The organism is Candidatus Desulfosporosinus nitrosoreducens (assembly GCF_030954495.1).
GTDB lineage: Bacteria > Bacillota > Desulfitobacteriia > Desulfitobacteriales > Desulfitobacteriaceae > Desulfosporosinus > Desulfosporosinus nitrosoreducens.
In genome coordinates, this window is record NZ_JAVHUW010000030.1 from 1 (window position 1) to 55,824 (window position 55,824).

Annotated in this window: 59 protein-coding genes, 1 pseudogene and 1 other annotated feature; of the genes and pseudogenes, 20 read left to right on the plus strand and 40 right to left on the minus strand. The window is 45.2% G+C overall.

Going from position 1 to position 55,824, the window contains the following annotated elements; genetic code table 11:
- Positions 1–121: 121 nt before the first annotated feature.
- On the plus strand, positions 122–271 hold the full coding sequence (locus REC12_RS26420; RefSeq protein WP_374214174.1) for a hypothetical protein: 150 nt from the start codon (positions 122–124) through the stop codon (positions 269–271).
- Between the two features lie 256 nt (positions 272–527).
- On the opposite strand, the gene REC12_RS04350 is transcribed toward REC12_RS26420, so the two are convergent.
- The 19 genes from REC12_RS04350 to REC12_RS04440 all read right to left on the minus strand — a co-directional run bounded on the left by REC12_RS04350 (position 528) and on the right by REC12_RS04440 (position 20,380).
- On the minus strand, positions 528–1,094 hold the full coding sequence (locus REC12_RS04350) for a DoxX family membrane protein (protein WP_308892591.1): 567 nt from the start codon (positions 1,092–1,094) through the stop codon (positions 528–530).
- Positions 1,095–1,439: 345 nt separating this feature from the next.
- Positions 1,440–2,399 (minus strand): aldo/keto reductase, encoded by a 960-nt coding sequence (locus tag REC12_RS04355; protein WP_308892592.1) that lies wholly within the window; start codon positions 2,397–2,399, stop codon positions 1,440–1,442.
- Positions 2,400–2,544: 145 nt separating this feature from the next.
- Entirely contained in the window at positions 2,545–3,639 is a 1,095-nt protein-coding gene (locus REC12_RS04360; protein ID WP_308892593.1) for a type I phosphomannose isomerase catalytic subunit, read from the minus strand.
- Positions 3,640–3,682: 43 nt separating this feature from the next.
- Positions 3,683–4,942, minus strand: a complete 1,260-nt coding sequence (locus REC12_RS04365; RefSeq protein WP_308892594.1) for a phosphoglucose isomerase-related protein — start codon at positions 4,940–4,942, stop codon at positions 3,683–3,685.
- Positions 4,943–5,006: 64 nt separating this feature from the next.
- A complete protein-coding gene (locus REC12_RS04370) occupies positions 5,007–5,735 on the minus strand; it encodes a sulfite exporter TauE/SafE family protein (RefSeq protein ID WP_308892595.1) in 729 nt (242 codons plus the stop codon).
- Positions 5,736–5,846: 111 nt separating this feature from the next.
- Positions 5,847–7,322, minus strand: a complete 1,476-nt coding sequence (locus REC12_RS04375; RefSeq protein WP_308892596.1) for a lactate racemase domain-containing protein — start codon at positions 7,320–7,322, stop codon at positions 5,847–5,849.
- A gap of 56 nt (positions 7,323–7,378) precedes the next feature.
- Positions 7,379–8,329: a triose-phosphate isomerase family protein gene (locus REC12_RS04380; RefSeq protein WP_308892597.1), complete on the minus strand. Its 951-nt coding sequence runs from the start codon at positions 8,327–8,329 to the stop codon at positions 7,379–7,381.
- 52 nt (positions 8,330–8,381) lie between these two features.
- Complete coding sequence (locus REC12_RS04385; protein WP_308892598.1) at positions 8,382–9,554, minus strand: diphosphate--fructose-6-phosphate 1-phosphotransferase; 1,173 nt, start codon at positions 9,552–9,554, stop codon at positions 8,382–8,384.
- A gap of 215 nt (positions 9,555–9,769) precedes the next feature.
- On the minus strand, positions 9,770–10,924 hold the full coding sequence (locus tag REC12_RS04390; RefSeq protein WP_308892599.1) for a class II fructose-bisphosphate aldolase: 1,155 nt from the start codon (positions 10,922–10,924) through the stop codon (positions 9,770–9,772).
- Positions 10,925–10,947: 23 nt separating this feature from the next.
- Positions 10,948–12,132, minus strand: coding sequence for an N-acetylglucosamine-6-phosphate deacetylase (gene nagA / locus REC12_RS04395; protein ID WP_308892600.1), 1,185 nt, complete (start codon positions 12,130–12,132; stop codon positions 10,948–10,950).
- A gap of 61 nt (positions 12,133–12,193) precedes the next feature.
- A complete protein-coding gene (locus tag REC12_RS04400) occupies positions 12,194–13,015 on the minus strand; it encodes a sugar phosphate isomerase family (RefSeq protein ID WP_308892601.1) in 822 nt (273 codons plus the stop codon).
- A 28-nt stretch (positions 13,016–13,043) separates the two neighbouring features.
- On the minus strand, positions 13,044–13,724 hold the full coding sequence (locus REC12_RS04405) for a response regulator (RefSeq protein WP_308892602.1): 681 nt from the start codon (positions 13,722–13,724) through the stop codon (positions 13,044–13,046).
- Positions 13,725–13,772: 48 nt separating this feature from the next.
- Positions 13,773–15,284 carry an ATP-binding protein gene (locus REC12_RS04410; protein WP_308892603.1) on the minus strand — a complete coding sequence of 504 codons (1,512 nt, stop codon included), beginning with the start codon at positions 15,282–15,284 and terminating at the stop codon, positions 13,773–13,775.
- Between the two features lie 161 nt (positions 15,285–15,445).
- Positions 15,446–16,486 (minus strand): ABC transporter substrate-binding protein, encoded by a 1,041-nt coding sequence (locus REC12_RS04415; protein WP_308892604.1) that lies wholly within the window; start codon positions 16,484–16,486, stop codon positions 15,446–15,448.
- 74 nt (positions 16,487–16,560) lie between these two features.
- Positions 16,561–17,352, minus strand: coding sequence for an ABC transporter ATP-binding protein (locus tag REC12_RS04420; protein ID WP_308892605.1), 792 nt, complete (start codon positions 17,350–17,352; stop codon positions 16,561–16,563).
- Complete coding sequence (locus REC12_RS04425) at positions 17,328–18,122, minus strand: ABC transporter permease (protein ID WP_308892606.1); 795 nt, start codon at positions 18,120–18,122, stop codon at positions 17,328–17,330. The genes REC12_RS04420 and REC12_RS04425 overlap by 25 nt, the downstream gene beginning before the upstream one ends.
- 334 nt (positions 18,123–18,456) lie before the next feature.
- A complete protein-coding gene (locus tag REC12_RS04430) occupies positions 18,457–18,951 on the minus strand; it encodes a rubrerythrin family protein (protein ID WP_308892607.1) in 495 nt (164 codons plus the stop codon).
- Positions 18,952–19,096: 145 nt separating this feature from the next.
- Positions 19,097–19,645 carry a hydrolase gene (locus REC12_RS04435; protein ID WP_308892608.1) on the minus strand — a complete coding sequence of 183 codons (549 nt, stop codon included), beginning with the start codon at positions 19,643–19,645 and terminating at the stop codon, positions 19,097–19,099.
- Between the two features lie 15 nt (positions 19,646–19,660).
- The gene (locus REC12_RS04440) at positions 19,661–20,380 is read right to left on the minus strand and encodes an EcsC family protein (protein ID WP_308892609.1); all 720 of its coding nucleotides are present in this window, start codon (positions 20,378–20,380) and stop codon (positions 19,661–19,663) included.
- A gap of 219 nt (positions 20,381–20,599) precedes the next feature.
- Between REC12_RS04440 and REC12_RS04445 the strand changes: the two genes are divergently transcribed.
- On the plus strand, positions 20,600–20,821 hold the full coding sequence (locus REC12_RS04445; protein ID WP_308892610.1) for a hypothetical protein: 222 nt from the start codon (positions 20,600–20,602) through the stop codon (positions 20,819–20,821).
- 295 nt (positions 20,822–21,116) lie between these two features.
- Complete coding sequence (locus REC12_RS04450) at positions 21,117–21,875, plus strand: methyltransferase domain-containing protein (protein ID WP_308892611.1); 759 nt, start codon at positions 21,117–21,119, stop codon at positions 21,873–21,875.
- Here REC12_RS04450 and REC12_RS04455 read toward each other — a convergent pair.
- Complete coding sequence (locus REC12_RS04455; protein WP_308892612.1) at positions 21,870–22,784, minus strand: LysR family transcriptional regulator; 915 nt, start codon at positions 22,782–22,784, stop codon at positions 21,870–21,872. The genes REC12_RS04450 and REC12_RS04455 overlap by 6 nt on opposite strands.
- Before the next feature lie 143 nt (positions 22,785–22,927).
- Here REC12_RS04455 and REC12_RS04460 point away from each other — a divergent pair, with 143 nt between their 5' ends.
- Positions 22,928–24,172 (plus strand): MFS transporter, encoded by a 1,245-nt coding sequence (locus tag REC12_RS04460; protein ID WP_374214171.1) that lies wholly within the window; start codon positions 22,928–22,930, stop codon positions 24,170–24,172.
- Positions 24,173–24,399: 227 nt separating this feature from the next.
- Here the strand turns inward: REC12_RS04460 and REC12_RS04465 are convergent, their stop codons facing one another.
- The 6 genes from REC12_RS04465 to REC12_RS04490 all read right to left on the minus strand — a co-directional run bounded on the left by REC12_RS04465 (position 24,400) and on the right by REC12_RS04490 (position 28,719).
- The gene (locus tag REC12_RS04465; RefSeq protein ID WP_308892614.1) at positions 24,400–24,681 is read right to left on the minus strand and encodes a putative quinol monooxygenase; all 282 of its coding nucleotides are present in this window, start codon (positions 24,679–24,681) and stop codon (positions 24,400–24,402) included.
- Between the two features lie 26 nt (positions 24,682–24,707).
- Positions 24,708–25,220 (minus strand): isopentenyl-diphosphate Delta-isomerase, encoded by a 513-nt coding sequence (gene idi / locus REC12_RS04470; protein ID WP_308892615.1) that lies wholly within the window; start codon positions 25,218–25,220, stop codon positions 24,708–24,710.
- 17 nt (positions 25,221–25,237) lie between these two features.
- Positions 25,238–25,618 (minus strand): prenylated flavin chaperone LpdD, encoded by a 381-nt coding sequence (gene lpdD / locus REC12_RS04475; RefSeq protein ID WP_308892616.1) that lies wholly within the window; start codon positions 25,616–25,618, stop codon positions 25,238–25,240.
- Positions 25,619–25,645: 27 nt separating this feature from the next.
- A complete protein-coding gene (locus REC12_RS04480; protein WP_308892617.1) occupies positions 25,646–26,242 on the minus strand; it encodes a UbiX family flavin prenyltransferase in 597 nt (198 codons plus the stop codon).
- A 115-nt stretch (positions 26,243–26,357) separates the two neighbouring features.
- Positions 26,358–27,083 carry a DUF554 domain-containing protein gene (locus REC12_RS04485; RefSeq protein ID WP_374214172.1) on the minus strand — a complete coding sequence of 242 codons (726 nt, stop codon included), beginning with the start codon at positions 27,081–27,083 and terminating at the stop codon, positions 26,358–26,360.
- Between the two features lie 151 nt (positions 27,084–27,234).
- Entirely contained in the window at positions 27,235–28,719 is a 1,485-nt protein-coding gene (locus REC12_RS04490) for a UbiD family decarboxylase (RefSeq protein ID WP_308892618.1), read from the minus strand.
- Positions 28,720–29,111: 392 nt separating this feature from the next.
- On the opposite strand from REC12_RS04490, the gene REC12_RS04495 reads away from it, so the two are divergent.
- From REC12_RS04495 to REC12_RS04515, 5 genes are all read left to right on the plus strand, one after another.
- Complete coding sequence (locus REC12_RS04495; RefSeq protein WP_308892619.1) at positions 29,112–29,474, plus strand: hypothetical protein; 363 nt, start codon at positions 29,112–29,114, stop codon at positions 29,472–29,474.
- Positions 29,468–29,764, plus strand: coding sequence for a response regulator transcription factor (locus tag REC12_RS04500; protein WP_308892620.1), 297 nt, complete (start codon positions 29,468–29,470; stop codon positions 29,762–29,764). Before REC12_RS04495 ends, REC12_RS04500 begins: the two co-directional genes overlap by 7 nt.
- 409 nt (positions 29,765–30,173) lie before the next feature.
- Positions 30,174–31,766: an ATP-binding protein gene (locus tag REC12_RS04505; protein ID WP_308892621.1), complete on the plus strand. Its 1,593-nt coding sequence runs from the start codon at positions 30,174–30,176 to the stop codon at positions 31,764–31,766.
- A 22-nt stretch (positions 31,767–31,788) separates the two neighbouring features.
- Entirely contained in the window at positions 31,789–32,172 is a 384-nt protein-coding gene (locus REC12_RS04510) for a response regulator (RefSeq protein ID WP_308892622.1), read from the plus strand.
- A 15-nt stretch (positions 32,173–32,187) separates the two neighbouring features.
- Positions 32,188–32,577: a response regulator gene (locus REC12_RS04515; RefSeq protein WP_308892623.1), complete on the plus strand. Its 390-nt coding sequence runs from the start codon at positions 32,188–32,190 to the stop codon at positions 32,575–32,577.
- A 39-nt stretch (positions 32,578–32,616) separates the two neighbouring features.
- Here the strand turns inward: REC12_RS04515 and REC12_RS04520 are convergent, their stop codons facing one another.
- A complete protein-coding gene (locus tag REC12_RS04520) occupies positions 32,617–32,769 on the minus strand; it encodes a hypothetical protein (protein ID WP_308892624.1) in 153 nt (50 codons plus the stop codon).
- A 164-nt stretch (positions 32,770–32,933) separates the two neighbouring features.
- Between REC12_RS04520 and REC12_RS04525 the strand changes: the two genes are divergently transcribed.
- From REC12_RS04525 to REC12_RS04550, 6 genes are all read left to right on the plus strand, one after another.
- Positions 32,934–33,512 (plus strand): Uma2 family endonuclease, encoded by a 579-nt coding sequence (locus tag REC12_RS04525; protein ID WP_308892625.1) that lies wholly within the window; start codon positions 32,934–32,936, stop codon positions 33,510–33,512.
- Positions 33,513–33,690: 178 nt separating this feature from the next.
- Positions 33,691–34,347, plus strand: coding sequence for a response regulator transcription factor (locus REC12_RS04530; RefSeq protein ID WP_308892626.1), 657 nt, complete (start codon positions 33,691–33,693; stop codon positions 34,345–34,347).
- A complete protein-coding gene (locus tag REC12_RS04535) occupies positions 34,344–35,789 on the plus strand; it encodes a HAMP domain-containing sensor histidine kinase (RefSeq protein ID WP_308892627.1) in 1,446 nt (481 codons plus the stop codon). Before REC12_RS04530 ends, REC12_RS04535 begins: the two co-directional genes overlap by 4 nt.
- 44 nt (positions 35,790–35,833) lie before the next feature.
- Positions 35,834–36,706: a hypothetical protein gene (locus REC12_RS04540; RefSeq protein ID WP_308892628.1), complete on the plus strand. Its 873-nt coding sequence runs from the start codon at positions 35,834–35,836 to the stop codon at positions 36,704–36,706.
- 323 nt (positions 36,707–37,029) lie between these two features.
- Positions 37,030–37,668 (plus strand): TetR/AcrR family transcriptional regulator, encoded by a 639-nt coding sequence (locus REC12_RS04545; protein ID WP_308892629.1) that lies wholly within the window; start codon positions 37,030–37,032, stop codon positions 37,666–37,668.
- A 165-nt stretch (positions 37,669–37,833) separates the two neighbouring features.
- Positions 37,834–38,595 (plus strand): SDR family oxidoreductase, encoded by a 762-nt coding sequence (locus tag REC12_RS04550; RefSeq protein ID WP_308892630.1) that lies wholly within the window; start codon positions 37,834–37,836, stop codon positions 38,593–38,595.
- Between the two features lie 158 nt (positions 38,596–38,753).
- On the opposite strand, the gene REC12_RS04555 is transcribed toward REC12_RS04550, so the two are convergent.
- From REC12_RS04555 to REC12_RS04580, 6 genes are all read right to left on the minus strand, one after another.
- Positions 38,754–41,423 carry a PEP/pyruvate-binding domain-containing protein gene (locus REC12_RS04555; protein ID WP_308892631.1) on the minus strand — a complete coding sequence of 890 codons (2,670 nt, stop codon included), beginning with the start codon at positions 41,421–41,423 and terminating at the stop codon, positions 38,754–38,756.
- Positions 41,424–41,461: 38 nt separating this feature from the next.
- Positions 41,462–42,088 (minus strand): TetR/AcrR family transcriptional regulator, encoded by a 627-nt coding sequence (locus REC12_RS04560; RefSeq protein WP_308892632.1) that lies wholly within the window; start codon positions 42,086–42,088, stop codon positions 41,462–41,464.
- A 437-nt stretch (positions 42,089–42,525) separates the two neighbouring features.
- A complete protein-coding gene (locus tag REC12_RS04565) occupies positions 42,526–43,149 on the minus strand; it encodes an RraA family protein (RefSeq protein WP_308892633.1) in 624 nt (207 codons plus the stop codon).
- Between the two features lie 83 nt (positions 43,150–43,232).
- Positions 43,233–43,991, minus strand: coding sequence for a prolyl oligopeptidase family serine peptidase (locus REC12_RS04570; RefSeq protein WP_308892634.1), 759 nt, complete (start codon positions 43,989–43,991; stop codon positions 43,233–43,235).
- Between the two features lie 164 nt (positions 43,992–44,155).
- Positions 44,156–44,740 carry a nitroreductase family protein gene (locus REC12_RS04575; protein WP_308892635.1) on the minus strand — a complete coding sequence of 195 codons (585 nt, stop codon included), beginning with the start codon at positions 44,738–44,740 and terminating at the stop codon, positions 44,156–44,158.
- 224 nt (positions 44,741–44,964) lie between these two features.
- Positions 44,965–45,492, minus strand: a complete 528-nt coding sequence (locus REC12_RS04580) for a YehS family protein (protein ID WP_308892636.1) — start codon at positions 45,490–45,492, stop codon at positions 44,965–44,967.
- A gap of 213 nt (positions 45,493–45,705) precedes the next feature.
- On the opposite strand from REC12_RS04580, the gene REC12_RS04585 reads away from it, so the two are divergent.
- The gene (locus tag REC12_RS04585) at positions 45,706–46,047 is read left to right on the plus strand and encodes an MGMT family protein (protein WP_308892637.1); all 342 of its coding nucleotides are present in this window, start codon (positions 45,706–45,708) and stop codon (positions 46,045–46,047) included.
- A gap of 129 nt (positions 46,048–46,176) precedes the next feature.
- On the opposite strand, the gene REC12_RS04590 is transcribed toward REC12_RS04585, so the two are convergent.
- The 5 genes from REC12_RS04590 to REC12_RS04610 form a co-directional block, all read right to left on the minus strand.
- Positions 46,177–46,815 carry an HAD family hydrolase gene (locus REC12_RS04590; protein ID WP_308892638.1) on the minus strand — a complete coding sequence of 213 codons (639 nt, stop codon included), beginning with the start codon at positions 46,813–46,815 and terminating at the stop codon, positions 46,177–46,179.
- Positions 46,816–47,001: 186 nt separating this feature from the next.
- Positions 47,002–47,328 carry a YjcN family protein gene (locus REC12_RS04595; protein ID WP_308892639.1) on the minus strand — a complete coding sequence of 109 codons (327 nt, stop codon included), beginning with the start codon at positions 47,326–47,328 and terminating at the stop codon, positions 47,002–47,004.
- 80 nt (positions 47,329–47,408) lie between these two features.
- A complete protein-coding gene (locus REC12_RS04600; RefSeq protein ID WP_308892640.1) occupies positions 47,409–48,272 on the minus strand; it encodes an RCC1 domain-containing protein in 864 nt (287 codons plus the stop codon).
- Positions 48,273–48,322: 50 nt separating this feature from the next.
- Positions 48,323–49,318: a tryptophan--tRNA ligase gene (gene trpS / locus REC12_RS04605; protein ID WP_308892641.1), complete on the minus strand. Its 996-nt coding sequence runs from the start codon at positions 49,316–49,318 to the stop codon at positions 48,323–48,325.
- A 43-nt stretch (positions 49,319–49,361) separates the two neighbouring features.
- Positions 49,362–49,604, minus strand: a binding site (T-box leader).
- A 162-nt stretch (positions 49,605–49,766) separates the two neighbouring features.
- Entirely contained in the window at positions 49,767–50,597 is an 831-nt protein-coding gene (locus REC12_RS04610; protein ID WP_308892642.1) for an SDR family oxidoreductase, read from the minus strand.
- A gap of 109 nt (positions 50,598–50,706) precedes the next feature.
- Here REC12_RS04610 and REC12_RS04615 point away from each other — a divergent pair, with 109 nt between their 5' ends.
- From REC12_RS04615 to REC12_RS04625, 3 genes are all read left to right on the plus strand, one after another.
- Entirely contained in the window at positions 50,707–51,111 is a 405-nt protein-coding gene (locus tag REC12_RS04615; protein ID WP_308892643.1) for a MerR family transcriptional regulator, read from the plus strand.
- A gap of 371 nt (positions 51,112–51,482) precedes the next feature.
- Positions 51,483–52,031 (plus strand): MarR family winged helix-turn-helix transcriptional regulator, encoded by a 549-nt coding sequence (locus tag REC12_RS04620; protein WP_308892644.1) that lies wholly within the window; start codon positions 51,483–51,485, stop codon positions 52,029–52,031.
- Positions 52,032–52,035: 4 nt separating this feature from the next.
- Positions 52,036–53,271 (plus strand): MFS transporter, encoded by a 1,236-nt coding sequence (locus REC12_RS04625; protein ID WP_308892645.1) that lies wholly within the window; start codon positions 52,036–52,038, stop codon positions 53,269–53,271.
- Between the two features lie 100 nt (positions 53,272–53,371).
- On the opposite strand, the gene REC12_RS04630 is transcribed toward REC12_RS04625, so the two are convergent.
- Positions 53,372–53,875: an RrF2 family transcriptional regulator gene (locus REC12_RS04630; protein ID WP_308892646.1), complete on the minus strand. Its 504-nt coding sequence runs from the start codon at positions 53,873–53,875 to the stop codon at positions 53,372–53,374.
- Positions 53,876–54,057: 182 nt separating this feature from the next.
- On the opposite strand from REC12_RS04630, the gene REC12_RS04635 reads away from it, so the two are divergent.
- Positions 54,058–54,435 carry a pyridoxamine 5'-phosphate oxidase family protein gene (locus REC12_RS04635; RefSeq protein WP_308892647.1) on the plus strand — a complete coding sequence of 126 codons (378 nt, stop codon included), beginning with the start codon at positions 54,058–54,060 and terminating at the stop codon, positions 54,433–54,435.
- Positions 54,436–54,991: 556 nt separating this feature from the next.
- Here REC12_RS04635 and REC12_RS04640 read toward each other — a convergent pair.
- Positions 54,992–55,824: pseudogene (locus REC12_RS04640) on the minus strand (hypothetical protein); the annotation flags it as partial.

The window sequence follows — 55,824 nt, forward strand, 5'->3', positions numbered from 1 at the left end:
AAGTGATACAGGCCCGGGATCTTCCCCCTGAATTTTTTTATACTCAAGCCAGCGATGAAATGGAGACGGAGTACCAAAGGATTAACGCTTGTTAAGCGAATTTGACGGAAATAAGACGGCCTTGGCCCAGTATTCAGGGATTACCCGCACGGGTCTTTGGAAAAAACGAAAGCGGCGTGGCCTGCAAACATTAAGCAGCCTACGATTTAGGTGGAGTTGTAACTCCATCGGAATCTTAGTCGCACTTATCCAGGGACTTCGCCGCTCTTAACTCACCGCTTGCCGAAGCGGGAGTCTTAGAGCGGATTAGTCAGCAGATAAAAACATAAGACTTATACTATACGTTCAAAGCCTTAGAAATCACTCTCTAAGGCTTTGAACGTATAGTATAAATTATAGTTAGCGGATAAAGGGAACCTGGCCGGCACTAAGTTTGCGCAGGCGGCTTGGCCCGGCTGTACTTATGCCGGAGGAAAATACGCCACGAAGTGCAGTTTTTTATAGTATGAATAAGGCAGTTGATCTTCTTATTTTCCGGCAGCAGATGCGAAATTGCGTTGACCTTTTTCCAACAGATCTCTGTTTTTCCGATATTTTAAATAGCCGCTGACGCCAAGAAGCTCAGCATATTGGGCAAATTTCAGCATAGCCAGGTCGGTCCAGACATAACCGAAGTTGTTGAAAGAACCGCCGCCGAAGAACTGTAAATTCATGAATATGGCGACAAGAGCAGTCCAAAATATTCTAAAGCCAAGAATCATGCATACGCCAACGGAAATCTCGAAAATCACGACCAGGGTATCCGTTACCTGCGGCATACCGAGAAAAACATTTTGGGCAAGCCAGGCAAAGGCTTTGTTAATATAAAGTGGGTCAAAGCTCGTCACTTTGGGACCGGCGATGTTGGTAATGAGAGTTCCGATTTTTCCCGCCGAGTTAAGTTTACCGTCGGTGAACCAGGTTGTAAGCTTTTCAAATCCGGATGTGACCCAAGCCCACCCATAAATCAGCCGTGCCACCGTGAAAATAATAACCAGAAAAGCCACTTTGCCATCCTTAAATTTGGCTTTTACCGCATCAGAATATGCAGTCATAAAAAACCCTCCTTCTTTTTCAATGCTTAACTCATTCGTCAGACATTGTCTTGACTCTATATTTAGCAAGAACCATGCCAAGAAAAAACCTAAGGAAAATAGCCCCTTCCGGTATGGGGGGGCGTTAACTAGTTAACCGTTTTGGAAACTTTGTTTTAACTCTGTTAACAGAGAGCCCCTAATTAGTTAACGGTTTAGTTATCCGAGTTACAATTTCTGGATGGAACTTGGAAAATTGTGCCGCCTGTTATTTTTTCAGACATACATGACGTGAAGTGGCACCACTGCTCAATAAAGAAGACTTGATTCAGGTAGAGTTAAAACTCCACCTGAATCAAGTCTTCTTTATTGAGCAATAACGTAAAGTTTATCCGCTTCTTCAGGAGTAATCAGGATATCCGCGGCTTCGAGGCTTTCCTGCAGCTGCCGGGGGGTTCGCGAGCCGATGATCGGCACCGCCGGGAGCCGGTTGCAGGTAATATAGACCAAAGATGCCGCCGCTAAGGAAATCCCGTGTTTGGCGGCAAAGTCCTGCAACGTTTCCAGCCTCTTGAGATTATCTTCACTGGCAAACCGCTTCCGGGTCTTTTCACTCAGCACCTCAAGACCATCCTTGGCAACTTTGGAGAAAAAGCCTTGCGCTTGCGAAGCATAGGCCAGGACCGGCAGGTTTTTCCGGCAATAGTAGTCATATTCTTTCTCATCCATGATCACAATGCCATAATCCTGATAAATATCTTCGCTGGTATGGGCCAGGCTCCACTGAATCTGGCTTGAGGAAAAACCGCTCAGCCCTTTTTGCGCCGCGTATTGATTAGCCTCTTCAATCCTGTCGGAGCGCCAGTTGGAGCAGCCGGCCATTCTGATTTTTCCCTCTTGGATAAAGGAATTGATATGCTCGACAATTTCACCCGCCGGAATTGCGGGATCATCTCTGTGCAGCCAGTAAATATCAAGACAGTCCGTTTCCAGGGCTTTAAGACTAAGCTCAAGATCATAGGCCATGTCTTCCCTGGCTAATCTGCTTTGGGCCATGTTTTCCCGGGGAGGATGGCAGCCCTTGGAGGAAAGGACAATATTGCCGCGTTTTCCCGTTTTCTTCAGCCATCTGCCGATGGCCTCTTCACTTTTGCCGCCGCTGTAAACTCTCGCCGTGTCGATGAAATTGCCGCCGGCATCTGTGTAAGTATCCAAGAGATAAAAAAATTCCTCATCAGTCAGACTTAACATAAGTTTGTCGGTTCCCATGGCCAATTTAGAAACTTTTAAATCAAGACCATGGCCCTTTAGCGTCAAATACCTCATTAATGAACCCCCTCCTCTTCGACTTGCACTCCCACAACTGTTGCCTCAAAAATCCGGACTCGCCGGCAAGGCGCTGTGCGAAGAGCGCGGAATTTTTCCTTGCTTTTATTAAAGCTCAGAAAGTTAAGCGGAAATTTTTCCCGTATCACTTGGGAGGAAAGCATAAAATTGCTTCCAGCGGTCCGACCAAGGCCTCAAAGCGTACCTCCTGCAAACACGCCGGGACAAAGAGCAAGTCGCCTTTGCCGACGTTCTGCTGGACTCCGGAACTTCCGATGGTTCCAACCCCTGCCGTGATGATAATAATGCAATATCTTTCGTCCGTCCTGTGGCTGAATTCCTCTCTGACAGACACCCTGTGCATTTCGAAAAGATCCGTGGCTTCATCATCAATCAAGGCCCAATGTTCCGCCTTCCGGTCTGAACTGAGCAGCTTGGGACTCAAGCGCCAGCGTTTCTTAACTTCGTCTTCCGTATAACAGTCGTAATGGAAACAGTCGAACATTTTGTCAAACCCGCTGCCCTGATGACAATGCTCGTCCGGAAATACGATGCCTTGCTGAGTTTTTCTCTCAACCCTCAGGGTGTAATCCGTAGGCTCCTGGATCTCAATCAGAAAACAACCGGCGCCGATAGCATGAGGAACACCGCCTTCGATCAGATAAACCTCCCCCGGGCTAACGGTTAACTTATTCAGGGCGTTCAGCATGCCCTCTATGTCCTGCTTTTCAAAAAGCCTTCGCCATCTTTCCTTGTTCATCCCCGGTTTAAAGCCCATGAGGACATAGGGGTCCTGCCCGTCTATTTGCCTCCCGCCGATAATGTACCAGGCTTCGGTTTTCCCATAGTCAGAAGAGAGCACCTTTTTGGCGAACTCTTTGTCCGGATGAACTTGAATAATCAGACGGTCGAGAGAATCGATCAGCTTGACCAGAACCGCCATACTGCGGCCGTATTTTTCCCAATGCTTTCTGCCCAGAAAGGATACCGGGTCACTCTCGATCAGTTCTCTCAGAAAAGGGCCGCCGCCCGGCATACTGACCCTGCTCAGCCCCTCCTCCGCAATAGCCTCTCTGCCGGGATTCCTGGCCGTAATGGCCGAGGCAACCCATTCTTCGGGAAAATTGCCGTCCTGAGGATTCCCGGCCCTGTGCCACTCCTCCAGCAATTTTCCTCCCTTGTAAGCCCGCCACACTCTTGTCGGCTCAAGCTTGAGAATTCCTGGACTATCTGACTCCATTGTAAGACATCTCCGTTCTGCTCATCCTCTGCTTTTAGCCGGATCATTTGCCAAGGGACTTAAACATATTTTCCTTATACCTCTCTACCCCGCCCTGGTCAAAAGGATTGACTTCCAGCATTTTGCCGGACAAATAACAGGCAACCATAAACAGATAAAACAACTGCCCGAAATAGTATTCGTCAAGCTCCGGCAGCGTTAATTTTAGACAGGGAATGCCCCCTTTGCGGTGAGCGTCAAAGGTCGCCTGAAAGGCAAGTTTATTAATCTCCCAAAGGTCTTTTCCATCTAGGTAGTCAAAGTAATCGTGCTTATCATCCCCGGCTATGATCAGGCTGCTGTCTTGCCCGGAAAGATCGAGAAAGGTTTCAAAGATCATTTTTCTGCCCTCTTGCACAAACTGCCCGATGGAATGCAGGTCTTCGGAAAAATTTCCGGCTACGGGATAGACTCCTTTGCCGTCCTTGCCTTCGCTCTCGGCAAACAGTTGTATCCACCATTTGCTGAAATAGTAAAACCGCGGCTCAAAAAAGGACAGCATCTCCAAACGGTAATCTTTAAGCTGCAGCAAATTGCGGTAGGCCGCATAGCGAAAGGCGATATTTTCTTCCGCCGGCTCTTTGAGGAGGCGTGCTCGCATTTCCTGGGCTCCCCGCACCAGTTTGCCGATGTCAATACCGGCGACAGCCATAGGGAAAAGGCCTACATCACAGAGAGCGGAATACCTGCCCCCTATATTCTCCGGGAAGGTAAAAAAGGTATACCCGTGATCCAGGGCCAATTGCTGCAGCGAGCTGCCTTTTGTCCCCGTCACGGCGATTCTGGCCGCGGCCCCGCCGCCGTAACGCTGCTCAAGATATTGGCGGAGTACGCGAAAGCTTAGGCCTGGCTCTAAAGTTTCAAAATTTTTGGCTATGGCATTGATATAAACGGATTTTCCCGCCAAGGCCTGCAGTAATTTGTTCAGATAATCCGCGGAAAGGTTGTTGCCCGCATAGAGTATTTCCGGGGCATTCTCCCGGGGCAGGGCTGAGATCACCGCTCTGGCCGCCTGATTTGAGCCTCCGACGCCAATCAGCACAAAGACATCCGCGTCCTGCCGGACTTCCCTGGCCCTATCCTCAATTTTTTTGAGGGCATCGTCACTTGCCCATTCAGCAACATCCAGCCAGCCAAGACTGTCTTGATAGATTTTTTCCCGGCTGAGAACTCCTTCCAAATAAGATTTATGTTTCCGGACAAAGCCCGCTATCTCTTCCGAGTCAAACAACCCGTCGGCAAAAGAAATTTCCACCTTTTTCATGACATTTGGCCTCCACATTTTTCCGAATTCTTTCCGACTCAACTTTCGTCAGGCATTATACAGCTTATTTTCCGCCGCCAAATACCAGCAGAAACAGGCCAAACACGGCCATAGCCTGATAGACTACCTTCTTGATCGTGGCAATCGAAAACTTCTTGAATAAATACATGCCCAGAAAGATCCCCAACACCAAGCCGCCTACGGCAGCAAGGCTGAATTTGGCAATATCCCAGCTGACGTTGCCCATTGCCAAGTGCATGCCCAGGACGCTTAGGGCGCTCAACATAAAGAAGCATTGAATCGTGGCGCTATACTCAAGCTTGTCATCCGTTGACGACAGAAAGTAAACCACCATGGGCGGGCCGCCAATATTAAACAAACCGTTAAGTATGCCGCTGATTGCTCCCACCAGCAAGCCTTTCCGCGGAGTGGGTTTAATTCGGAACTTTTCGCTGAAAAAGAATAAGTAAAGCGACAGCAGGAATAAAACCGCCCCCAGCATTCTGTGTAAAATCGCGTCTCCGCTGGACACCAGGGCCAAAACGCCTAAAACCCCCATGATTAAGGAGGAAATCGTGGGATAGAGCAGCAGCTTAAAGTTAATATGTTTGCGAAATTTGAAGGAAATATAAATGACCATCACAAAGGCGGAAAAAACTTCAGTCGCCGCCGCTGCCTTAAAAGGGATAATAAAGGGCCACAATGCCATAGTGACAACAGCAAAACCGAAACCCGTAGCTGTTTGCAGCATACTGCCCAGTAAAGCAATCAGGGCAACCCATAAATAACTCATTGACACTCCTCGATTTCTGCCCTGCATCTCCATGACAAAGCAACTCTTATTTTTATTTTAGCGGCACTTTACAGGCACCGGCTCAATCCGCCGGCACTTGCCGCTAATTCCTCAGCCGCAGCCGTGGCTATGGCCTTCATTGACACGGTTGTAGGTTTCCTCTTTCATCATAAGATGAACAGCCCCCAGTGTAAAGGCCTTGGGCAGAGCCAGGATATTGGGATGCGCTCCGACATATTTCCTTTTGGCATCCTCCAAGGCTTCCTCAAAGGTGGCTCTCGTTTTCATACCCATGCCCCGGGCATAACCCGGTTCCTGCGCGCCGACGATATAAATGGCCGCGGTATTCATCTCGGCGATATGCCCGCAGCTGATCATGGAAAAGGCGTGAAAGGGGTGAAATCCGTAAGAATAGCGGTATTTTCTGATATACTCCTCGTTGGTCGCGAAGTATTCGCCATACTGGGCCAGGTCGGGCAAGAGATTGTTGTAGTTATGCTGGAACAGATCGTACACTTCGCGATAACCCGGAAATTCTTCGTCGTGAAAATAACCGTTGCAGACCGAAGAACAGATGATCACACAGTTATCGCTTAAAATCCGTTTGTGCCTGATAATCTGAGCCGAAACCGCCTGCATCATAAAGATCGGATTCGTACCCATCCCGTTTCCGTAGTGAAAGGACTGGGGCATGCCAAAAACCACAACATCGTACTTTTTCTCAGCCCAGGGAACATAAGTGCGCCGGTCGGCAATTTCCCAGGAGAGGGGCTCCAGTTCCTGAGCATAGCCGCTGAAAACCGCAATCTGGCGGGAATAAGTATCCAGGACCGCGTCACAGCAGAAAAACTTTTTCCCCATGCATTTTTCCATATGCATCCCTATCTCATCAAATTTGGAACGCATCAAAGAATGCGTGCTGACCGGGGTGAAATCCTTTCTGTGCATAACTTCCGGCACGTGGTGCGAAGCGATGGAACGCCAGTGAGTAATCCCCGTAGCGCAGTGTTTATAACCGCCTGAGTAACCGCCGTAAGGGTTCCCCTGGACGTGCCCGATTAAAATCGGCAAATCCGCTTCGAAAACTTTTTTGTTCATCAGAACCGGATCGCCGCGCCCCGTTGTTCCAAGATTAACCATAGCTGCGGGATCTTCACTGTCATGATTGGTAATCTGATGCGTATACCAAAAACTATTAAAAATCTCTTCACCCAGGAGCAGCTTAATTTCGCTTTCCGTATTTTTGCGGTGCAGCCCGTTGGAACATAGCAGATGAATGTCTTCCTTGGCAACACCGGCCGCATAGAGCTGCTCCAAAATTAACTTGATAGAGACCTTGCGGTGGGATGTCGCTTGCGTTCCTCCCTTTACCCTGTCGGGGAAAACGATGACAACCTTCGAACCCTGATGGGCGAGCTGAGAAATCGGCTCCATGCCGATCGGCTTAAGCAGAGATTCTTTCGTTGCGGCGTAAACATCTTCCAGACAGGGCGGGTCCTTGACCGTTTCACCGGGGATAAAAATATCCGTAGTATCGGGCAGATTTGCGGCCATCAGGCCTTGTCCATATTCAAATTCCAGTTTCATAATTCACTGATCCTTTCCGCCGACACCGGCCTTGATGCAAAGAGAAACCAATCCTCTCAAGGATTCTGACTGTTCTCCAGATATTTGTCAATAATCTTTTTAAAGTCTGCAGCATAAAAACCAATCTGACCTGTAAACCGGGTAAGGGCTACCAAACCACCGTCTATGGTGGGGACACCGGCTATGGCCGCCGCGTTATTTTCGTTCAGACCGCCGCCATAAACAACAGGAATCTCCGTACCCAGGAGCTTTTTCACTTCATCTTTAATAAAGCTGGAAACGAAGGAAATATAGTCGGGGCCGGGCGGTGTTTTCCCCGGGCCGATAGCCCAGATCGGTTCATAGCCTATAACGATCTGCCGCTTCGGGAGGTAACCCTGTACTTGATTCAGGCCCCTCTTTAATTGAGCGGCAAGAGTTTCCGCTGTGCGCCGTTGCTGTTCCTCAGGGCTGCCGCTGCCCCGTTCTTCGGCCGTTTCCCCCACACAAAGCAGGATATTCAAGCCTTGTTCCAGAGCTGCCAGGACTTCCTTGTTAATTAGCTTATCAACGGCTGAAGCCCCGCGTTCTTTTAGAGCCGTATTGTTCGCCAGGTCTGGCTCAAAAGCGGCCATAATCTCCAGTTTATCCCGTCTTTCCTCGGAATGGGCGATCATTGACCATCTGCACCCCAACTGATAGGCGCCGGCCGCCGGGAAGTTCGCTGTAAAGGCTCCGAAATTCCCGCCCGGCGTTATATTCTGCCGAAATACGCTTTGACAGCCTATGTGAAGGCCTTTTTTATCGCCTGCACCGTACTGGGCCAGCTTTTCCTGCGCCGGGATGATCAATGCTTCCGGTACCAGATAAACAACCTGAAGTTCAGCGAGGGAGCCGATTCCTAAGGCTACACTCTCCCCGATAACTTCTTCAATCCAAAGCCTGGGGTTTTCATAGGGGCAAAGACCACCCCGGGAACGGGACACCTCAAAGCGTTTAAGGTTGACAAACAATCGTTTCATAGCCATCTCCACTTCTCTCATCCGTATTACTCAGCACGCATACCCTTGGGATATTAGATTAGATTAGATTGGATTCTTTATTCAGTCTGGCAAATTGCAGCAGAGGCCCCCCAAGCAGAGGACGGCACCAGTCTAAAAACTCCGGCGTAACGCCGTAAGCGCCGGCAATGAATTCTTCAGGCATTTTTCTCTCCTGAAGCATGACGTCCTCTATGGGGATCTCAAAGAGATTTATCCGGTAAGGCTCACTGCTCAAACGCTCAAACCCGATCATAATACCCGTCTTGCCCTCAACCGCGGCTTTACAGGCCGCAGCTCCGGCCAAGCTGGCCTCATGGCTGTCCGTAGGCGATTGATAGAGAATCGACGACCGGCCGGCTAAGCCCGGCTTCTCGCTGCGCGCCTTGATGCCAAGCTTTTTGATGACAAGCCCGGCTAAATGTTCCCCGACATTGCCGAAATAAACGGAGCGTCCAACCTGAAAAACCGGCTTGACAACGGGAGAACCATCCTCATTCTTCAGACCCTCACTGGCAACGACTACGGCGCAGCCCTGGCGTTGGTATAAGGATTCGACTTCCGCCAGGAACCTGTCCTCATGGAAAGCTACTTCCGGCAGACATATCAGGTCGGGCCCGCAGGATGATTGAGATGTTGCCAGAGCCGAGGCCGCAGTGATCCAGCCGGCGTTTCTCCCCATAGACTCAATAATACAGACATGAATCGGCAAAGAGTGCACATCTTCGGAAATCTCGGCAACGGTCTGAGCGATATACCGCGCGGCACTGCCAAAACCGGGACAATGATCGGTTACGGACAAATCGTTGTCGACGGTTTTAGGGATGCCGACGACCGCAATACCTTCCTGCCAGGCGGCCCGGTACAGTTTGCCGCAGGCATCCATGGAACCGTTTCCGCCGTTCAGCAAAACGTATTTTATTTTGTGCTGCTTGAAGACCTTGATCATTTGCTCGTAATCACTGGACTCCAAGGGCTTGCGGGAAGTTCCGATAATAGTGGCCGGAGTTTGTTTCAACAATTCCAACATCTCAGGCCGCATCTGGGAAAAATCATAGAAATTTCCCGCCAGCACCCCGCCCGTGCCGCCCAAGGCTCCGTAGACCGTGCCTATTTCAGAGTGCTTCTGCGCTTCTTTTAAGACTCCATAGAGAGAGGAATTAAGGACAGCGGTCGGTCCGCCTCCATGGACAATTAATAAATTACCGTTCAAGTCTGTTCTCTCCTAATCACGTGTTAAATTATCGCTCTGCATAAAGAAGACTTGATTCAGGTGGAGTTTTAACTCCATCTGAATCTTAGTCGCACTTAGCCAGGGACTTAGCCGCTCTCAACTCACCCCTTGCCGAAGCGGGAGTCTTAGAGCGAATTAGCCAGCGGATAAAGACCAGGCCGGGCAATGACCTGAAGCAAGGCTGCAGCGCTTGTTTACAGACCTTTCTTGTATCTCCCGGCCATTTCCTCCAACGTCGGACATTCTATCAGATCCGCCTTGCCCACGGAGCCAAATTCAACGATCAATGTCCCCACCACTTCCTTAACGCCGCGCTCAATGCATTTCACAACCTCGGCTACATCGTCATCCGGTATAAGGCCCGTCATCAAGGTATCCATAATCGGGACAAGGAAAATACGCGGGTCAAATTTTGCTTTGTTAGCCTCAAGAAGCTGATAAATCTCCCTTACAGAGGAAGCGGTGCGCAGCTGTGACTTAGCATGAAAAAGCTCCTTCAAATTGCGGGTAACGGCAAGACGGATATCCGTGTCCACATTAATCTTGCCGATGCCGCAGGGTATGGCGGCTTTCAGTTCCTCAATCGGTATGCCGTGCGCATCGCTTAACTCCCCTCCCAGCCGGTTTATCCCGTCAACGATATATTTAGGCACCGTTGAGGAACCGTGGGATACTAACACGCCAAAAACATGCTCATGCAGCAGGCATTCTCTGGCCGCTATCGCAATCTCTTGGCGCAGTTTGACATTTTTGCCTTTGGAGGCGCCATGCATTGTGCCATAAGAAATCGCCAGACAATCCGCGCCCGTCTTTTTCAAAAACTCGACAACCTTGGTAGGATTGGTATAGGTCGATTCATCGGCAAAGACATGGTCCTCGACTCCGGCCAGCACCCCGAGCTCTCCTTCGACGGTCACGCCTAAATTGTGAGCGTATTTGACCACTTCGCGGGTCAGCTCCACATTTTGTGCAAAGGGCAACGCCGAGCCGTCAATCATGACCGAGGTATAGCCATTGTCTATGGCAGCTTTACAGGACTCGAAGTCTCTGCCGTGGTCGAGATGAAGAACAATAGGAATTGGGGAAGCGGCGCCATATTTTTTAACGGCAGCCGCAATATTTTTGGCGCCAATTTTTTTATCATCCAGGGTGGCATTAACAAAATCTTTCCGCCCGCCCATGAAGCCATTGGCCAGGTCCGCTCCCTGCAAAATGGCGGCCGAGCGGAACATTTCATGGACTTCGATCACCGCTTTAGCCTGAGCAACGGCATTGACATTAAAAGCGCCCTGGGCAAAGGAGTATTTTTGGGTAGCCTCTAACAGAGGTCTTAAAGGTACAATCGGCATATCTAACTTCCTCTCGAAAAATATTAGAAACTCTCCAACGTCCCGCGCCGGAATACCACCTTGCCGCCGGCGATTGTCGTATCGACCTCCAAGCATTGGTCCAGCAGCACAAGGTCGGCATCGCCGCCTTCCCTGATGGAACCCTTGGAACTGTCCAGCTTCAGCAGGGCAGCAGGATTAGCTGTCAGAAGCGGGATAACCTCTTCCAGTTTCCGGCCGCTGTAAGCCACCAGGTTCCTCAAGGCTTTGGCGGTTGTAAGAGTGCTTCCCGCCCTCGTGCCGTCTTCGACAAGTCTGGCATCCCCAGCGCTGACCTTCACACTGCTCCCTCCAAGCTTGTAAAATCCGTCCGGCAGCCCGGTTGCCATAATGCTGTCGGTGACCGCAATGACTTTAGCGCTGCCCTTTGTTTTGAGCAGCAGCCGGATTATGCCCGGATGAAGATGCCTGCCGTCACAAATGGCTTCACAAAAAATATCCGTCTCCAATACGGCGCCGCAGATTCCCGGGGCGTGCTGATGCAACAGTTTCATGGCGTTGAAGGTATGGGTTGCGCTCGCCGCACCGTTCTCAATACAGCTCAGGGTTGTAGCGTAATCTGCCCCGGAATGCCCGAGAGCAACAATGACCCCCCTTGCCGCCAGTTCTTTGACCAGCTCAGGCACACCTGCCACCTCGGGAGAGACCGTAATATATTTAATCAGCCCCGCCGCCGCCTTTTGATAGTCCGCGAATAAAGAGAGATCGGCTTCTCTAAGTAGAGTTTCCTGCATCGAACCTTTATACTCCCGGCTGAGAAAGGGACCTTCGAGATGAATGCCTAAAATCTGCGCTCCGCTCTTGAGTTCCGCCCTGGCTTGGCGAATCTGTCCGATAGCCCGGAGTGTTTTTTCATAGCTGTCGGTCACAATCGAGGCCAGCCATCCTGTTGTACCTTGGGCGGCGAAATAGCGGCTGAGCTGAAGAAGGTCTGCTGCTGAAGCGCTGTTAACGTCTACCCCGTTTCCGCCATGCGTATGAATGTCAATAAACCCGGGGACGACCTTTTTCCCCGCAGCATCCAACCGCAGACCATTGGGAGAACTGGAACCGGAATTGGAACCGATCCGGCCCAGACTGGAAATCCTGCCGTTTCTGACTGTAATATCAACCGTTGTAAAGCGGCCGTTAAGCAAAACTTCCCCGTTAGCAATAAAAAGCTCCTCCAAGTCTATTGCCACCCCCTCAAATACGCTTCAAGCATGGAGATTCCTTTCCGAGTGCCGACACTCAAAAACCATTGGCGGCCACACTCTCAGGGATCGTCAGGGAAATGTCCGGATGCCCCTGCAGCAGCGTCACCGGAAAAGCGGCTGTCGGCTCTCCATGACAGGCTCTGCGCACGACGGCGCGGTGCCAATTGCGAAAACAGTAAAGGCGAATCTTCCTGGCGCAGGATATCTCGTGCATCCCAACCGTTATGCAGTAACGCGGCATTTGATCAACCGCCCCATTCAGCCCGTCCAGAGAATTAACCGCCCTGGTTTCCGGAGCTATTGCCAAAATTCGCGTTTTTAAAGACAGGTAGTCTGCACAGGACATAGTTTCCTCCGGCTCGTTAAAGGCTACATGGCCTGTAATCCCTATTCCGCCGAAAACCGCGTCGGCTCCTCCCAGCTCTGTAAGCAGCCGGGTCAGAGCCTCAGGATGTTTAGGGTCCGGAAAAACCCTCTGCTCTTCCGGCATGATCAGCTCCTCATTAATTTGGGCATAGACGTGTTTGTTCATAAAGCCCCGAAAACTTAAGGGATCATCCTCATCAATCCATTCCAGCGTTTCATTCAGGTACTCATCCATATTGATAAACCAGGTCGTTTTAAGGCTGATCCGCCGGCTGTTGATCATCCCGACCAGATAGGGGTAATGCCCTACGGGGCCGACGGGGCAGATCAAAACGGTTTTCCTGCCCTGCGAATTCCGCTCCTCAATCAGAGCGAGGATTTCCCCGGCCATGGCCTGGAAAACCGCCCCCTGATCCGGCATAATCCGCAGCGGTATCTTGGAGTCTTTTAACAATTCCTCCCGGGTAAGTTCGTAATACTTGGGGGTCAAAGCTAACACCTCACTTATTTGCTGTCTCTCAGTGACTGGAAAACAGGTGCTCTATATTTAAATCCCGGATGATTTTGACAATCTCTTTCGTCCTGCTGCAGCCAAATTTGCGCAGCATGCTTTTGACCTGAGTCTTAATCGTGACAGGTTCAACGCAGCGTATGGAGGCAATTTCTTTGATCGTTTTGTCCTGGAGCAATAACTTGACCAGCTCCCGCTCCGTTGAGGTGAGCTGGGAAACATTATTTATAAAAAAAAGCAAACTGCGCTCCGAACGCCGCAGCCTTGAGTATTCTTTGAGAAATGTGGCGTGAATTTTGCCCTCCATGATAGGAGTTCCTCTATAGGCACGACGGATGTGTTCCAGGATGTCCGCCTCATTGCGGCCTTTGACCACATAATCCACAGCGCCCGTACCCATGGCGGTGAAAATCATGGTTTCTGTTTCATGAGCCGTTAAAAAGATTATTTTTTGTTCCGCCTTTTCCTGCCGGATTTTTTCCGCCGCAATAATCCCGGCGTTCAGGGTCTCCATCTCAATATCCATCAAAATAATATCGCAGTCCGTTTTCAGGGCAAGTTCATAGATTTCCGCCCCGCTGCCGGCCATACCCACAACGGTCATATCCGGCTGAGCATTTAAAAATTCGCTTAAATCTTCACGCAGGAGCTGGAAATCTTCCGCAATCATAAGTTTAATAGTCTCCATGCTATCCGCCAGCCTTCCGCTTGCAATCTCAGTGCCAGTAACCTTCCATCACATCGCTTCAGGCTTGTTGTATTTAGGCAACATGATGAAAAAGCTGGTTCCTTCATTTTCGACGCTTTCCAGGCGCAAGAGGCCCAAATGGCTCTTGACGATCTGCTTGACATAATATAGACCCATGCCCCAATTATAGTTTGTGTTTTTACTTGTATAGAAAGGTTCAAAAATTTTCCTGCGCAAATTGTCGGGTAGGCCGGTGCCGTTGTCTTTAATTTCCAGCACAGTATAGAGCCGCTCATTGTGAACGATCAGCTCGACCTTGCCGCAGCTTTCCCGCCCCGCTGCTATAATGGCATCCTGAGCGTTTAACAATAAATTGCAGACCGCCTCACTCAATTGCTCCGCATCCGCCAGCACGGTCAGATTGGCGTCCATACGGACGGAAACCGGGGTATCCGGATATTTTTGGTTAAAGCGTTTCCGCGCCATCTCGATAATCGTCGTCACGGGGATTGCCGTCAGACGAATATAGTTTGCTTTGATACTGCGGTACAACTCTTCCATCCGGCTCAGCATGCCCTCATTCATTTGGCCCATAAGGTCTATATAATTCTTGAGGGATTGGAAATCCGGCAACTCCTCCTCGAGCAGCTGATTGATTTTCTTCTGGACGACTCGCGCGGAAAGAAGCTGGTTTTTCACGCTGTGGACGAAAACCGATATGCCCTGACTCGCCGTATCATATTTTTTTTGCAGGGAAATATCCTCGTGTCCATCCTGGTAATTGATCTGAGTGTAGCTCATGAGTTTCCAAAAACCCAGGGTCACAAAGACGATGGTGGCCACCGTAAGCAGAATCCATTCGAAAAGGGACAGCGCCGGATTGGTATAGGACAAGTACTGAGGCCAGTCATAATAAACATTATAGAGCTGATAGACCTGGATAGGGTCCTGAAAACAATACAGACCAAAGAGAAGGGCGATGCTGGTGTGGGAAATAATGATATATCTGAATTGCCGGCTGCAATGAACCATCGTAATGCTGACATACTCATGGATCAGTAGGACTATGGAAAGGGAAATGTAAAGAACGATCCAAATGAGCGCCGATTTCATCAATACTTCCTGAAAGTAAAACCTGTTGCGCGCCACCACATAGAAGACCGGCGGATAATAGAGGACAAGAAAGACCACCGTGGGAAGGACGCAGAGATAATTCAGAATCCTGCGTTTCCGTCTGACAAAATGAACCATGGAATAATTCATGGCGGTAAACAGCAAAAAGGTCGGAAACAAATATCTGCCCAGAGCGATGAGATAGCCCAGCTTGTCCAAGGTGATATTTAAATATTGCAGCCAAACTTTAATAGCGGGCGACATGAAAAGAAATACTTCCTGAGCGTCTGAGAGTCCGCCGATTTTAGCCGTATAAATAATTACACCGGAGAACATGGCGATTAAGCTTCCGTGCAGCCCGAAAAGAAGCCAGGAATTCTCATCGTGTTTTACGATCACAAGCATTATGGCCAGAACGGCAAGAACGAGCAAAATAATACACAGCATAAGCCAAGACCCCATTAGAGTATTTGCCTGAATGTCTCTGAAAAAGAGAGCCAAGTCATCAAAGCCATGTCCCGCAGGTATGGTAAAGAGGGAATAAAGCAGTGCCTTATACCCTCTTTAGCTATTCTCCGGACATTGATGAAGACCGCAGCGTTGGTTTTTTATTTACTGGTCTTATTATTGGCTTCGTAGGCTGCTTTCATGTTATCGTAAAGCACATAATTGTCAACATTAACAGCGGCCGGCAATTGCTTGTTTTTGATGAACAGAGCTTGTTGGTTCTCATAAATCTTCTTTAAAGTACCGTCATTGACACTGTCGTAAACGTATTTCGAAGTAAGCCAGTTGCCTTCGCCTTCACCTTGCTCCATTAAGGCCGGGTCCTGCTTGACCTGGGCCGCTACCCAGTCGGCCACTTGCTTAATATTTTTCTTGTCCGCTCTGTAATCCATCGCTTTAAACAGGGCCGAGGTAAAATGAACGAGAAGATCTTTATTCTTTTCAGCATAGGCCGGAGTTACGACGAAGCTGGACGGGAACTGCAGCTGATCTTTATAGGTATTGTTATCGGCAAGGGTCACAACCTTGTCGCCCATTTTTTGTTTAACGGTTATGGTTGACGGCGACCAAATGGCACAGGCGTCAATATTTCCGGTTACCATAGCCGTCACGGCGGCGGAGGGGTCCATCTGTACAACTTTTACGTCCTTTTCCGTCATGCCGGCGGAAGCGAGAGCCAAGTCCAGAATTACCTGACTGGAGGTTCCCAGCGATGTTCCGATGGTTTTTCCTTTGAGATCGGCAATAGTGTTAATTCCTTTATCCTTGTTGCCCATGACCGCATCGGCCAGGCTTGTATCATCAATCGTAATAATATCCGCTTGGCCCTTGGCAGCCAGAGTGTGCGCGCCGTGGCCGATTTGGGAAACATCGATATTCCCGCTGCCCATAGCGGCAATCTCATCCGGCCCCTTGGCAAATTGCACCAGTTCGACATCGATACCTTCTTGTTTAAAATAACCCATGTTGATCCCCGTGACTAAGGTGCTGGCGCTGCCCATATTGGGCATGTAAGCCACTCTCATTTTGGTCAGTTTTTCCGGCTGTGACGAGGCTGAGGAATTTCCGCCGCCGGTGCCGCACCCTGCAAGCAACCCGGCTACCAGGACAAGAGATGCTGTGATGTTAATGAATTTTTTCATACTCTGCTTCCTCCTGTTTTTTCTTTCTCTTTTTTAATTTTAAATGCAATGATGCATTAAAATTTAAGCTGAATCTATTTCCTGACCGCTAAATACTCTTGGTAAACCTGACTCCAGATATAGTTTTTGAGGTCTAAAAACTCCGGCGTCATTTTTGTTTCCTGGGTGCGCGGATAGGGGATATTGATGTTGACGATTTCCTTCACGCGTCCGGGGCGGGCGCTCATGATAATCACTCTTTGCGCTAAGATAATAGCTTCTTCCACATCGTGGGTAATAAAGAAACAGGTTTTCTTCTCTTGTTCCCAGGTCTTCAGCAATTCGGACTGCAGCTGAGTCCGCGTTTGCGCATCTAAGGCGCCAAAGGGCTCGTCCAACAGCAGGACCTCGGGATTTACGGCATAGGCCCGGGCAATGGCAACCCGCTGCTTCATCCCGCCCGACAGTTCTTTAGGATAGCTGTCCGCAAATTCCCGGAGATCGACCATATCCAGATAACGATTCGTCAGCTCGGTAATTTCCCGCTTGCCAAGTTTTTTCAGTTTCAGACCAAACTCAATATTTTTGCGGACAGTCAGCCAAGGGAAGAGGGCATATTGCTGAAACACAACCCCCCGCTCAGTTCCTGTGCCGACAACTTCCTGACCATCGACATACACTTTCCCGGAGGTAGGGCTGCCCAGGCCGGCTATGATATTCAGAAGGGTGGATTTTCCGCAGCCGGAAGGTCCGACGACACAAACAAATTCATTCTCGGCGATATCAAAGCTTACGCCGTTAAGGGCCACCGTTTCACCGGTGCGTCCTTTATATATTTTCTGGACATTATCAATTTTTACTTTTACTGGACATGCGTTTCCTGCCATCCGGTTAATCTCCTCTCTAGGAATTTCATGATTTTTTCAAAGATCAAGCCGATTATCCCGATAAAGATGATTCCCAGGAGCACAACCGCCATGTCAAAATATTGGCCCGCGGCCATAATCATCATCCCCAGGCCACTGGAAGCACCGGTCATTTCTGCCGCAACAAGGGTCGTTAAGGCTGCCGACAGGCCCAAACGCATACCGACCAGAATAAACGGAGTCGAAGCGGGAACAACAACTTTCAAGAAAATGTCCTTATTGGTGGCTCCGAGAATCCTGGCTGCCTTGATCAAGGTTTCGTCCACATTGCGCACACCTTGATAGATGGAGATTACCATGACCAGAAAGGTGGCAATAAAAATAACGACGACTTTCGCTTTCTCGTCTACACCCACACCCGCAATGACCAGCGGTATATAGGCAATAGGCGGAATATTTCTTATAAATTGAATCCAAGGCTCAACCAGGTTTTTAAAGATTTTGTACCAGCCCATCAGAAAGGCTACGGGAATTGCAAAGATAAAGCCTAAGGCAAATCCCGCCAGAACTCTGAATAAACTAATACCGATATTTTCCCACATAACCCCCATGTTTACTTCTTTAAAAAAGGCTTGTACGATCTGCCCCGGCGAAGCAAAGACCAGTGAAGTTTGGGGCATCACCGCCAGCAGGTTCCACAGTGCAAAAGCCAGCACCAAGGAAAGCAACAGCCAGGCCAGATTAGGAATGTCACTCAGTTTCTTGGCGAATCCCTTCTGTTTTACCTCCATAGTATCTCTTCCCCTTTTCTCAATATGAATCATTACAATAACGGCATTTGAAACTGAGATTATTACCTGAGAATAGAAAAAACGACTTCCGTACTGCTAGAAATTTTGACATTTTCCAGGTTTACAATCAGACTAATTGCATTTATTCAAAGATTAATACATTAATCCTCGGGCTGACAGTATGAACTTTTATCATACTTTACAGGCCGGAAAAAGATCTGCATCAACCCGCCTGAGCATTTTATAACACCACAAATAAAAGGCCGTTGCCCGACGAACCTACCGGTTCATCTGACAACAGCTTCAGAGTACGTTATTAAAACTATTTTACACTTTAGTACTTAATAAATTTCGAGCCGGGAACGCCGCAAATAGGACATTTTTCCGGCACGAATTTTTCTATGTTTCCGCAAACGGGACAGAGATAGTAAAAGACCTCTTCCTCCTGCTCCAGATTGTCTAAGGCCTCTTGGTACAGCTTGGCATGGACCTCTTCAGCCTTCAGAGCATAGGTAAACGTGCGCATAGCCGCTTGATTTCCTTCTTCCTGGGCTATTTTCAGGAATTCCGGATACATACTCTGATATTCATAATTTTCTCCGTTGACCGCATCGTTCAGGTTTTCTGCGGTAGACTTGATTTTGCCCGCTACTTCGAAATGCTTCAGGGCGTGAAGGGTTTCGGCATCTGAGGCTGCTTTGAAGAGTTTCGCCGCATTCTTTTTGCCATCGGCCTCAGCTTTTTTTGCATAAGCCGTGTATTTGCGATTAGCCTGTGCTTCTCCCGCAAAAGCGGCCAGCAAATTTTCCAATGTTTTTTGGTTATCCATACAAATTCCCTCCTGCAAATTTAAATGGTAATACTGCCAATTAAGGACTGATTGCTTTACAGCTCATCTCAGGTTTGGGCCGGAAATCATCACCTCATTTCAGAATATAAGCAAACGATGCTAACTGCCTCTCCGGGGGTATAACTTATTTTATCAGTTTAGAGAGTTCCTTGAACAAGGGTGTGCCCGACTGTTTTATCAAATCAAAAAATACCGTTTCAGTGTTGGTCACAACGGCTCCCATTGACGCCATTAAGGACAACCCGTTGCGGTAATTATTCTTGGTTCGTGAACACACCGCATCACCGACTACGAAAACATGGTAATCCTGAGCCAGCAAATCTCTCACCGTTTGCAAAACACAAACGTGAGTTTCCGTGCCGGTAACAATGATCTTTTTTCTCTCAAGTCCCTGCAACGTTGAAATAACTTCGGGTATACAGCCTGAAAAGGTGGTTTTTTCAAAGGTTGAGGCCTCACAAAGATTGCCGCTTAAGTCCGGGGCGGTCTTTCCCAGGCCCTTGGGATATTGTTCTGTCACAAGAACCGGGACCTCTAATTTTTGGGCAAGAGAGATTAGAATATTGGTATTGCGGATCACTTGTTCTCCATATTTCATTGCGGGAATTAATTTTTCCTGAATGTCTATGACCATCAGAACGGCGTCTTCCCCATATAAACAGTATTTTTCCATGCTATTTACCCCTTTCTATGAAAATAAGCGCATCCTATAGCCATTTTTGGCAGTTTCCCCCAATTTGTCCACTAGCTTATAATTGGCCAAAGCTCCGACCACCGCGCCGATACCGGGCACGAGCTGCAATAATTTGGCTATGTCTATGTAATCACGATATTCCTGTTGGAAAGAGCGCCAGTCAAACGTCTCCATAGTCGGCGGACAATTCTTGAGATTCTTATTCCAGTTTAATAGGACCTTAAAAACTTCGCACCTCCTTTCCTGAGAAGAAAATGTCAGTTCAAAAAGGTAAAGAATATACAATCTCTCTTGAAAATCATTGACATCATAGCCGTAAATAAGTGCGGCATCAAAGAGGAATTTAATTTTCAGTCCTAAAAGAAGAGGAAAATCCGCAAGGCCCAGGATAATCCCTCCGGCACCGGTTCCCGCCCCGGTCGTTGCCGCCGCTTTCTTATAGAAAGCCAGCTTCTCAGCAACAAGTTTCTCTCGTTCCTCCAGACTTGCTGCTCTGAGAGCGGATTTCTTCGCCATAAAATCCGAACCATATAAAACCGCTTTCACCATATTCTTGACCCCGAAGGTTATGGTATGCTGCAGAACATCCGGGATCAGGCCGTTGATTTTCGTTTGAACCGGTTTGGTCATTCGCCCGGCCAGAGAAGGCCTTTTGGTCATTTTTATTTGCCAAAGTTTAAGCTCACGAAGAGCTTTTTCTTCATAAGAGTCCATCTTCACCGCTTCCCGCCCTTGCAACCCCAACTTCTCTACAAAGTATTAACCTGAATATAAGATTTTATTAATATTGTGTTAATACTTGACGTATATTATATAATTTAGAAAAGCAAAAGTTCAGCTTAAGAGGTGATGATATTATCATTGTATGTTGGGTCCTGAAACTCATTCGGAAAATGAACGCCTATTTTATCTAATATAAAGGAGGCTGTATCAATGACCCCTCAATACAAGTATTCTTTATTAAACAGCACTGAAGCGACTTATTACCTTGAAGTATCGAGATTTAAATTTAAAAAGCTGATTAAAGAAGGACATCTCAATCCGCAGATTTTAGCGATCCGCGGCGGAAAAGAGTTACAGCTCTTCGATCCCCTGGAATTGACCAAGGTGAAAAAAATGCTGAAAAAAGAAGGGTATCATTACCTGAATGCCTAAAAAAGTCCAGGTCTCTTTAACTTCAAGAATATCATATTACAGGCGGCTCATAAATGGTTGAGCGCCTGTTTTTTATAAAAAAAATTATATAATAACGATTAGACAATTCGGGTAAACCATTATACTCTGATTAGGAACCAATAAAGAAAACTTGATTCAGGTGGAGTTTTAACTCCATCTGAATCTTAGTCGCCCTTATCCAGGGACTTAGCCGCTCTTAACTCACCGCTTGCCGAAGCGGGAGTCTTAGAGCGGATTAGTCAGCGGATAAATTTTGTTTGGGGGGAACACATGAATGACTGATATTGTTGCCGAAATGACAAATAAGCTTCTTGTTGACGCCGGAATAAAAAAAGGAATGAGCGTCCTGGACATTGGCTGCGGACGAGGTGATTTGGCGCTTCTTCTCGCGGAGATAGTAGGAACAGAAGGAAGCGTTTTAGGATTAGATTTTGACGAAAGCGCCCTGGCCTTCGCTCGTGAGCGGTTCCGGGAAAATAAGCTCACAAATGCAGCTTTCATCCATGCCGACTTAAATAATCTTTCTCTGGATCACCCTCAATTTGACGCTATCGTGGGCAGACGGGTGCTTATGTATTTGCCGGAACCTGAAAGGGTAATCGCTGACCTTGGCGCGTTATTGAAAGTCGGAGGACTGATGATTTTTCAAGAGCATGACTCAACAATGTCCCCGGGCAGCATTGTGCCTATGCCTCTGCACGATCAAGTAAACAAGTGGATCTGGGATACGGTTGAGCGGGAAGGAGGCAATACACATATGGGTTTTGGGCTCTGGAACCTGCTTGCTCAAAAAGGGCTTGCTGTGGAAAAAGTCCGTGCCGAAGCAGTAGTCCAGACACCCAGTGCGCCTTTTCCCCTGACCCCGATTGTTCGCGCTATGCTCAAGCGCATTATCCAGACGGGAGCAGCTACGGAAGAGGAAATTGATATCACTACACTGGAACACCGGCTTGATGAAGAGAGAGAAAAATCCAAAACTACCTACATAAGAGAAATGGTTTTCTGCGCCTGGGCGCGAAAGTTCGCACTATAACGTCTTATCTGCCAGGCGTCCCCCGTCCAGAGAATTGAGGAAATGCTCCAAAACAAATTCTTTAAAATGTCTGGCCGCCGGGGACAAGTACCGCCCCTCCACCCAGGCCATCCCAATAACCCGCTGACATTTGGGTTCCGAGACATGAACCTGAGCTATCTCTCCCATCACGGCATTTCTAACTTTCGGGATGAGGGCTATTCCCAGCTTGGCAGCAACCAGCCCGGCAACCGTTCCGACTTCTTCGCCCTCAAAGGTAACTTTGGGAGTAAAGCCAGCCTCCGCAAAGATCTGATAGATAATCTCTCCCAAAGACAGTTCCTTTTTAAAGGCAATAAAAGCCTCTGCCGCTAACTCTGTGAGCTTAACTGTTTTGTGCCGGGCAAAGGGATGCTCCTGCGGCACAATCAGAACAATTTCTTCCGTCAGCAGCTTGATCCAGCGGATATTTTCCCGCACTGAAGGCTGAGAACAGAAGCAAAAATCAATATCCCCCGCCTCCAGCTGGTCTAAAACCTGATGCGTCACATTTTGATAGAGCATGAATTGTATCTCCGGAAAACGCTGACGAAATAACCCTAGCAGGTCCGGAACAAGGTTCGATCCTTGGGAATGGATAAAACCTAAAGAAACGCTTCCTTTAAGGGGGTCCAGCAAATTCTGAATTTCTTGCTGACCCAGGGTAATTTCCTGGATGGCCCGCTTAACTCTGTTCAGAAAAATCTTCCCGTAAGTATTGAGGACAACGGTTCGTCCTTGCCGTTCAAACAGAGGAACCCCCAGCTCTTCTTCCAACCTGGCGATGGAACGGCTGAGAGCCGGTTGGGAAATTGAAAGCACCTCCGCCGCATTGGTAAAATGCTGCAGTTGAGCCACAGTCTGAAAATATTGAAATTGAGTCCATTCCATAAGAACACCAAACCTCGCAAAATTTTATAGGCGTGTACCCTTACCTTTTATAACTAACATGCATTAATTTTATGCAAATAATATATTAGACGTTATAAGATGTCAAGGTGTACGATAAGTTTAGAAATTTCGAGGTGAAAGAAATGAAGCAAACAACTTATATTGCCAAGGGCACAAAAGCCTTTGGCCGGACAACGTTAGCCATGTTTTTTGGCGGTTTTAATACCTTTGCCATTATGTACAGCACCCAACCCCTGCTGCCGGTGTTTTCCCGGGAATTTCACATTTCTCCTGCCGTTGCCAGCTTATCACTTTCTTTAACAACCATGGCCCTTGCTCTTAGTATGCTTTTCGTAGGCTCCCTGTCCGAAGTAAAGGGGCGTAAACCCCTGATGAACTTTTCCCTGATCTCAGCTTCTGTTTTGGCGATTCTCACCGCCTTCGTCCCTAATTATTCTTTTTTGCTGTTATTCCGAGTATTGCAGGGAATCGCCCTGGCCGGCTTGCCCGCTGTGGCTATGGCTTATCTCAGCGAAGAGATTGAACCCGGGGACTTAGGAGTCGCCATGGGACTTTACATCAGCGGAGTTTCCGTCGGCGGCATGACCGGCCGGATTATTATTGGCGTACTTACCGATCTTTTCAACTGGCGGGTGGCGCTTGGCACGGTCGGTGTTTTAAGCGTGGCGGCCAGTTTATTCTTTGCTTATTTATTGCCCCCATCCCAACATTTTCAGTCCCGTCCTTTGGAAATCAAGCCACTGCTAAAATCAATGGTCAACCACCTGAAAGATCCCAGCCTGCTCTGCTTATACGGCATCGCTTTCTTCATTCTGGGGAGCTTCGTCACGCTTTACAACTATATCGGCTATCAGTTAATAGCTCCTCCCTACTCCCTGAGTCAGACACTGGTCGGTTTTATCTTCGTTATCTATATTGTAGGCACCTTCAGCTCCACTTGGATGGGCCGTCAGGCAGATATTCATGGCCCCATCAAAATGCTCTGGAGCGGGCTGCTGCTGATGGCTTTGGGAGCTTATCTTACTCTGCACATGTCTCTGGTGATTAAAATCCTGGGGATTGCCCTCTTCACTTTCGGTTTTTTTGGCAGTCACTCTATTGCCAGCAGTTGGGTTGGCCGCCAGGCACTTCATGACAAGGCTCAAGCATCGTCTCTTTACCTCTTTTTCTACTACGCAGGTTCGAGCACAGGGGGAACAAGCGGCGGCACCTTCTGGCAAGCCTTTGGTTGGGTAGGCGTGATCAGCCTGATCTTAGGTTTCTTAATCTGTGCTTTCCTCTTATCCATCCGCCTGAATTTCATTTCTCATCTTAACCGGCAACGCAAAAAAACCCTTACCCCTAAAAAGCAAACGGTTAACGTTTAAACTTTATAAATTTATAAAAAATCGACGGGTCCGGCTGAACAATGGAAAAACTCACGCCTAAATTGTTCGGCCGGATCTTGTTGCAGTATGTAATAAAACCAAAATAGACCATCGCGGCTGCAAGGGAAACCCCGGCCTAGTTGTAGAAGAGAGCTTCTCAATCCTTTGGGCAACGTTAAATCACGGTAACAGCTAATATATCTATTTAGGGCGGAGCGTAAATACAACTAGAGCTCGGATAGAAAAACCACATTGTCATCCATTGCGAGTTCTTTTAATTTTTCAAACCCTTCCTGCATATAGCCCGCTTGCATATGAGCCTGATGTGCCGCCTCATCCTTATACTTTTCAAAAAAAACTATAGTTCCCGGATCATTAGCTACTACATGAGAAAGACACATTAAACAGCCATCTTCGTTTCTTACTTGTTTGGCCAATTCAGCACAAAAGGCTGTCAATTCTTTTTCTTTGCCTGGAAACGCCTTTAATGTCGCAATATAAGTAATCACTTGAAACTCCCCCTTCACTATGATTTCTAAAATGTTTCATCAATAACTTTATCAAATAAGCATCGAAACCAATAGGTATAGTTTTGTGGACTAATCGCCATTTCCAATTTAATTTCATTAACATTAACCCATTTATATTCTTCAACTTCATTAAAATTTGGACAACATATCCCATTATACGTTCCAATAAAAATATGATCATATTCATTTTCTATGAGCTTATTTTCAAAGCCGACTTGATACAAAAAGCTAAACAATTCCTTCAGTTCGCAGGATACTCCCATCTCTTCCCCTAACCTTCTGTGGATGGCATCGGTAAGCGTCTCTCCATATCTTGGATGACCGCAGCAAGTATTGGTCCAAAGTCCCCCGGAATGATATTTATCCTTATTTCTTTTCTGAAGTAATAATTGTTTGCTGGAATTAAAAATAAATATCGAAAAAGCCCTGTGCAACACACCTTTAAAATGAGCTTCCATTTTTTCGACTTGACTTATAACCCGATCATTAATATCCACTGCAGTGATATATTCGATCATTTTTTAGTACCACCTGTTTAGATTTGATTCTCCATCACCTTTGCGATCAGAAGGTTTGTCAGTTTTGTAATGATCTTCATAACGTTTTTAATCTCTTCAACTGTTATATTATCAAGATGAATACCACAGGTTACAACCACATTTTTACCCAGGTGAGAGGAAAGCTCGTGGGAAACAAACTTAGCTGGCTCATCATCTTTATGACCTAACAAATTCAAAACCGACGTTGTGGCACTTTGCTTATCAGGATCAGATAAACTAGGCCTTGGTGCACTTAAAGTTACACAGCCAATATGAGGTTTATCGCCCCCGGAGATTATGACACACAGATCATCTCCGATTGTTACGGCTATCATGTTAATTTGTACTCTGCCTTGACTTTCATGAAGATTATACATGTTACCTCCTCTAAGGGCCATGACAGCCTAAATAACTGTTTCACCCCATCTTTTAAAGCCGACAATTTCAATGCCAAGTTTATCAAGAATTTTGCCAATGATGTGTCTATTCATGTCATTCAGGTCATTAGGATTGTTGTAATAAGTAACCATTGGCGGCATAATCGTTGCCCCCAATTGATCTAAATATAACATATTTTTTAAATGAATTTGACTGAAAGGAGATTCCCGAGCGATAATCACTAATTTTCTTCTTTCTTTAATTATAACATCTGCGGCTCTAAGAAGCAGGTTATCCGAGTAGCCGCCGGCAATACCTGCAACAGTTTTCATACTGCAAGGTATAATGATCATTCCTTCTGTTTTAAAAGTGCCGCTGGCGATAGTCGCCCCAATATCTTTGATGCTATAAACTTTATCGGCCAGACTCCTGACATCATCCAAAGAATAGTCAGTCTCCAGGCGAATTGTTTCTTCAGCCCCTTTTGATATGACTAAATGACTTTCCCATTCAGGAATTGTTTTAAGGACTTTTAAGAGTTCTATGCCTAATATTGCCCCACTTGCTCCACTCATACCTATGACCAGCCGCCTGTTGCCTTCAGACTTAGTTCTATTTTCCATCCTTCTCACCCTTTTTTAACTGGATTTTTGGTACTATTCTTAAGCCCTGCAAAAGCGATAATGACGGAGATGAATTCAATTATCACCGTCATTACCGGTATTGTCTGATTACGTTTTAATGAATGAATGTTGTCCAAAGATGTGATATTGGCATAACAAGGATTAAGCCCGGCAGCATATTAGCTATTGGAAAAGCTTTAATCCCACTTATACGTAGTCCGGTTGCCAACATAATCATACCCCCTAAAGCAGTAAAGTCAGCAACCATCGCCGGTGTCGTCATGGGAAGAATAGCCGAAGCGCTGAAGAACAAGGTCATGAAAATTACAAATTGAGGAACGGCTACAGTAGAAACGATGTATCCAAGGCCTGTGGCAAAGATTCCTGCCGTAAAGAAGTCTAAAATTGATTTGGCAAGTAAAACTGAATGGTCTGCGTTCATTCCTTCTTTTAAGGCACCAAAGATTCCTGTACCACTTGCACTAAACAAAATTAAAATTGCCACAAATTGTTGAATAAATTCTTTTTCGTCCTTAATGCTTCCCGAATTTTTAAAGATTCTTGAAATCGGCTTTTGGACACGAACTGCACACCACGCAATTCCTTTTTCAAACTTAATGAGTTCACCAATAGCCGCACCAAGCACTAAAGCGAATACTACTGCGGGCAAGGTATTCATTTTTACAATATAAACAATTCCCATTCCCATAGACGCAGCACCAAATGTTAAGGGCAAAGCGACCCGCAATCGCTCCGGAATCTTATCCCCTAATACTGCACCAAAGAACCCGCCAATGAGTACAGCCAAACTATTAACGATAACTCCGATAGGCATTTGCATTTTAATCCACCTCATCCGCTTTTATCAAATAATTAATCACTTAAAATTAGTTGTATGAAAGCCAGCCAAGTTCTCAACCTTGATAAACGAAGTCCTGACCTGACTGGCTGTGAATACTCCAACTTCTGCTTTCTTTTAAAATTTGCACAAACTATTGCTTAAATAGTTCCGGTGCAAAGCGACTAGGGTCTACTTCTTTGAATTTAGCTCTTTCGAAGCGATCTTTGAGATGATAGGGTACCGTGCAGTCAAAAATCACCTTACAGGAAATACCCCGATCAAGAAGTGCAGGATTATAGGCAGGATTTTGCGAAGGATCTAACGGATGGCAACGTACGCGGGGAATAAAAACGGTATCAATATCACCTTGATAACGTGTATTCATGGCCCACAATACGTCATTACTATCAAATAGGTCTACATCTTCATCAACTAAAATGACATGTTTCAGCTCAGAAAAAGCGGAGAATGCCAAAAGCGCGGCTTGTCTTTGACGTCCTTCATCACTGGGTTGGCTTTTTTTAAATTGCAGGACAGCCATGTATTTACCGCCGCCTGCTGAATGCGCATAGACGTTTAATAAACGCCCCGGCATTGCTTTTTCAACCATTTGCAAAATACTTGCCTCCGTAGGGATACCAGCCATATGGACATGTTCTTCGCTCGGTCCGATACAGGTTTGCATAATCGGGTCATGGCGATGAGTAACTGCTTTTACTTTAATCACCGGCAATTCAGGGTAAGCCGGACCCGTGTATCCCGGGAATTCCGGCATAGCTTTTCCCGTATTGGTATTTTGGTCCTCTCTAACACGCACATTAGGAAGCAGCTCACCTTCAATAACATACTCTGCGTTGGCAATTGCTTGTTCATTAATAGTCAAACAGGAAACCATTTCCACTGCTTGCTTTCTGATCCCTCCGGCAGCACTTAATTCGTTGTAGCCTAGAGGAGTTGTGGGGGGTTCAAAACAGGCGGCAATTTCTATTGCAGGGTCAACACCGATACTAATAGAGATGGGTAAAGGCTTGCCCGCTTCTTCCGCTTTTTTACGGAAAACTTCCAGGTGACGGGCTCCGGGCACAAAATACATCGAAATTTCATCTTTACTTTGCAGGCATAAGCGATGTATTGTAATATCGGATTCGCCAGTTTCCGGATCAGAAGCGTAACACATGCCCATTGTTATATAAGGCCCGGCATCTTCTTCCGTATTCGTCGGGGCAGGAACTAATTTTCTAATATCAAAACCCGGTTCATCCGCATAATGAACAACCTCTTGACATAAAGCCTTATCTTTGGGAACCGTTACCGGTGCAATCGGATTCTTGACAGCATCATTTAAAAGAAAACCAAGACGTTCCGGAGTCGTATCAAGCAACATAGCTACCCTTTTACGGCTGGCTAACAATCCAATAACTACTCTTGCGTCTTCATGGCCTTTTATATTATTAAAAACCATAGCTGGTCCGATCTGCGTAGGACGCTTCACAGTTCCCCCAGCTCCAACATAGCGATAAACCCCTGATATTTCAGCATGGGGATCAACAAGTTCATTCGTTTCAATCAACTGTCCCGGCACTGTCTTTAATAGTCCCAGAGCCGACCTTAAATCATTTACTTTTAAGTCTGGCATAAAAATCCTCCTAACATAAAATTTTCATGAAAATCATTTAAAATTTTAGCCATTTCGTAAATTTTATAGCAATAAATAGTACTTAGACTTCAATAGCTCCTCCCATTCACCTCCTTTAAACTAAACTATGGCTAAAATGCACTAAGTGAATTCTTCTTAATATTAACTTTAATTACTGTAAAATTTAATCAGTCAAGATATTTAAAAAAGTACTAAACAAACTAAAGGATTGACCTAATGGCTTAAGCCACTATGTCAATCCTTTATAAGTACTAGTACCTATATCTTAAAAGTTCTTAAAATAACATAATTTCTTTGCATAAATTATGTTATTTTAAGCAGGAATTCTTTGAGAAAAAAACGAAATATTACAAAACAAGGGAGATGTTTATATGGTCAATACCCCGGAATGGGATTCTGATTTTTTTGCCCAAATACAATCGACCCAGGATTTATTATCTAAAGAATTAAATATATGCCTAGTATTAGTCAACAGTTATTGTAAAGAAATAACATTGCCTTCAAGCTTACCTTTAATATGCCATGAAGCTGAATCCTCTAAGGCCAATTGTCTGGATTATTATATGAATCTAATTAAGCAAATTTCAAATGGTAAGCAAATTTCCATCTGTACTTGTCCAAAGGGTCTTTACTCTACAATCTTGCAATCATCAATTAAAAATAATGGACCTCTCTATCTGATAGCCGGGCGTACAGAAAACTTATTTCAGCTTATAAGAGTATCGATTTGTTAAAAGCTATATTTTCCTTGCCTTTTGCCTCAACGTTTCCGCCTATGGTTAAGAAACAGGCTAATTTGACGTCACCTGCTGGTCTCACTTTTCAAGAAACAAAGATTCTATCCTTCATTGTTTCCGGATTATCGAATAAGGATATTGCCTTCAAGCTTTGCATAAGTCAAAGTACCGTTAAAACACATGTCGCTAATATTTTTAAAAAACTAGGACTGGTTAACCGAACAGAAGCTAGTATTTATGCAGTTAAAAACGGATTAATATCTGGAGATAACAATGTTCAAAAATAACAAGCATCTTCAACCAAGTTCAATTTACTTTAAATGGCTTAAGTCTTTTAGCTTTTTATTAATTCTCTTCCTTATCCTTTTTATTTCATTTGCCACAAAAATAATTTTTACCAGATTAGATTCCAGTATTACCAGTATATTAGACCGGTCCCTTGCCCTAACCTGGGAGGAATATGACGATTACTTTCGGCAAAGTACAGCCAACCTTAAATTACTCGAGAACGAATTAGAATCTCAAGTTATAACTAATAACCAAGCAGCAGACATTTTAGAAAGCAATTCTTCCTTTGATATCTGGATTATCACGGATAATAAGGGAAATATCCTAATTTCCAATGGCAAATCTGATTCCACTATGCTGCCTGTTTTCTTAAATTCCGTTCAAAATAGCTGAAAAAACGATAACATAGTGACTGGGAACGAAAGTGTATCCTTAGTTCAACTGGAAACGTACAATCCAAAACTGGTGGAAAAGGCAACCCCAACCAACAATACTTTAACTGAAAAAGATTATTTAGCATTATTTCAAGTAACAGCTGTTCCTTATAAACGAGATAATAAAACCGCAGGAGCAATTATTGCTGCTCATCTTCTCAACAACGATAACTCGATAGCGCACAATATTTCGACTAAAATCCCCAATTCCTATTCTGATATTAGTTGCAACGGCATTCGCATTTCCGGCAATATTTCCAGTGAGACTAATCCTAGTTATATCGGAATGCTCCAACAGCCAAAGCAAATTGAAACCATCAAACAGGGTAAAAGATATTACGGGCAAAATAAACTTGCTAAAGATCTTGATCATTTAGTAGTATCTGACCCAATTTATAATCTCCAAGGAAACGTTATCGGGGCCTTGACAATTGGCCAGCCCTCCCAGGGCCTGGACCGTATAAAAGAAGATACTATGATATACATTAGTATCTCCGCTCTTCTTTGTTTAGCTATCGTTTTAGGTATCAGTGCAATCGAGTCTAAAAAAGGAGCGGCCCCAATTATTCGGCTCTCTCAAATTGCTAAACAGATTTATGAAGCCGAGACGATCTCAGACGAACATCTTTCGATTATTAATAACCTTGAACCTCCTGATATCAGGGAAATTAAAGATCTCCAATTATGCTTTAGCCGCATGTCAAATTCACTTTATAAACAGAAACAAGAGATCTTACGATATTTAAATGAGTTAGAAATAGAACGGAACGAACTCCAATGGTTGACCGATAAGCTTCAAGAAGCCAATACAACTTTAGAGGCCAAGGTTCAAGAAAAAACCATGGAACTTAAAAATGCTATTACTAATTTAAAAACTCTTAATAATCATAAGACAAAGTTTCTGCTCAATACGAGTCATGAATTACGTACTCCTCTCAATTCCATTATTGGTTTCTCAGAGATGCTCTATGATGAACTGTATGGTCCTCTAAACGAAAAACAAAAAGAATACGTTCAAATCCAACTCGACAGTGCGCATCATTTATTAAAATTAATTAATGACATCCTTGACCTATCTCTAATTGAACAAAATAAAATTACTATCTATAAACAGAGTATTAATTTGTCAGAACTAATCGCTTCTGTTTTAAATATTATAAAAAATGAGGCTGACAGTCAAAATATTTTAATACTTTCTCATTTACCACCTAATATTCCAAACATTTCAATTGATCCTACCCGTATCAAGCAGGTTCTGTATAATATCCTCTCAAATGCAGTTAAATTTACACCTTCGAATGGTCAAATAGACCTGGAAGTCAATACGTTGCCAGATTACATTCAGATATCCGTAACAGACACAGGCATTGGAATTAAGAAAAAAGATATCGATTTTGTATTTGATGACTTTTATCAAGGAGAAACCCTTTACGAGAAAAAATATGAGGGTGCTGGATTAGGATTGCCACTTTCTAAGAGACTAATTGAATTGCACAACGGTAAAATTGAACTTAGAAGTTCAGAAGGAAACGGTACAAACGTTACGATATATGTGCCTTACAAATAGTTTTAAGGGGGATAACAAAGCAATGATAAACAATCGGCAAGTTGTTGTCCTGGTCATAGAAGATAGTCCTTCTAATATGTGTCTCATCTCAGATCTTCTTAATATCCATGGTTTTGAAGTAAGACAAGCCAATGATGAAGCCACTGCCATGCAAGAAATAGATACTCATTGCCCCGATTTGATCCTTATGGATATTTCTTTGATCGGTGCAAATGGTCTGATTCTGACAGAAAAACTTAAACGAAACAATAAAACTAAAGATATTCCTATAATCGCTTTATCTGCTCATGCCATAGAACAAGTTAAAGAAGATGCTTTTGAGGCGGGATGTGCAGGTTATATTGTAAAGCCTATTAATACCAGAACATTACCTAAACAGCTTTTGTCATTTCTCAAAAATAACTAATGTGGAGCAAAAGATATGAAGAACAACGATACTAGCATACTTGTAGTAGAAGACGATCCTAATAGTTCTAAATTGTTATTTGACCTCTTAACTGCTCATGGCTACACAGTAATCTGTGAGATCACCGGACTCGCTGCAGAACAAAGAATTAATCAAGAAAAAGCAGACATAGTTTTACTTGATTTGCGACTGCCAGAACAAAATGGTTTTATGGTAGCTCAATATATTAGACAAAACCCAGATACAAAACATATCCCCATTATCGTTTTAAGCGCCTTTTATGACCGGCAAAATAAGCTCAGAGCCTATCAATCCGGAGTCAATTTCATGTTAAGTAAACCATTTGACAGCTCTGAATTATTAATGATTATTAATAACTTGTTTTTAATTCAGGAGAATAAATAACTTACTCATTATGAAATCAGCTTTGCTCAATGTACTTTGTTAAATCCCTGACGTTGAAATAAGGACTATTCCCAGCTTGGCAGCAACCAGTCCGGCAAACCATTCCAATCTTTTCCCCTCAAACGTAACCTTGAGAGTAAATCCGGCCTCCTCAAAAATCTGATAGATAACCTCATCGGCCTTAAAAAACAATTCATTTCCTCTAGACTACATTAGCGATTAAGAACAAAATCTAAATAAGGTCCAGAAAAACGACAAGTTATGGCAAAAATAACCAAGTCCGGCCCTTGTCCCAAGCAAAACGATGTGCTAACCTTATCCAAAAGGGAATAACTGTTACGAAGGAGGCTAAACCCTTGAGTGAAAGTGCCCATCATTCTGAACAATTGTTCACATACCAAGACTACCTTACCTGGCCCGAAAATGAGCGCTGGGAGCTGCTTAATGGACGGCCTTATAATATGACTCCGGCTCCTTCGCGCAGGCATCAGGAAATTTCCGGACAACTGCTTACTCTCTTCAACAACTATTTAAAAGGAAAAACCTGCAGGGTTTATGCAGCCCCCTTCGATGTCCGTTTGCCCCAGCCTCCAGAGAGCGCTGAACAAGCTTCAACGGTTGTTCAGCCGGATCTTGTTATAGTATGTGATAAAACCAAATTAGACCAGCGCGGCTGCCAGGGAAGCCCCGACCTGGTTGTGGAAATTACTTCACCCTCAACGTTTCAAAAAGATTTGAAGGACAAATTTCTTCTCTATGAAAAAGTCGGGGTTCAGGAGTACTGGATCGTTTATCCGGAGGAAAATACCTTGTGCGTCTTTAATCTTACGACGGAAGGCAAATACAGCCGCCCGGAAGTGTACACTGAAAGAGATTCCGTCAAAGTGGGGCTATTTAACGATCTCACAATAGAACTTCCTGAAGTCTTTGCTTAATACGAACAGATGCAAACCTCTCGAACCGGACTTTCGAGGGGTTTTGTTTTTGTTTGTTTTCTTCTATTTTGTTTTGTTTCGTTCCACGATCATGCAGCCGCCGGAAACGCTCCGAATTTACAACTCTATTACATTGCCGGCTTAAGGGGCATGTTAAAATAAGAGTTGAGGTGGTTTTATGGCACACATTCTCATCGTCGAGGATGAAAAGTCGATCAATGATCTGATTGCAATGAATCTGGAATTAGTCGGGCATACCAGCCAACAGGCCTTTGACGGCGGCGAGGCCCTTGATTATTTAAAGCAGACTGTCTATTCACTGATCATTATGGATATCATGCTTCCGGGGCTCGACGGCTTTGCCCTGATGGAGCATGTCCCTGAAAATACGCCCGTAATTTTTCTCACCGCCCTGGGCAACCTTGCGGACCGGGTAAAAGGGCTTAAGTTAGGGGCGGACGATTATATCGTAAAGCCCTTTGAAACGATTGAACTGCTGGCGCGCATTGAAGCGGTGCTCCGGCGCTCCCATCGCTCAACCAGCATGTTTACCCTGGACGATACGGTGGTTAATTTGGAAAGCAGGGTCGTCTCTGTGAACGGTCAGGAAATTGAACTTACTCTGCGCGAATACGAGCTGTTGGAGATACTGATCAGGAACAAAAATATAGCGCTCTCGCGGGAAAAACTGCTTAAACTGGCCTGGAATTATGACTATTTAGGAGAAACACGGACAGTGGACGTACACATTCAGAAACTGCGCAAGAAACTGAATTGGGAAAACCGGATCAAGACCGTCTATAAATTAGGGTACCGCCTGGAGGTGGACGCTTGAAATTCTGGCAAAAAGCTTTTTTAGGGATTTTGGTGGTCTTCATAATTGCCATAAATAGTTGTCTATATCTGACTTCCAATTACAGTTTCTCTCTGAATATGAGGCGTGATACGGACCGGTCATTAGGGGAATATCACTTTATCATCAATGGCATTTCCGAGACGATGAACAGTATTTACTACCGCGATCAAACCTTGCCGGCGCCTGCATCCATCGCAAGTCTCATGCGCTCATATGCCGACTACTATAAACAGCAAAACGTCTTCTTTGAATTTAAACAGTCAGGCGCAATCCTATTCACCAATATTCCTTCCAATTTCCAAGCCGATCTCAACACAGAAGGGCTGACAAAGAACGCCTATGCTCTGAAGGTGCTGCAAAACAACGGTATTCACTACCTATCTATCACCGGAAATGTCGGCGGTCAGTTCAGCGACTATACTTTTACTTATGTGCGTGACCTATCCGAATTATATAGCGCCCACGCTCTGCTCACCCGCTACTTAATTACCGTCAGTGCCCTGGTCGAAACAGTACTGGCCCTGGTATTGGTCCTCTTGCTGAGAAGGCTCACGCATCCTATAAGAATCATGCAAAAAGCTACGCGGAAGATTGCCGGCGGAGTGTATAACGAGCGCATCTGCATACCCAGCAAGGACGAATTTCATGATCTGGCCGAAAACTTCAATCAAATGGCTCTAAGCATCCAGGAAAAGATCAACGAGCTCGACAAAAACGCCCAGGATAAGCAGCGTCTTATCGATAATTTAGCCCATGAATTAAGAACCCCGCTTACGGCGATTCGCGGCTATGCCGAGTATCTGCAGAGCGCCAATACCAGTGAGCAGAACCGGATAAAAGCAACCGGCCATATTATTCGTGAAATTGACAGAATGAAGAACTTAGCCTTTAAGCTATTGGATTTAGCTCTGGTAAGAAACAGCAAGCCGGATCTTCAGGAGATAGTCCCCTCCGCCTTGCTGACTCAAGTCGGCGCCGCCTCGGAACCAAAATTAAAAGAGAAAGGCCAGCGGCTGGCTATCCACTCCAGCTTAAAGACCCTTATCGGAGACTCCGATCTTCTGCAGTCACTGCTTCTGAACCTTATCGACAACGCGGCAAAAGCTTCGGCGGAGAATTCAACCATCAGCCTTTCAGCCTTCTTTGCCGCCTGCCCCATCCTCGAAGTCAAAGACTCAGGCTGCGGCATGGATGCCGAACAAACTGCTTTAGTCTGTGAACCCTTTTACAGAGTGGATAAAGCACGTTCAAGGAGCTCAGGCGGCGTCGGTCTGGGATTATCCCTTTGCCGCGAGATTGCCAGGCTGCATGGCGGAGAACTGAGAATCAGTTCATATCCCGGAAAAGGAACTACGGTACAAGTCCTTTTTACAACTCCTTTACAGCTTCCTGAAAACCTCCTGATACCTGAGGATGTATGATGAGCATGTAGCTACAAACTATTAATTTAAAGGAGTTTTTGCCAATGTTTAAGATCATGCCGCAACTACGGAAAGTCTGGATTTTTGGCGCGGCCGCCGCAATTATTATTGCCAGCAGTTCCACAATGGCTTATGCCCTCAATAACAACATACCGGAAAACGCCTCCTCAAAAGTAGTTTCCTCGGCAACCGCCTCAAAAGAAGCTCAGCAGTCTCAAAGCTCCAACATCAACGGCACCGCCGAATACTCAGTTGTCGATCTGTCCACCAGTGCGCCCAGCGCAGAACGAACCAAAGCACTTAAAGACAAGCTAAGCCTGATCAAAGGCATCACTCCTGAGCAGATTGAGGAAAAATACAAGGCCATTATTGCCGCTACTATTCCCGGTGAAAAAGATATTTCCGCCAATCAGGCGGCCGCATATGCCGCTGCGATCCTAAAAAAGGCTTATGGAGTGGATTTTAAAGGGTATACCGCCGAGGCAAGCTTTTCGCGCAACTCTGTGCCCAACTCCGACAACTGGACAGTTATCTTCCATGCTCCCCAAGAAGATAAAAATTCCAAACGGTATCTCGCCAGTGTAAACTCTGTAAACGGGACAATGCTTGATGCCAATATGTACGATCTCGCTTATGCACCGGAGAACAGTCAAAATCTGCAGGACCCTGCCTGGAAAAATACGGCTGAAGAGGATATCACTAAATTGCTGCCGGAAAATGTCTCCATAACCGGCAGCAAGGTTGTTGCCGCAACTCCGGAAACCGGCGTCACGGTTGTTGGCAATTTATCTGACGGCTCGGCTTTCGCCGTTCGCTTAACCGGCGAAAACAAAGAAGCGGCTGCCTATCAATACTTCCCGAATGGCTACGATGGAAGTTGGGATTACCATCCGGTAACAGGGAATGGTGTAGGCTAACGGTTGCCAAAGGTCTGAAAACACCTTAAATAAAATAAAAGCCATGCCTAATAGTGGCCAAGTCCACATATAGGCATGGCTTTTATTAATAGCCCAGCGGCACCGGTGGACTCCTCCCTGGGCAGCAGCGTCGGAGTGGGCCCGTTTGCAAGGGGATTGCAAACGGGCCAAAGGCCGCCGGGATCAATGTCATGGGCTGAACAAGCTTCACCGGTGTTCAGCCCATGACATTGACATACTTAAAATTGTGTGCTAATCTTTACTAACCGATCGTTTAGTCAGTCTAATATTATTAAATTATTGAGTACAATGAGGTGGCAATAGTGCCTAAAGTTAGGCTAACAGAAAAAATGACTAGCCGTGATATTCAAGCCAAAGAAAGAAGAAAGCAGATTTTAGAAACCGCAAAAAAACTATTTGCGGCTAACGGATATCATGCGACTTCAATGCGAACTATTAATAAAGAGGTTGGAATGTCCGAAGCATTAACATATCATTATTTTCCCGGTGGAAAGCTGGAAATCTTCCACACAATTATTCAAGAAGTGGAAGAAGAAAGGGCAAACGATATCGATCAATCTATAAAAGCATTTAATGATAAAACGTCACTCAGTGAAGCCTTGCTTCTTTTGGCAAAAAAAATGTCCGAACGCTTTGTTAAAGATAAAGAATTTATTCAAATCATGATACAAGAAAGAAATCTGATTAACAAAGAGCAATGGAATCTTTTATCATTAGGTGGTCAGCAATTCCTTAGTTCTTTGATTAAATTTTTATCACAACGTGCTGCTGAAGGACAAATTCGCAAAATGGATTTTGGTATTGCCGTTTCTCAATTTATGTGTCATATAGGGTTAGTTGCCTTGCAACAGATTATGTATGAGCCTAATTTTAACAGTCAGGCGTATCTTCAAGATACTCAAAAAATAATTGATTTTACAGTGGAATTATGGTCGAGGTAACTAAAAATCTTTAAATAATAGTTTACTAAACTTGGTTAACTTATTATTAATAATAAGTAATTGTAAAGTGTAGCAGTATGGCTATAAAAATTCTTAGCTAAAAATTTTTATTTTTAATTCAACAAACGTTTGGTTAAATAACCAATAAAAAAGGGGGAACTAAAAATGAACAATCGATTTGGCGATAAAGTGGCCTTGATTACCGGTGCGGGATCTGGAATAGGCCGTGCCACCGCCCTGGCATTTGCTAATGAAGGAGCAAAAGTGACAGTTGCAGATTTGCAAATTGAAAAGTGCCAGGAAGTTGTTTCACAGATCAAAAGCATGGGCGGTGAGGCAACAGCAGTAAAGTGCGACGTTACAATTGCAAAAGAAGTAGAGGAAATGATTTCGAATACAATAAAAGTATATGGTAGTTTGCATTTCGCCGTAAACAACGCAGGAGTTGAAGGCGCTCATGCAGGTACTATAGACCACACTGAAGAGATATGGGATAGAGTTATTGATATAAACTTGAAAGGTGTATGGCTTTGCATGAAGTATGAATTACCGGAAATGCAAAAGCAAAAAAGCGGAGCAATCGTCAATGTATCATCTGCCGCTGGTTTAATCGGAAGTGCGGGGACAGCGGCCTATACAGCAAGTAAGCATGGAGTTGTTGGGTTGACAAAAGCCTCTGCCTTGGAGTTTGCTAAACAGCATATCAGGATTAATGCAGTGTGTCCGGGATTTATCAGAACACCTATGCTGGAAACGATTATTAATTCGCACCCAGGAGTAGAAGAACAGTTAATTGCACGCGAACCTATCGGCCGACTGGCAGACCCCGACGAAGTAGCACAAGCCATCTTAGGATTATGTTCAAACGCATCATCGTTCATAACCGGAGTTTCTCTGCAAGTAGACGGTGGTTTAACTTTACTTTAATGTGCAGTTATGGACTAGGATAAGACATCTAAGGGACGTTTTGTTTGCTGTTTCCGACAAAACGCCCCTTAAATTATTAAATCGACATGCTTAAAATCCTCCTAAGCAGAGTCTGAGGCCAAGCCCGGCAGCTTCATGTCCAGGATACCTGTTATTTTTTAATGAAGGAATATTTTCCCCTGGTATCCGTCAACTTCAACCTGCATTCCCTCTTTAATGACTTGCATGACGCCGGGAATGTTCACTACAGCGGGAATCCCGTATTCCCGGGCTACAATAGCCCCATGGGACAAAAAACCTCCCGTTTCCACGATTACCGCACTGGCTTTTAAAAACAGCGGGGTCCAGCCGGGATCAGTGGAAGGCGCTACCAGTACCTCACCCGGCTGCAGCCTGTTTCCTTCATCCGGATGGCTGAGCAGCCGCGCTAGACCGGAGGCCCTGCCTGCGGCAACCGGCATGCCTGTCAGGAAATTTCCCGAAGCTCTGGCGGCAGGTTCTGAGTACTTAGGAACATCGTCCATGATCAGATCCGGCGGGGCAATGGCGTTCCTTTCACGCATCAAAGCTTTTCGTTCAGTGATCAGCCCCCGAAGCCCCTGGCCATCCCATTCTCCCCTTAAGATCGCAACCAGTTCTGGCCAGGTACAGAAGTAAATGTCATTTTGTTCTGCAATCATAGCCCGTGTACAAAAACGGGAACCCAACTCCTGAGCTACCAGCCTAAATGCCCCTATCACCAACGCTTCGACTGATTTAGTCTCTTCTTTGACGGCCGCTCCTTCCTGGACTTCAGCAATTAGCTTCTTGATCGCCGAATGCTTGTTGGCAGGTACTTTATTCTTGATTTCCAACCAGGCCTGTTCAAACTTTTCTTTTTGCCCAGCTTTCAACTTGCCAAGATCAGCGGTATCCACAGTACTGCGTATAATGCCGAACAGATAGGAAGGGTCCTCCCTCCAGCGCGGGTTGATCATATCCAGCTCGTAGACTGCCCGGTGCCCATATTCTTTGATAAACTCCCGAAATGCCTTTTTGAACGCTGACCCTTCAGGCAACTCCTCCTGCCACTGAACCGGATCAAAAGACGGGTCGGCAATAATGCGCGCGGCTTCATTATCCTGACGGGCAATCTCAGCCAGCTCGACAAGCCGGTAGCCGTGATCCGCACTGGTTATACCCGCCGTCCCCCCTACCATTAAAGCATTGAATACTATAGGAGCCTTGCCGGCAAAATATTTAGTTAGAACGTTTAATAGTTTTCCCATGGGTAAAGAAGCCGCGGCGCTTAAATAGGTAAATTCCCGGGCAAATTCAAATTGCAGCCGGCCGAATTCATCATATAAACGAATAAACTCCGAATCGCTCAAGTGACTGAATTCTTTTTCCGTCAGACTCTCCAGGGAGGATAAGACACCTGCCCTGGTTTTGCCGGCCCTTTTAACAGCCTGCTTAACTGTCATGGCGTACCTTATTCCCCGCCATAACCGTTTCTTCCCCCTCAATCCTTTAAAGGGTTGGGGGTCCTTTATTTCAATTTCCGGCTGATGCCCTCCAAACCCCCTATTAAAGCCACTGGGCAATAAGCCCACGGCATCAAACATGGCCCATTGCAGTGCCGATAGATTACAATAAAGCCGGCCGTTGAAAAATCTGGAGAACTGTAACCCTTCCGGCAGCTGATAGCCGACTTCCGAGAAATTGTATTTAAGAATTGCGTCGATTGTATTAATCGCCAAACGACGGCTGAGGGGGGACAGAACCATGGGCACGGCATCCCTGTAGTTGCCGTTGGACCAGATATCGGAATGGTTCGTTAAGGCGGCAAACGTCCTCCGGGGTAAGGCTGTAACCGGCCTGGCCTGGACCAGAATAAAATCCCGGCCATCAAAAACCCATTCCACATCCTGGTGCTGGTCGCAATCCCCCAGAGCTTCGAAAACTCTTAAAAGAAGCAGCCCCAACCTTTCAAGATTCTCATCAGACAGCACCCGGCGGGCAGAATATTCCGCGGTCCGTACAAATTGAGTTCCTCCACCCTCCTTAAGGCGCGTCACTCCTTCCTTTCGCCCGGCTTTCCGTTCAATCAACCAGGGTAGCGCGCTCCAGGGACCGGAGTCGAGATAGTATGTGTCAGGCTCAATGGCGCCTGTAACAACGCTTTCACCCAGACCGAAATTGGCGTTAATGACCAGCAGGTCCCGGCGTCCTGTCTGAGGGTCGCAGGTAAATCCCACTCCGGCGGCCTGAGCATCCACCATTTCCATGACTACCACTCCGGGAACTACCTCAGCGTCACTGATGTTTAGTTTCCGGCGATAGACCACCGCCTGATTCGACCAAAGGGAAGCATAGCATCCTTGCACAGATGCCACTATGTTATCCAAGCCACAGACATTGAGAAAGGATTCATGGATACCCGCAAAGGATGCTCGGACCGAATCTTCGGCCGCGGCGGAAGATCTCACGGCCACCGGTTTTTTAAGGATGTCCCAGGTGAGAAGCGTCGTTCTTAATTCTTCTCTGATTGGCTCCGGCAGGGAGCCCCGCCCGATCATTTCCCTTAGCCGTCTTAATCTCTCCTGATTAGCAGCCTCGTCGATGTTTGCGGCTGTCACAGATTGCGAAATGCTCTCAACCTCAGCCTTTAAGCCGTTGTGCCTGATAAATTCCTCATAGGCCAGGGTAGTAAGGACTCCTCCCAAGGGAATCTTAAATCCATACTGAGCCAGTCGTCCCAAATTCCAGCCTTTGCCGCCAACTTGCTGCACTCCGGACTGCAGGGCCTCATCCCAGGTTAGAAAGTAGCTTCCTGCGGGTTTCATCATAAGAACCACCTCTTCCTCATTTTCCCTCAAGCGAATTATTAGTTTGAGCCATCTTCCCGAGCCATGGCTCCGGTCAAAAACAGGTCGACCAGCTTAGCCATTTCTTTGCGCAGCTCTAAACCTGACGTATCATTCAACCAATCCAGTACCACAGTCATTCTGAGAGTATCTAACTGTTTCACCAGCAGTTTGGCCGGGATATCCTGTCTAATTTCACCTGCTTGCCGGCCTAACCTGATAATCTCCTCAATCAGGCTCTGACTCCCGCCGCCACTGTAGCCTGCCCCCTGATACATGTTTTTCAGGCGGTAGCCCAGGGAAATTCCAATAATCTCCGGGTTTATTTCCACCCATTCATATAATTTGTCAAAGGTATACTGTAAGCGCAGTCTTGTATTAGGCAGACTTCGCAATGTTTCTAAAGTCTCATGGGCACCCTGCCGGGAAATACCCTTGACATATTCATCAACGATAGCTTCCTTGACAGAGAAGTGATTGTACAAAGTTTTCCTGGCGATATCAGTTTCTTCAGCTATCTGCTCCATCGTTGTGTTGCCGAACCCCTGGCGTTGAAATAAATCCAGCGCTACGTTAACGATTTTCTGCCTTGTTTCTTTCTTCTTTCTTTCCGTCCTGCCTTCTGCCGATACATCCTTTGATTCCATCACTGCGCCTCCCGGGTCTGCACCCCTAGTTAATATTGTGTAATTACACATATTATATAATTACACAATGTGTAATTATATTATCTTTCTTTACCCCCGGAATGTCAAGACCACTTTGCTTAGTTTCTACCATCAAAATCAGCCTGCAAGCGGAAAAAGAGAAACACCGAGGGCTTTTATCAATCCTTAGTTTTAAACTTAGTGGCTACCCTTCTCTACGAAAGTTTTGTGGGCTGTACCGTCTTTTCATAAAATTTTTTACTCCTACAGGAGAAGCTGCCTTTCGGGTCTACTGACTTTTAAGATGCACTTAGGATAGTATCAAATGAGCAGAACCTCATTTTCAGGCGCAATAATAGGCCCAGCGGTTTGTACCGCTGAGCCTATTTTAGTCCCTAAATTACTATTAACCTTTCACCAGCCATCACCCGGGGGATTTAATGATCGTCAATTAAATCATCCAGGTACTTTCTGACGTTATCCGGATTGCCCGAAATCCGTTCCGAGCGTTCCTGGTCCTTAATAAGTTTGTCCAGGGATTTTTTTAGGATCTCTTCCTCACAAGCCTGAGGAATGACTACAACGCCATCGACATCACCGACAATAAGGTCTCCAGGACAAACCACTGTTCCGCCACAGGAGATAGGGACATCAATCTCGCCCCGGGCATGCTTGCTGCCAGCCGCTACGGTCGTTCCTTTGCAGAAAACCGGGAAATCCAAAGCTTTAATGCCCAGAATATCTCGAATTGCCCCATCGACTACAATTCCGGCCAGTCCCATTGTTTGGGCCATGCCAATTATGAAATCTCCCGCTATGGCCCGACAGGTATCTCCTTGGGCGTCAATGACTAAAATTTCTCCCGGCCTTGCTTCCCGGATGGCCCGTAATACAGCAAGATTTTCCCCTGGGGGCATTTTAACAGTAAAGGCCCTGCCCGCAATTTTATAATGTTCTTGCAGCGGTTTAAGGGAAAAATCCATCGTATTTAAGCCCTTCAGGGCATCCGAAATGCAAGTTGTCGGGACTTCCTTAAATTGACTCATTATTTCACTCATCATAATTCCTCCAAACTCTAGATTATCTCCTGCCTCCACCACGCAACAATTTTAAAAGCACGGCCTGTCGTTCCTGAAATTGCCGCTTACTTCAAAAATACTTCCAGCCAATCAATAATTTCTTCCATTACGCCCAAAGTTATTTGGTGGTTCAGGTTCTGAACCTCCACAAACTTAACGTTGGGAGGCTGTTGGCCGCAATATGAGACCAACTGTTCATAGAAAAAGCGCTGACACTCGATGGGAACCGTTGTATCTGCACTGCCGTGTATTAAAAGCATTGGCCGGCTCGCGAGAGAAGCAATATCTCCGATTGGATCATATTGTTCTATTATCTTGAGTATTTTATCTGATCCTAATAAATCGGCAACCTGGAAAACCTCTCCGGCTTTTTTCCACGCGCAGGACCCGTTGATGCTTACAAGGGTTCCGACGTTTTTGTTCAATGAAAAAGCCCCGGAAGCAATGAAGGCCCCCATGGAATTTCCCGCAACCGCAATAGCCCGCGGGTCCAAATTAAAATGATCAATGACCGCTTCAAGGAGTCCCTTAAATTCATCTACACTTTGGACAACGGTTGTCCAAAAATACTCTCCTATAACCCCCGGATCATTATAATCTAAAGTTCCCCTTTCTCCGTGATATATAACTTCCGGAATTATAACCCGATATCTCCAATGAGCCAGAATTGATGAAAAAAGATAGGTATTCTCCTTGGTGGAAGACCAACCGTGGTAATAAATTATGGTTTTTAGAGCTTCACCTGCGCTGCGGTCTGAGACCACAAAGCAAGGAATGCCTTTTAAACGCAGATTCAAAACCCTGACAGTTTCAGGAATCCTCATTTCCATTCTCCTCCAATGTCCTGGCAAGACAGCTCTTTTTTACACCTTGTTGCAAGCCTTTAAAAGAATTCTTTACCGGTGACTTGATTCCTTCTAAAGATCATAAGGAAAAGACCATTCCGGACAGAGATTTCCTGAATGGTCAACGAAAAGTTTATTCATACTTACTTGATAATACGCCTGGTACCCTCTTTGCGCGGCGGAACACCGGATTCCTTGGCAATATACCCAACGACTGCCGAAGAGCAGATAGTATGTTCTCTGGGAATTCCCAATTCCAAAAGATAATCACGCAGCCCGGGATCATTGCGCAGCCAATGCAGCTGATTAATATAACAACTGCCTAATCCCAAGGAGTTTGCCGCTAAGAAAAGGTTCTCCAGGGCCAGGGCACAGTCGGCCATAGCATTTTCGTAATTGGGGCGATTGGAAGCAATGATGAGCGTTGGTGCATGGTGGAAAAAATGACAGTCTTCTTTTTGCGCCAAAGCTTTGGCACCAAGCTTGCCGGGATAGTCGTCATCTGGAATCCAGTGCTGAAATCCCGCTTTCAGCAATTCGTTGATTTTGGCCAGAGCTTGCGGGTTCTGAACCGCGGTAAACAGCCAGCTTTGACTGTTGCCTCCGCTAGGCGCCCATATAGCGGCTTCCAGCAGGATTTCCAACTCTTCCTCTTTAATCTGCTGTTCCTGAAAATGACGTGTACTTCTCCGCGAACGAATACAGTCAAGCACTTCATTATGAATCATGACGTCTCCTCCTGTCCCCAAAATCTAAAACATCCGGTTCAAGCAAGACACTGCTTTCACTCATTATATCACTAACAAGAGACTGATTATCCGGGAATAGAGTTACTGCCGGTTCGGGTTTGGCTGATGCTCGCGCCTTTTAAAGACAATTGAACCATGTTATAGTTTTTGGTAACGGATGCTTCCGCCTCAATGAAAAGTCTCTTAGCATATCAGGTAAAGTCTTATCCCCTGTACTTTTTAGTTAATCCTTTTAAGAAATTTCTGGCGTACTTATCGCCGCACTCTTTATAATTTTTATGGCCTTCCTTGCGCAACAGGGCGCTCAACTCCCCTTTTGTTACGTTGATTCCCGTTTCCGCGAAGATATTTATGATATCTTCACTGGTGAGGGAGAGAGCTATTTTTAATTTCTTAAGCAACATATTATTGGGGTTTTCATTATTTTTAAGTGTCGGCCCTTCAGGCGTCTCCGGTTTGGTATCCTGCTGTCCTCTCTTATATGTAATAAGACCATTTAGAAAGGACTCCAGCATACTGTTTTTGCATCGTATCCTCTCATTTTCGCCCTCTGTCTCATTGGGATCGCCGGTTTCAGTGAGACGACGGTAAGTATCTTTTGATTTTATAAGCAGCTTTCCCACCATTTCCTCCGTCAGCTCAAGACCGCCAAGCTTAAATATTTCCACCATTTCCGTGTTTCTTATGTTGAGGGCATATCTTAATCTGATCAGGATGTCATTATTGTCCATTTGCAATCCTCCTCAATCCTTCTTAAAACCACTCTATTATAGCATGAATAGGTTAGCGGGACAGCGTCCCACCACTGCCGCACAGGTTTACCGGCGTTAAGGGTTCTTAAAGTTACCCTTCCCAACGAACGCGGCAATATCCCATCAGGCAGTGACTGGAGTAAACTATAGATATCCAAACTGGTTTAATAAGATTGGCTAGGTGATTTAAGATTGAATAAGAAAGATTTCTCCAATAAAGTTTATGGGATCGTCAGGGAAATCCCTTGCGGTAAAGTGGCAACCTACGGATTGATTGCCTTTTTAACAGGTTACCCGCAATGTTCAAGAATGGTGGGACAGGCCCTGCATCATGCTCCGGATTTTCCCGCTCTTCCCTGCCATCGGGTTGTAAATCACCAGGGCCGCTTAGTCCCGGGATGGACAGAGCAAAAACAACTCCTGGCCGGCGAAGGTATTCCTTTAAAAGAAAACGGCTGCGTGGATTTAAAAAAGTACCTGTGGGACTTTGCACAACTTGTACCTTTTCATGAATCAGACGACTCTTCTCTTTAAAGCTTCCAGGCTTGTTACATCTCTAGCCCCTCGCAAGTCTAAGTATAAGTCAAGTAACTAATGAGCTGCCACACTTAATGTCCAAAGTACAGACAGGTTGATTATACGTCCTCATAACAAATTTTAGGATTATACCACTATATATTTAAGAATATCCTTTAGATCGTCCGTATCAACTGCATGCATCGAACTCTCCCGAACTTTTAATGGACTATTGATAGCGATAGATTTTCCGCAGTATCCAAAAACCGGAATGTCTGTTAAGCCATCACCCACGGCAATACATTCTTCAGGTTTTATGCTGTTATGTTTACAAAAATCTTGTAAACACGAGATTTTTTCTTCAGCTCCAATGTAATTAAGAATTTTTCCGGTAAATACTCCTTCAACTACTTCGTAATCACTGCCATAGTAATGATCAAATCCCCAAATATTACATACAACCTTGGCTACTTGCTTTGGGCCAACAGTAATAACAAGGCATTTAATATCCTGTTCATGCAATGCCTTAACAACACTCTTAATATTCTTTAAAGGCTTTGCAATCTTTAAAAAAGATTGAGCAATTTTACATTCTTCAAGACCTAAAAGTAATTCTGCTCTAAGGTAATCCGCTGATTTATAGTTAAGGATGCCTTTGTCTTCCTGTTCTTGAATGAGAGATTGCTCTTTTTCTTTCCCGTTTAAAATACAAGGCAACATAACGGAATGGATTTCTCTAATCAGTGTATCGTCCAAATCAAAACAAACAAGTTTAAACTTCCCCATGCTATTTACACCTTTACTCAAATAGATTACTTTATTTGCAAATTTTTACTATCCCTACAGCCGTAGCCCTACCTCCCAAATTCGCAAGCTGTTTAAAATCGTTTGAAGGCAGACCCAGGGATAGATTCTGATGCACTGGTATTTATGTTGCTTGCTGCACCATCACCTAAAGCAAGTGAAAGTGAATCATGCTTCACCATAAGGCTCTACATAGTATTGAGAGCCTCTTTTTATTACCTTACAATTAATTAAATAATTGCCCGAAGCATACAGTGGAGGTCTGGTAAAGTAATAAATTTTGGCGTTTTGCAGTTCCAGACTATTTCTGTCCAGTTCTTCTTGAAACTGATTTTCAACAATTCCTGTGGTCAAAGCAGTAATTGGGTGCTCCGATAGAAACAAATAGGTTCTTATGGCCATTTGCGGGGCGTTATAAGCCCGGGATGCGGCATACCCTATGAAAATACAGCAAATAGCTATCGTAGTGACCAAAACAATGAGCTTCTTTTGCAAAGTATGCACCTTCTCTGTATAACCAATATTTTACTATCTTAATAGTAACTCTATTAGTTCTATAAGTCTAGAAATTGAAACTAATTGCCGGGCAGCTGGATACCACGCCAGCCGCTTACATCGCATTGGCCATATTCATTATCACCCACAGCAACCATCGTGCCGTCCGATTTAAGACCGAGAGTATGAGCGCATCCCGCTGCGACCGCCACAATATCGCGCCAGTCGTTTACATGACATTGTCCATGCTCATTCCAACCCACAGCCGCCACAGTACCGTCCGACTTAAGGCCGATGGTATGATGACTACCCGCCGCTATCGCCACAATACCGCGCCAGCCGCTTACATCGCATTCTCCTTGCTTATTGCGGCCAACAGCCACCACCGTGCCGTCCGATTTAAGCCCAACAGTATGCAGGTAACCCGCCCCAAGCGCCACGATATCGCGCCAGCCGCTTACATTGCATTGTTGATACCGATTATTACCCGCTGCTGTCACCGTGCCGTCCAATTTAAGAGCGATAGTATGCCAGTCACCCGCAGCAACCGCCACAATATCCCGCCAGCTGCTTACATTGCATTCACCTTCATTGTTTCGACCCGCAGCAACCACTGTACCATCTGATTTAAGCCCGATGGTGCGGCGCCAACCCACCGCAACCGCTATAATATCGCGCCAGTCGTTTACATCGCATTGGCCATGCTTATTCCAACCCACGGCCGCCACAGTGCCGTCCGATTTAAGTCCGATGGTATGAGCACTACCCGTGTTCGTCGCCATATGAACATTACCAGCCGCGACTGCCACAATATCGCACCAACCGCTTACACCACATTGGCCATAATTGTTATCACCCACAGCCGTCACCGTGCCGTCAGATTTAAGACCAACGGTATGACGACGACCTGCGGCTATGGTATCTTTGCCTTTATATAAGTCCATTCCGCTACCTCCAGTGCGCCTGGCCCTGTCAAAAAGCTTGGTCTTCCAACTCAAAATTTCCTTGATAAACCCATTAGATCTTCAACTTTATTAAGGGTCGCCGCCGCTTTTTGAGAAGCTTTAGCCGCGCCGGCAGTTAATACTTGATCAAGGTAGTCACTATTAACAAATTCCTTATATCTGGTTTGAATGGGACGTATCGTTTCAATAATTGCTTCGGCTACGTCGTTTTTAAATTGTCCGTAACCCTTGCCGGCATATTGTCGCTCGATTTCATCAGTTGACTTATTGGTAATTAAAGCATATATAGCCATGAGATTCGCCAGGCCTGCCTTCAACTCTTTATCGTAGTAGATTTTGTTTTCCGAATCGGTTTGAGCTTTCTTTATCTTTTTTAGAACCATTTCAGGTTCGTCAAGCAAATAAAGAGTAGCCAGGGAATTGTCATCCGATTTACTCATCTTTTTCTTTGGCTCTTGTAAGGACATAATTCGCGCTCCCACTTCTTGAGTCTGAATAGCAGGAATTTTAAACGCTTCTCCATAACGACTGTTAAAACGTTGTGCCAAATCCCTGGTTATTTCAATGTGTTGTTTCTGGTCATCTCCTACCGGAACATAGTCAGTTTGGTAAAGCAGTATATCCGCAGCCATTAGCGGCGGGTAAGTAAGCAAACCCGCAGGGATGGAATCGCCATTTCCATGGCGTTGCGATTTATCTTTATATTGAGTCATCCGTTCAAGCTCGCCAATAGTTGACAAGGTAGTCATAATCCAGCCCAATTTGACATGTTCAGGTACTTCGGATTGAATAAATAAGGTTACTTTGTCAGGGTCCAAACCGATTGCCAAATACAATGCGGCTAAATTTCTTATGTTTTCCCTAAGTTGATTTGGTTCTTGAAAAACCGTAATTGCATGTTGATTGACAATACAAAAGTAGCACTCATGCTCATTTTGATAGTTTGTAAAGTTTCTCATGGCTCCAAGATAATTTCCTAAAGTGATCGTTCCACTAGGCTGCACACCTGAAAAAATTATAGACATAACTAACGCTCCTTTAAACTAAAATAAAAAGCCCAATCATCCTCAAAGGGACGATTGGACCGTGGTACCACCCATACTTATTTAACATTGCATAATATTAAATCACTTTTTCCGTACTAAATAATACGGCACCTTTTGTAACGTGCGGGTAATCACGTCAACTCCTACTAACATTTCGGGGTTGCTGCTCAAGAGGCCATTCAATATTTAGTCCACACTGATTCTCACCAGCCATCAGCTCTCTGACGCTTCCTAAATAGTTACTCTTCTCTGTCATCGCTTTTAATCACTATTAATAATATTAAAAAGTAGTTTATCATTTTCATACACTTAAATCAAGTTTTGTCTTCTACTAGCGCAGATAATCAACTATCCACACATCCGTGACCGTTGCGGATGTACCCTGCTTCAACGTTTGCTTGTCACGAGCATGCCCCGAAGCCTCTTCTTAACTGTTGAAATAGTGGCCTTGTTCAAGATCCGGGATTAATCCGGGGTGTACTGGCCGCCACCCCAAAAGTTCCTGAGTCTTTACGCTTGACCTCGGGATGTCGAGCGCCGCAATGGTGCCGATAAAGCCGAAGTGGGCGTCTGCTTCCTGGCGTGAAATGCTGACGACCGGCAAGTTCAGATGACGACCGATGACACCGGCGATGTCGCGGAAGGGTATGCCCTCGTCACCTGCCCCCTGCAGCCGTGACCCTGCCGGGGCGGCTTCCAGCGCTAAGCGGAAAAGGCGCGCGGCATCGAGACGATGTACGGCCGGCCAACGGTTAGCCCCATCGCCGATATAGGCAGAGACGCCCTTGTCGCGGGCAATGGTGATCAGTCTCGGTACGAAGCCCTTATCGCCCTCGCCGTGCAAGGACGGAGAAAGCTCCACGATGGCTGCCCGCACCCCGCGCCCGGTCAGCACCATCGCCGCGTTCTCCGCTGCCGTTCCGTTTGCGTGGGCGGTGATCACGAAGGGCTTGCCGGAGCCTTCAAGTGCCGTACCCATCGCCTGGACAGCGCGCAGATCGGTTGAAAGTGCGCCGGCAAAATCTGAGAAGTCGTGTTTAAATGCCAGGTGAATGACACCCTCCGCTGCTGCAGCGGCGTTGTGAAGGGCGTCGAGGTCGTCAAGAGTACCGCGGTGCATCTCGGCCCCGGCCTCTTTCAGTGCCGCAGCACCATTGTCTGAGCGGGCCAGACCGGTAACCTTATGACCGGCATCAATGAGTTCGCGGACAACGACAGAACCGATGTAGCCTGTTGCTCCCGTTACGAAAACACGCATAGGATATCCTCCTTAACAATTACATTATATAATCGCCTTATTTCTTGAACAATTGCAGTATAAACTATAGAGTGAACTGTAAGGCAAGTCATATCGGGGAGAGATTTACATGAAGATTCGTGAATTAGCGGAAAAGACAGGTTTAACTGCCTACACAATTCGTTTTTATGAAAAAGAAGGCTTGTTGGACAGCCGGCACGTCCGGAGAGAAAAAAATAACTATCGCAACTATTCAGAGGGGACTAGCGAACGTCTGAAATTCATAAAAAAGTTGCAGGGCGTAGGCTGTTCGCTAGTCGAACTGAAAGAAATTTTACAGGAACATGACGCCAATACGCGCAGCGAAGAGCAGGTTATTGAATGGATTCAGCACAAGATGAGTGAGATCGAAGGTAAGAAGGATAAATTGGATCAGATCCTTGGGACCCTTAACTGGATGTTGGAATACAGAATGGCTTTGATGAATGACCCGGAAAAAGCTAAATCTTTATTAGAGCTTCGGCATTCCGAATAATTCGTTCCGGGGTTTGATTCAGGAATTAGCCGATATCAGGTTACAAATATCTACTGAAACCAGATACGGTGATTCCGAACAGGAATGGATAACTGAACATTATAGGTCTTAATCAAGTGACTTTATTGACCGCAATTTTCGGAGTCGTTTTATCGGTACAACAACTTGGTCTCTAATTCGTCAAAAGGATATTTACTAAACTATGAGCTTTAAAAGAGCAGTAGGATGCTGCGGTGAACCGCGGCATTCTACTGCTCTTTTTTATTAGGTCCCTAAATAAATCCTTGACATCCCCAGACAAGAGCAATATACTTCAAATTAGTTAGGTTCCTAAATAAATTGAGAATTATTTTAACAGGGGGAATTTCTATATGTCATCAACAGATTCAAACGATTTATACCAAGCTTTATTTAGATTGTACCGGCAGATGTTTCGTCTGGTACATCTTGAAATGCATGGAAAGCATGAGCTTTACCGCGGACAGGCTAATTTGCTCCTTTTAATTTTAAAGAATAATGGAGCCAGTCAAAGAGAGTTGGTGGAACAGTTGGACATTCGCCCGTCTTCTTTGACAGAAATGGTCACGAAAATGGAGCAAGCCGGACTGATTACCCGCAGACAAGATGAAAAAGATCAACGTGTCATGCGTATTTACCTGACCGAGGCTGGTAGAAAAGCTGCCGAGCCATTAGTCGGCACCACAAGCGATTTTATAAATTCTATTTTCATCTCCTTGACGGAGGAGGAAAAAGAACAAATGCTTGTAATCACAGAAAAGTTATGTGCCACTATGGAGGCAATGTATGTGCCTAAAGCGGACATGCGCAATAATGACATTCGCCATAAAGATAGCCATCCGGACATACAGGAATATTACTCGGAGTTTTTAAAGAAAAGCAAACGGGAGGAGCGTGAATAATACCATGTTCTCTTTCAAAGCTCCTCTTATATTGCAAAATAAATCCGTAACTCTTTTATTGATTGCCCGTACCTCGACCACTATTGCCTTTCAAATGCTGACCGTTGCCGTAGGGTGGCAAATGTATTCACTTACTCACACACCTTTTTATCTCGGACTTGTGGGATTAGTCCAGTTCTTGCCCATGTTTTTGCTGACTCTTGTAGCCGGTTATGTCGCAGACCGTTATGATCGAAAGCTTATAATATGTTTAAGCCAAATTGCAGAAAGCATAGGGATTTTCCTGCTTGCTTTCGGAAGTCATAACGGCTGGCTTACTAAAGAGACTATTCTCGGTATTGTCTTTTTTATCGGTATTGCCAATGCCTTTCAAGGCCCGCCAATGCAAGCTTTGCTCCCTAATGTTGTCAGCAAGGAGCTTTTTCCACGGGTAGCTGCTTTAGCAACCTCCATATCTCAATTGGCCATCATTCTAGGGCCGGCCATTGGGGGAGCCCTTTATGTACTAAGCCCCACAGTTATGTATTCAATAGTTGGCCTATTGTCCTTGGCGACAAGTGTGATTATTTTCTTCATTTCAATAAGAAAGGAACCGTCCAAACCTGAACCAGTAACTATAAGGTCAATCTTTGGGGGAATATCTTTCATTAAAAGCAAACCCGCTATACTTGGGGCCATATCTCTTGACCTTTTTGCCGTATTATTCGGCGGTGCAACAGCTTTATTACCTGTTTACGCCAGCAATATTTTGAAAATCGGACCCTTGGGATTAGGTTTATTGCGTTCAGCACCTGCCGCAGGAGCCTTGATAATGTCCGTCATCCTGGCTCAAAAGCCTTTAAAGAGAAATGAAGGATATATTATGTTTATGGCGGTAATCATTTTTGGAATTTCCACCACAATTTTTGCCATATCCAGTTCCTTTGTATTATCACTTTCAGCACTTTTAATACTGGGGGCATCTGATGTCGTAAGCGGAGTCGTTCGTTTTACATTAATCCCATTGCAAACCCCGGATCATATGCGAGGCAGAGTAAGTGCCATAAATATGCTGTTTATAGGTACATCGAATCAGCTTGGCGAATTTGAATCAGGGTTAACGGCCGCTTGGTTTGGAGTTGTTCCTGCTGTTTTGATTGGAGGAATTGGTACAGTAATTGTTGCAATTCTATGGATGAAACTGTTCCCAGACCTTTTGCATGTCAATAATTTAAGTCAGGTATGTGAAAGCAGACTGTGAAATTGCCCGGTATTATTCGTTTAAGCTTAGGTTACTTTTCAGCCCTCAAAGAATTTCAAAGGTTGTTTGCATTCTTTCAGACATCAAATAATGCCGCTAACTATTTTGATATAATATTCTTAAGCCAAGCATTGATTGCTTTCTTCTTTTCCTCCGTGAATTCTTTCTTCGCTTCTTCATTTAACCATGCTAAAGATCTTTCAGCTAAATATCTTCTCATTTGCTCCTCGGCTTCCAGCATGATAACTTTTATTAGACAAGGACATTTTTCAAAGTTATTCTGCGCTGCATTTTTGTCAACTAAGATATTGTTCTGCCTGATTTCCGCACACTGGAATATTGGCGATGCACCTTCAACTGCTTCTACAATATCCCATAGGGAAATTGCCTCCGAATTACGAGCTAATTCATAGCCCCCATTAACACCTGGCATTGCTCTTACGATGCCGGCTTTCCTCAATTTTGTAAAAACCTTAGAAAGATATGTTTCAGATATTCCTTGTAATGTTGCTAATTCTCTAACTCCAATGGCCTTCCCTAAGGGTAGGTCTACCATGTAAAACAAAGAATGTAACGCATATTCCACACCTATGCTAAATTGCAAAGTGCTTGCCTCCCCCGATAACCACATAGTTTAATTAAATTGACTATACACGCTTTAGATATTTTAGACAAGATTTCTGTTGACTTGCATACAAACATAAGTTAATATCTATATTGTGGATAATAGTTATCTGTAATATCTTATTTATGGGAATCAAAAATTGAAAGAGGAGGCAATCCTAAATGATCAACGAAACACTATTGGAAGTATTATCGCACCCTGCCGACGGGGTTGTGGCGATAGTAACTCAAGGAGCAGATGAGCCTCACGTCGTTAATACCTGGAACAGTTACGTACACGTGACTTCAGATGACAAATTGTTAATCCCCGCCGGATTCATGCATAAAACTGAAAAAAACATTGCCGCAAATAATAAGGTACAACTTACGATTGGAAACAGGGAAGTCCAAGGCAAGATGAATAAGGGTACGGGATTTCTCATAAAGGGTACTGCCAGGTTTATTAAAGATGGTGAAGAGTTTGAAATGATGAAGAACAAGTTTGTCTGGATTAGGGCAGTTTTAGAGATCACCGTCAATCACGCAATACAGACAATCTAACCGACATTTGATGAACTTGCGACTTGCAAGAGCAAAACCCTGTTGATCGCAAGACCGGCAGGGTTTTGTTTTTTATACGTTGTCAGGATAAAAACCTTTCATCTATGACAATCGAACGTTTCGTTTTCTCTCCATATCGCACCTTAGCCATAGATTTAAAACGTAATGCATGCAAAAAAATATTAGCCAGAATGGGACTAATAGGTCCTCCTTATGGGCTTCCTTCCTCGTTTCACGGTTACTACGCCGTTTTCCATCACTCCTGCTTTTAGCTAAACTCCACCCCGCGCTGGACGCTCTTGCTTTTGGCTATGTGCTTGGCACTATCAACCCGCACTCGGGACCTTCACCCATTAGACTTCGCCCGTGCCGGGCGCACAAGAAAAGAAAAAACGGCCTTATTTTAAGCCGTTTTTTCTGACTAACTGGGTCTTTAGAGAAGTTGCTATTGTACTGGCCATTAAAGAAAGAACCATTTTTGAAGCCCGGCGACATCTACTGATCTTTAATTATAATTGTGTTAACGAATCTTAACGGATGTAAAACTTAATATTCTCTATAGAGGTAACGTTTGAATTGTTGCAACTCCACTATTTAAGTCAACACCGGTTATTGTAACTTTGGCAAGTGATTCAGGATTAATGTTTGGGTAAAATTTCAATTTGAGTATACCTTGCTCTGTTGTAATTGTGCCTACACTTGAACTGAATTGAATATTATTGGCAAGAGATGACCTTGTAATATCAGCACCGTATTGATCATTCACAATATATGTTGCATAACCCATCCTGTCTGTTCCATTAGAGGGGACTACCGCCAATTTAGTTGAGTTTATCGTAATTTTACTGACCTTTTGATCTGAAGTTTGACTGGAGCTTGGGCTTTCAAGTGTCGGATCAGTAATGGGAGCAGTATAACTGGAAGAGCCTGAGCCGGAAGAAGAATCAAGACTTACAACTATGCCGGTGGTTAAGTCAACAAGCGTAATAATAACCGGTTTATCAGTATCTGAAGAAGAATTATAAGTTATCGTACCTATGCCTTTGCTCGGATCTAGGGTAACTGATGACCTTACTGAGGCAACGGCCGATAACTGGGTAGCCGGGACGCTTGACGTAATGTCTTGCCCCGTTCCATCAAGTACCTGGTACTTAAAGGTTGCAGTAGTTGTCCCAACTTTGGTGAGATTGCTTAACCTCAGAGTCTTATACGTTTTAGTTAGGCTATCTCCATTCGTTGTATTGGGCGAATTCAGATCAGTTATTACAGAATCGGGAATAATCCCCGTTCCGCCAAATACATAGACATGGCTTGCATTGGCAACTCTTTGCTGATAGTAACTTCTCGTATTTGCCGGAGAATCATTATTAATAAGGGTTATAGGTTCTG

Excerpts from the sequence above, each read along its gene's own strand:
- REC12_RS04370 (WP_308892595.1), bottom strand. The coding sequence starts at position 5,735 with ATGAGTTATTTATGGGTTGCCCTGATTGCTTTACTGGGCAGTATGCTG.
- REC12_RS04625 (WP_308892645.1), top strand. The coding sequence starts at position 52,036 with ATGTTCTCTTTCAAAGCTCCTCTTATATTGCAAAATAAATCCGTAACT.
- REC12_RS04560 (WP_308892632.1), bottom strand. The coding sequence starts at position 42,088 with ATGGAATCAAAGGATGTATCGGCAGAAGGCAGGACGGAAAGAAAGAAG.
- REC12_RS04620 (WP_308892644.1), top strand. The coding sequence starts at position 51,483 with ATGTCATCAACAGATTCAAACGATTTATACCAAGCTTTATTTAGATTG.
- REC12_RS04530 (WP_308892626.1), top strand. The coding sequence starts at position 33,691 with ATGGCACACATTCTCATCGTCGAGGATGAAAAGTCGATCAATGATCTG.
- REC12_RS04455 (WP_308892612.1), bottom strand. The coding sequence starts at position 22,784 with ATGGAATGGACTCAATTTCAATATTTTCAGACTGTGGCTCAACTGCAG.
- REC12_RS04615 (WP_308892643.1), top strand. The coding sequence starts at position 50,707 with ATGAAGATTCGTGAATTAGCGGAAAAGACAGGTTTAACTGCCTACACA.
- REC12_RS04410 (WP_308892603.1), bottom strand. The coding sequence starts at position 15,284 with ATGCTGTGTATTATTTTGCTCGTTCTTGCCGTTCTGGCCATAATGCTT.
- REC12_RS04405 (WP_308892602.1), bottom strand. The coding sequence starts at position 13,724 with ATGGAGACTATTAAACTTATGATTGCGGAAGATTTCCAGCTCCTGCGT.
- REC12_RS04450 (WP_308892611.1), top strand. The coding sequence starts at position 21,117 with ATGACTGATATTGTTGCCGAAATGACAAATAAGCTTCTTGTTGACGCC.
- REC12_RS04490 (WP_308892618.1), bottom strand. The coding sequence starts at position 28,719 with ATGCCAGACTTAAAAGTAAATGATTTAAGGTCGGCTCTGGGACTATTA.
- REC12_RS04380 (WP_308892597.1), bottom strand. The coding sequence starts at position 8,329 with ATGGCTATGAAACGATTGTTTGTCAACCTTAAACGCTTTGAGGTGTCC.
- REC12_RS04430 (WP_308892607.1), bottom strand. The coding sequence starts at position 18,951 with ATGGATAACCAAAAAACATTGGAAAATTTGCTGGCCGCTTTTGCGGGA.
- REC12_RS04445 (WP_308892610.1), top strand. The coding sequence starts at position 20,600 with ATGACCCCTCAATACAAGTATTCTTTATTAAACAGCACTGAAGCGACT.
- REC12_RS04435 (WP_308892608.1), bottom strand. The coding sequence starts at position 19,645 with ATGGAAAAATACTGTTTATATGGGGAAGACGCCGTTCTGATGGTCATA.
- REC12_RS04565 (WP_308892633.1), bottom strand. The coding sequence starts at position 43,149 with ATGATGAGTGAAATAATGAGTCAATTTAAGGAAGTCCCGACAACTTGC.
- REC12_RS04440 (WP_308892609.1), bottom strand. The coding sequence starts at position 20,380 with ATGGACTCTTATGAAGAAAAAGCTCTTCGTGAGCTTAAACTTTGGCAA.
- REC12_RS04365 (WP_308892594.1), bottom strand. The coding sequence starts at position 4,942 with ATGAAAAAGGTGGAAATTTCTTTTGCCGACGGGTTGTTTGACTCGGAA.
- REC12_RS04485 (WP_374214172.1), bottom strand. The coding sequence starts at position 27,083 with ATGCAAATGCCTATCGGAGTTATCGTTAATAGTTTGGCTGTACTCATT.
- REC12_RS04610 (WP_308892642.1), bottom strand. The coding sequence starts at position 50,597 with ATGCGTGTTTTCGTAACGGGAGCAACAGGCTACATCGGTTCTGTCGTT.
- trpS (WP_308892641.1), bottom strand. The coding sequence starts at position 49,318 with ATGTCTATAATTTTTTCAGGTGTGCAGCCTAGTGGAACGATCACTTTA.
- REC12_RS04360 (WP_308892593.1), bottom strand. The coding sequence starts at position 3,639 with ATGGAGTCAGATAGTCCAGGAATTCTCAAGCTTGAGCCGACAAGAGTG.
- idi (WP_308892615.1), bottom strand. The coding sequence starts at position 25,220 with ATGATCGAATATATCACTGCAGTGGATATTAATGATCGGGTTATAAGT.
- REC12_RS04510 (WP_308892622.1), top strand. The coding sequence starts at position 31,789 with ATGATAAACAATCGGCAAGTTGTTGTCCTGGTCATAGAAGATAGTCCT.
- REC12_RS04575 (WP_308892635.1), bottom strand. The coding sequence starts at position 44,740 with ATGATTCATAATGAAGTGCTTGACTGTATTCGTTCGCGGAGAAGTACA.
- REC12_RS04540 (WP_308892628.1), top strand. The coding sequence starts at position 35,834 with ATGTTTAAGATCATGCCGCAACTACGGAAAGTCTGGATTTTTGGCGCG.
- REC12_RS04550 (WP_308892630.1), top strand. The coding sequence starts at position 37,834 with ATGAACAATCGATTTGGCGATAAAGTGGCCTTGATTACCGGTGCGGGA.
- REC12_RS04515 (WP_308892623.1), top strand. The coding sequence starts at position 32,188 with ATGAAGAACAACGATACTAGCATACTTGTAGTAGAAGACGATCCTAAT.
- REC12_RS04420 (WP_308892605.1), bottom strand. The coding sequence starts at position 17,352 with ATGGCAGGAAACGCATGTCCAGTAAAAGTAAAAATTGATAATGTCCAG.
- REC12_RS04425 (WP_308892606.1), bottom strand. The coding sequence starts at position 18,122 with ATGGAGGTAAAACAGAAGGGATTCGCCAAGAAACTGAGTGACATTCCT.
- REC12_RS04570 (WP_308892634.1), bottom strand. The coding sequence starts at position 43,991 with ATGAGGATTCCTGAAACTGTCAGGGTTTTGAATCTGCGTTTAAAAGGC.
- REC12_RS04580 (WP_308892636.1), bottom strand. The coding sequence starts at position 45,492 with ATGGACAATAATGACATCCTGATCAGATTAAGATATGCCCTCAACATA.
- REC12_RS04415 (WP_308892604.1), bottom strand. The coding sequence starts at position 16,486 with ATGAAAAAATTCATTAACATCACAGCATCTCTTGTCCTGGTAGCCGGG.
- REC12_RS04555 (WP_308892631.1), bottom strand. The coding sequence starts at position 41,423 with ATGATGAAACCCGCAGGAAGCTACTTTCTAACCTGGGATGAGGCCCTG.
- REC12_RS04600 (WP_308892640.1), bottom strand. The coding sequence starts at position 48,272 with ATGGACTTATATAAAGGCAAAGATACCATAGCCGCAGGTCGTCGTCAT.
- REC12_RS04480 (WP_308892617.1), bottom strand. The coding sequence starts at position 26,242 with ATGGAAAATAGAACTAAGTCTGAAGGCAACAGGCGGCTGGTCATAGGT.
- REC12_RS04375 (WP_308892596.1), bottom strand. The coding sequence starts at position 7,322 with ATGAAACTGGAATTTGAATATGGACAAGGCCTGATGGCCGCAAATCTG.
- REC12_RS04635 (WP_308892647.1), top strand. The coding sequence starts at position 54,058 with ATGATCAACGAAACACTATTGGAAGTATTATCGCACCCTGCCGACGGG.
- REC12_RS04390 (WP_308892599.1), bottom strand. The coding sequence starts at position 10,924 with ATGCCGATTGTACCTTTAAGACCTCTGTTAGAGGCTACCCAAAAATAC.
- REC12_RS04495 (WP_308892619.1), top strand. The coding sequence starts at position 29,112 with ATGGTCAATACCCCGGAATGGGATTCTGATTTTTTTGCCCAAATACAA.
- REC12_RS04350 (WP_308892591.1), bottom strand. The coding sequence starts at position 1,094 with ATGACTGCATATTCTGATGCGGTAAAAGCCAAATTTAAGGATGGCAAA.
- REC12_RS04590 (WP_308892638.1), bottom strand. The coding sequence starts at position 46,815 with ATGGGGAAGTTTAAACTTGTTTGTTTTGATTTGGACGATACACTGATT.
- lpdD (WP_308892616.1), bottom strand. The coding sequence starts at position 25,618 with ATGTATAATCTTCATGAAAGTCAAGGCAGAGTACAAATTAACATGATA.
- REC12_RS04355 (WP_308892592.1), bottom strand. The coding sequence starts at position 2,399 with ATGAGGTATTTGACGCTAAAGGGCCATGGTCTTGATTTAAAAGTTTCT.
- REC12_RS04460 (WP_374214171.1), top strand. The coding sequence starts at position 22,928 with ATGAAGCAAACAACTTATATTGCCAAGGGCACAAAAGCCTTTGGCCGG.